Raw genomic sequence first — 57,252 nt, 5'->3', positions numbered from 1 at the left:
TAATCACTCAGAGGCAGCTGCCAGCGCGAGAAGGTTTGCTTAAGCACCACGGTGGACTCTATGGCCGCTATATCCTCGCAGCTGCCTAAGGCGTGCTTTACAAAGTGCTCATAGCTGGGTAAATCCTGAGCCACGATTTTTAACAGGTAATCATATTCGCCGGTGATCACCGAACATTCCTGCACCTGAGGTAGGGAAGCCACATGATTCTCGAAGCGCTCTGCGGCGCTGGCGGCATTTTGCGTTAACCTGATCAGGGCATAAACAGAAACCGCAAATCCCAGCTTGGCGGCATCAAGCTGAGCATGATAGCCGCGGATATAACAGGCTTGTTGCAGCTTATTAATACGGCGCAAAACCGGTGTATCTGAGAGACTCACCCGCTGCGCCAGCTCGCTAACGGCGATGCGCCCATCTTGTTGCAGTAGGGCCAGCAATTGCAGGTCCTTTTGGTCTATTTTTATTTTTTGGCTGGAATCACTCATTTATATTTTATTTTTAGGGTATTTCCCTAAATATACTCGGTAATGCTGGTGAAAGTTAATTAATTTCACTTTTAAAGCTATGCTAATTTTTTAGTCATTATCGACTAATGTAAGAGCATATTATGGAAAGCCACTCGGCCGCGTTTGATCGCTGGATCCGCAACGATTTCGTTGCCCTGAATAACGAATTAGAAGACTTATACTGGCAGCAAGAAGACAGAGCCAATGTTGTCGGTGTCGGCGAAGAAATTAAAGCAGCCATGGTGGCGCAGGGTAATGCGCTTATTCAGCAGCTGGTGGATGAGGGCAATACGGATCAGGGTTTTGATAAGGCCTTCGACCTGTTGGGCAATGTGGGCTTGTTTATGGCCGCCTGTCGTCGTCATGAGATCACCGAACCATCGCGAGAAACTCAATCGCCGTTGACGGCGGCTTCTACTCTGGCCATGCATATAGGCGCCTCGATTGGCGTCACGCCGCGCTTTGCCACCGCCCATTTAACAACCCATAACAGCGCTGAAAACGGAGTGTATAAACGTTTTACCGACTTGGCCGATGAAAAGCTGTTTGTCGATTACAACACCAAGGGCATTTTGGCCTATAAGCGCGCCGCCGATGCCTTGCTGCGTTTACAGCCCTTGGGGATTTCTCACCCTATAGCCGCCGATCTATTGGCCGTGGCCGAGCAGGCTTTAAAGGACGTGATGACCAGCAACCGCTACCTTTTCCAGCATCTTGATACAGATAGATTCTTTTACTGTGTGCGCCCCTATTACAAGCCCTATCGTGTAGGGAAAGAGGTGTATCGTGGCGCTAATGCCGGCGATTTTGCCGGTATAAACGTGATTGATATGCTGTTGGGTCTGTGTCAGGCCAATGAAGTCAGTTATTCGCAGCTGCTGGTGGATAAATTCCTTTATATGATGCCGCAAGATCAGCGTATCTTACGCGATTGTATGCGTTTACCTTCCTTTATGGATGAGTTCCTGCAAGTAGGTGAGCAGCATCATAAGGCCAGTTGGTTTCAGGATAACCTCAAGGCATTTTTAAATGTGTGCAAGCTGTATGGGCAAACCGCCATTCAGCACCATAATCAATTGGTGGAGAAGTATATTCGTGTGCCGAACGAGCAGCTCGGTGCCGAGCATCAGGATAAGGTGACCGCCAGTGGTCCGCCCTTGCCCGTGCTTCTGGCGCAATTGGAAAGACTCCGCGACCGCCGCGCGGCGCGCCCTCGTGATGATATTTTTACCCGCTTCGACGATGTACAGCGACTAACAAAAATGGTGGATTAAGTGTTGAAAACTCAGTTTCGTTTGCCCGCTGGGCCCTATTTCTTAAGCCATTCTGTGGGTCGTCCGCTGCGCTCAATGGAGCAACACTTTCATGAGCACTTCTTCGCTCCCTGGCAGCAAGGGCAAAGCGAGCCATGGCAGCAATGGCTCGGAGCGGTGCAGGATTTTACCACCGCCTTAGCGCGCCTGTTTAACTCAGAAGCCAGGCTGTTTTGCCCCCAGGTGAACCTTTCCAGCGCCCTGAGTAAGTTAGTTGTGGCGCACCCGCGTTTGCGCAAACCCAAGTGTAAGGTACTGATGTCGGAGCAGGACTTTCCCAGCATGGGTTTTGCGCTGCAAAAATCTCTGGCCCAGGACAGCGAAATTGTCTTTATTCCCGCCGCCGAAGATGTCAGTGATATTCAGGTGTGGCAGCGGTATTTGCAAGGGGATATGGATCTGGTCTTTATCAGCCAGGTGTATTCCAATTCCGGACGTCAGGCGCCGGTGGCCGAGATAGTGGCCGCCGCTAAGGAATTAGGAGTTTTAAGTCTGGTTGATGTGGCCCAGGGTGCCGGGGTGATCCCTCTGGATTTGGCCCGGGTGCAGCCGGATTTTCTGATAGGCTCAAGCGTCAAATGGCTCTGCGGTGGCCCAGGAGCCGCCTACTTATGGCTTAGCGATGAACAATTACCTGACTGTGAACCTAAGGATGTGGGCTGGTTCTCCCATGCCAATCCGTTCGAGTTCGATATCCACCACTTTGCTTACCACGATAGTGCGCTGCGCTTTTGGGGAGGTACGCCCAGCGTCGCCCCTTATGTAATAGCGGCGCACAGTATCAATTGGTTTAATGACTTTGGCATCGACAAGGTGCGCGCCCATAACTTGAAGTTGCAAGGGCAATTGCTTGAGGAATGTGCCCTCCTGGCGGCATCGCCACTGGATGCACGGCAGTGCAGTGGCACCCTGATTCTTCATGCCGGCGACAGGCAGGAGCAGATGATGCAGGAATTAAAGCAACACAATATCAGCGTTGACGCGCGCCACCTTGGAGCCCGAGTGTCGTTTCATATCTATAACGACGAGCAGGATGTGGCGCAACTGGTGTCAGCGTTAAAGCGGTTTATTTAACTTGGCCGCTGCGTTGATATTTTCTTTGTACTTTTGCAATTCGCTGATCGCCTTCTTTTCATTTTCGATAAGGGCGTGATAGTTGGCGCGCACTATGGTTGCCTGCTGCTTTTTCGCATCGGCAATGGAGTCGCTGCCTAAATAGTTGGCGGTGGCTTGGTTCATATTTTCAAGCTGCGCCAAATCTCCCGCCATGCGCGTTTCGTAGTCACTGATATTACGCTGGTGCATGGCGATACGGCGATCATATTCCTGCGACTTCAGGTAGCTGTCTACCTCACTCACATTAGGCTGTTGCGGAGCTTCCTCTTCGCTGCCTTCGGCTGTTACGGTTTTAGCGCCAGAATAACGCACCTTAATAATTTGCGCGTCTTTGCCACAGGGCTGCTGGCTAAAGGTTGCCACGCCATTTATGGTGCATTTATAAACCGTCGCATAGCTGGGCAGGGAGGCAAGACAAAGAGCCGCGGCAAATAGAATTGGGTATTTCATAGGACATGTCCATATGGTTAGGGTTATAAGATTCTAGAACTTTCCCTTGGGAAATCAACACCCGGTTAACAATCTATCTGGCTTGTGGTGGGTCTTTTTGTTGACATTGTGGTATCTACATTCGAACCAAGTCCGCCGAAGGCCGGACGCTTGCGACTGAACGCCGAAAAGCAAAAAACCGCGACAATGCGCGGTTTTTTCCAAAACTAATGGCTTCGATTCGGGATGAGCGCTCGTGCGTCCTGCACTCGCCCCTGCGGGCGCCTACGCGGCTCAAAATGTTCCTGACATTTTGTAGCTCTAGCACGTCCCTGTGCTAGCCCTTATAGGCGCCTTCGCGGCTCAAAATATTCCCGATATTTTGTCGAAAGGGTTCGAACCAAGTCCGCCTGCTCGAAATTTAGTTATAAAAAAACCGCCGTAAAGGCGGTTCTTTTAAAACTAATGGCGGAGAAGGGTCTCAAAAACCGAAGTATTACTTCGCAGTTTTGAGACGCCGAAGGCCGGACGCTTGCGACTGAACGCCGAAAAGCAAAAAACCGCGACAATGCGCGGTTTTTTCCAAAACTAATGGCTTCGATTCGGGATGAGCGCTCGTGCGTCCTGCACTCGCCCCTGCGGGCGCCTACGCGGCTCAAAATGTTCCTGACATTTTGTCGAACAAGGGTTCGAACCAAGTCCGCCTGCTCGAAATTTAGTTATAAAAAAACCGCCGTAAAGGCGGTTCTTTTAAAACTAATGGCGGAGAAGGGTCTCAAAAACCGAAGTATTACTTCGCAGTTCTGAGACGCCGAAGGCCGGACGCTTGCGACTGAACGCCGAAAAGCAAAAAACCGCGACAATGCGCGGTTTTTTCCAAAACTAATGGCGGAGAAGGAGGGATTCGAACCCTCGATAGAGCTACAAACCCTATACTCCCTTAGCAGGGGAGCGCCTTCAGCCACTCGGCCACCTCTCCGGCGCGAATCAGTTTGATAAATTTGGCGGAGAGATAGGGATTTGAACCCTAGATAGGCTATTAACCTATGCCGGTTTTCAAGACCGGTGCTTTCAACCACTCAGCCATCTCTCCATGGGGTAGGATAATACTGAGGCTTGCGGCCAGTGTAAATAGATAATGAATCGTTTGCTGGATTTTTGTGCTAATTCAGGGTGCTGGCTAGGAAAAAATGAGGATTTCAGGTGCTAAGCTGGTTGGGTCTTAGCACCTGCTGATTGCTTTGTAAGCACCAGAAAGTAACATTAGTGTAATTAATTACTTGTAACGCACAACACCGCTAAGAGCTAGCTCTTTACCAAAGCGGTTTAGCTTGGCCATCATTTTAGCTTTACGCTTGCTTGGCTTAGTTGCTACATGGTTGGCTGCTGTTTGATTTAGGGTGTTTACTGGGTTCATCTTTGCTTGCTCCGGGTTGTGCCTGTGGTTGAAAACAAGGCTATTGTGCAACCAGTGTGGTTAAAAATAAAACGATATATTTTGGCCCATTCGGATAAGTTAAATTAATGCGATTAATGTTTTATTAAGTTTCAAATAATAGATTTATGCATGAATATTTAGGTGTGAAATGCGCTAACAGGCCACTAATCAAGGTTTTTTAGCTTGTAGCAAGTGATTTTTTAAAATATTGTGCATATTTATTCAGATAAATCATATTTGTTATAGGTTGGCATTTTGAACCATCAAACTAGGTATTTGCTCTTGTACCATCCGCTGCAGGCAAAAGCGCAATTAAAAGCTATTCGCCTGCAGTTGCATGCCTTGTCATATGCCTATGTTGAGGTGGCGACCAGCGGCGACTTTTACGCCGATTTACAGGGGCTGCAAGCCTATATTCCCAATACCAAACGAGTCATTGCACTCGGTGGCGACGGTACACTTAATCTGGCCGCTAATGCTTTTGCCCATAGCGAGGTCGAAGTAGCCCTGGTTCCCTGTGGCAGTGGTAATGATTTTGCTCGCCAGTGGCGCCGCTCTGAGCAGCAATGGATTGAAGCCGCATTAACACATGTCAGCTCGGCCATAGACTTGGGTAAGGTTAATGAGCGCTACTTTGTTAATGTTGCCGGCGTTGGCTATGACGCTGCCGTGGTTGCCGCCAGTCAAAATAAGCGCGGCCGTTGGGCGCACCTGAATTATGCCTGGCAGGGGATTAAAATGCTGTATCGTTACGCGCCCTCGTTATTGCAGTTTTCGACTACCAAGAATTCAACTATCAAGAAACAGGAGCAAAGGCTGCTAATGATGTGTTTGGCCAATGGCCGTTACTTTGGCGGCGGCATGTGTCTGGCTCCCAAGGCGAATATTAGCGATGGTCAATTAAGTTGCGTGCAAATAGGAGCAGCGCCGTTCTGGCGACAAATTCAGGCGCTGATACTTAGCTATTTTGCCGCTCATACGCGGCTTAAGCAGGTCAATATAGCCCCTGTATCTGAGCTTGATGTGCACACCGCCAATATAGGCATAGAGGCGGATGGAGAGTATATAGGCACCACACCCGCACTTTTTAGTGTGCAGCGCGGTGCCCTGAACTTTGTGATGCCCGTCTAAATAAAGATTAAGCCGGCGCTTGTGTGCGCTTGAAAAAGAGGCTTATTTTATCGAATGGGGTCAGCACTATGGCGTTGCCCAGTAGCACAAACACAAAGCCGTATACCGTATTAAGCTGCCATACGAAACCTTCAAACAGGGTGCTTAGAATCACAGCTACCAAAGGGAAGAGCACAATCACATAGCTGGCTTTTTCCGGGCCGATATTCTTCAGCAAGACAAAGTAACAGGCAAAGGCGATCACTGTACCGAAGGTGCTTAGGTACAGCAGGGATAACCAATATGCGGTACCGGCAGTGCTAAAGTCCCAGCTAACATCGCTGATTAAAACGAACAGTGCTAACCCCAGGGTGCTGTATAACATGCCCCAGGCATTGCCCTGCAATACGCCGACTTGAGCCTGGGAGTTACGTACGCTCACCATGTTGCCTATGGATGCCACAAGCGTGCCTGCAAGACACAATAACAGGCCTATTAATAATTCATTACCGAGATCCAAAGTGGCGATGGCTGGCCAGAACAAGATCACTATGCCTACCACGCCAAGCAGGGCACCGAAGTAGATGCGTTTGGCTATGGGTTTGCCAAAGAATAACCGGGTGTTGATGATATTCATCAGCAGCAGGGTGCTAAAAGCGATGGAGCTCATGGCCGAGGTGAGATAATGCTGCGCCCAGTAGAGGATCAGATAGTTGGCGCCAAAGTTACACAGGGCCAGCAGGGTAAAAAAGCCATGATCGCGGGCGCTAAAGCGCATCGGCAGTTTTTTAAGCAGCACAAAAGCCCACATAATAGCGGCGGCAATGGCAAAGCGTAAAAACAGCGAAACTTGCACCGCCACATCACCAAGCTGGAATTCTATGGCCAACCAGGTTGAGCCCCAAATCAGGACGGTAAAAAAATACAGCAGGACGTTGTTCATGGCGTTTTTCTCAAGGCGACTAAAGCTGGTATTTTAAAGTTAATCTGTATACTGTACATAAACAGAAAACGCCATTTTATACCTATACAGATTCGCTATGTCTCGCATTGTTAATAAGCAGGGTAATATCTACCTATATCAGCAAGTTGTTGACTTGATTAAAGATATGCAGTCACAAGGCACCTTGGGTGCGGGTGAAAAGCTGCCTTCTTTGCGTGCTATGGCGCAAAAGTTGTCCATTAGCATTCCCACCGTTCAGCAGGCTTATCAAGAGCTTGAGCGTCAGGGGGTGATCAGTGCCAGAGAAAAGTCCGGCTTTTACCTAAACGCCGGCTCAGATCAGTGTCATCAGCCTCGCAGTATTCAACTGGCGCGCCAGCCAGTGGCGGTCAACAAGCAGGCCCTGATTGAACAGGTCTTTGACAGTTTGCATCGCGCCACCGTGCTGCCCTTGGGGATAGCTAACCCAGTGGCGGTAAACCCCACCGATAAGGTGCTGAGCCGAACCATGCGGCGAGTGATGAATGTGGCCGGGCATCAGGCCATTAATTATGGCCCTTTGGATGGTTTTGCGGCACTAAAAAAGCAGATCATTAATCGTTACCTGGATTTTGCCATCGGCGTTAACAGTGATGAGCTGATCATTACCAATGGCGCCCAGGAAGCCCTGCATATAGCGGTGCAGTGCGTGACTCAGGCGGGGGATATAGTCGCCATAGAGTCGCCCTGTTACTTTGGCATTATTGAAATGCTGGAAAGTTTGGGGCTCAAGGTGCTTGAAATCCCCATGTGCCCACAACAAGGGGTATGTATCGAAGATCTGCAACAGGCGTTTGCCGAGCATGATATTAAGGCCTTCATCTTTTCCACCAGTATTAGCAATCCCTTGGGCTCGAAAATGCCTGAGGAGCGACGCCGACAGCTGGTGCACTTAGTGGAAGAGCAAGGTGCAGTGCTAATTGAGGATGATGTGTATGGTGAGCTTGCCTACGAGCCCGATGGCGCTAAACCAGCCCAGTATTATTCCACCCAGGGCAAGGTGATCACCTGCTCGTCGCTGTCAAAAACCGCGGCGCCAAGCTATCGCGTGGGCTGGATGATAGCCGGCAAGTTTGCGCCTCAGGCGCGGCGTTTAAAGCGCGCCATGAGCTGCGCGTCGTCACTGATGAATCAGTGGACCCTGTACGAATTTATGAATAGCGGCGATTACGATAAAAATTTGCGTGTGATGCGCCAGCGTCTGGCGCTCAATAAAGAGCGGATGCGGGCCTTGGTACAGCGGCATTTTCCGCCTGGAACGCGAATGACCAACCCGCAGGGAGGCTGTGTATTGTGGCTGCAACTGCCCTCGCAGTATGATGTTGTTGCCTTGTTCCATCTGGCGTTGGAGGCGGGGATCAGTATTACTCCGGGAGCTATTTTTAGCGCCACCGACAAATATCGTCAGTGTTTACGATTAAGTTTTGGTGTGCAATGGAGCGAGGAAGTAGAAAAGGCAGTGGCCCGCTTAGGGGCGCTCTGCCTGCAAGTGCAAAAAGGGAAGGTGAAGGCTACGCCAAAGGCTTAGTTACTTAGCAGCTGATACTCTTTCAACTCGAGGATCATGCTCAGCAACTGAGCTTCTTGTTGCGCCAACTCGCTAAATGAATGGCAGAGTGCATCCGCGCGTTGCTCTATTTGCGAGGCTTGCACCTCAACTCTTTGCTCGACCTGCTCACCAAGGCGCTCCATACGCAGCTCAAATTCATCCATATCGCCGCCCGAACCCAGTAGTTCAGAGCCCAGGGCGATAAAGATACTGCCGATAGACTGCACCATGGCCTGCTCTACGGCTTGTTCAAAGTCTTCATCAAACTGGCTTTCAATATCATTGCCTAATTGTTCAAAGCTTTGCTTGCCCATTACAAAGGCACCGTCCTGGTAGAAGGTTTGCTCAATATTAACGCCGATGTTTTCGACTATATCGCTTAGTGCCTCATTGTGACTGATGCCGAATGCGGCGCCGACTTCTTCAAGGGCAACGCCGGCGATCTTAACGCCATCCAGGGCTATTTGAGCCACTTCGGGCATATAGGTGCGTACCTTATCTGTGTAATCATCCAAGGCCTGTTGCTGCTCGGCGTTTAACTCAACGGGCTGACCATCAACCTCAAGTAGACCTGAGCTGTACACCAGATGCTGGTTATTGGCATTAGTGATCTGTAAGCGCTGCGGTTCGATGCGTACATCGTTTTTAAATTCAATGTTGCATTGCTCAGAGCCAAACGAAAGCGAATTGGCGTCTCCGGCGATGGCGGTGCCAGAAATACTAAGGGCAGAGATAATGGCTAGCGTGCTGGTTTTCATGGTGATCATTCCTGTTATTCTGTTGACGCTATGACCAATACAATTTCGATGCCAAATAATAAAGTTGATAAATATCATAGGTTTAATGTTTTCAGTATTGTGCTGCTAATGCCGTGTTTAGTGCCTTTTACTAACTTTTAGTGAAATTAACTTTTACGTGGATTAAGCATTTGTTATTTGTCGGGCTATCGGCAATGTGCTCCTGCATTGCTCTTTTGTCAGACTGCTAGGGTCTGTTTATCTTTGCGGTTTACTTTATGTTCAATCTAAACGCATTCTGATCACGACGCTCGGTATGATGCATAGTCATTCTATGTTCATAGCGAGTAACACAGAGCAGGATGCGTTTAGATGAACCCGTAGGGCAGCGTTTGTAGCGCATTTCTACTGTGTTGTTACATGTTCATGTAGAATAACTACACCACACATGTGCCGCCTTGTATAAATACACTACAAACTGCTGCAGAAACGAACAACAAAGGTCAACAGACCCTAGGTAACTGCTCCTGCGTTACCCTAGTACCGTCATCCATGGCGGCAAAGTCCGACCTGCAGCAAAATTACAGCGGGCTATCCAAGGTGGAATAAGCTTACAAATTAAGGCGGTATAATTATTAATCAAATATGTTTATTGAAACGATAAAAAAATCTCACTTTCCAGTTTGCGCTTTAGCGGCTATTTATTCACTCGAAGGCGCCTAGCCCTGAATTCGCCGTACCTAAGTTGAGGGCGGTGATAACTGATTTAGATTTATTGGAGTGTATTGTGGGTAAAACATATTCCTATGATGCGTTTGAAGACGAATTTGTAGCAGATGAATATGAAGCGATGGGACGCAATCAAAACGACCGTCGCAAGCGCAAGGTAAAAAAGAAGCTGGATGATTATTTAGAACAGCGTAAGCTGAGAAAGCATCTCGGCAGCGATGACTTTGACGAGTATTTAAGCGATGACTTTGACGAGTATTTAAATGAATAAATAATGGGCCTTTGCCCTGTAGAGTCTTGGTGTTATTAGGCCGAGACTTTTTTAAGACTTTAAAGGGGCTGTGGCCCCTTTTTTGTTAGCGCAGCGCAAAAAAGACCACCATGGAAAGCAAGGTGGTGGCGTAGATGCTATGGCTTTTATAGGCGGTAATAATGGCGACAAGGGCGGCAACTAAATACGGATTCTGGTAGCTCAACTGCCACTGATTGTCAGGTAAAACCACTATGGGCACCCAGATGGCAGTCAGCACGGCTGGGGCGCTAAAACTTAAAAAACGCTGCATTTTAGGACCGACCCGAAATGGCAGGGCACGGTGTAAAAATAAATAACGACTGCCAAAGGTAATGGCCGCCATCAGTAATATGGTGGTGATCATTGCACCCTCCCGCGACTAAGCACATAGCCAAAGCTCATGCCGATGAGAGCACTAAACACCAGCCATAATTCTACTTGCCAGGACTTGAGCACTGCAGCGCTTATCCCCGAAGCCAGTACGCAGGCCAGAGTCGCCCTGTTTTTAATGGCCGGGATCACCAAGGCGATAAAGGTGGTGGCAATGGCAAAATCGAGACCAAGATTGGTTAAATCTGGCAGCAACCGTCCCGCGACTATGCCCAGCAGAGTCCAGATATTCCAGGCGACATAAAAGCTAAAACCCGCACTGAGAGCATAAATAAGCCGCACCTTGGTTTGGTAGGCCTTAGGGTGATGGGAAAAAGCAAAGAGCTCATCGGTCAGCACAAAGCTGACAGGTAAACGCCATTTTAAGGGCTGAGCAATGACCTTTTGGCGAATGGCCAGGCCATATAAAAAGTGTCGAGAACTGATGATTAAGGTGGTGATGGCTATGGTCAGTAAAGGCGTGTCGTTGGCGATAAGTTCAATCGCTACCAACTGGGCCGAGCCGGCAAAAACCAATAAAGACATCAGCTGGGCTTCTATTAAGGTAAAGCCATTTTGCATTGCCAACGAGCCGCACAATAGCCCCCAGGGCAGCACCGCCAGGTTGAGAGGCATCATATCGAGTTGCCCTTTGATAAAGGCTTTTTGCTGCAGTTTGGTACCGCGATTTATATGAGTAGACTTGCTCATAGATAAAAATTAACCAAGTTGATTTCGCACCGACGCTAGAGTTTGGCATAATCGCGGCTATTGCAAAAGAAATGGAGCAGTTATGAAAGTTTGGGATGGATATATACGTTTTTTTCATTGGGCCTTGGTAAGTTGTTTCGCCGGCCTGTATTTCTCCGCCGAGGAAGGAGCCATGGAGCTGCACTTTGTGCTCGGTTATATCACCCTGGCGCTTATGGCTACGCGCTTGGTTTGGGGTCTGGTGGGCAGTGACACGGCGCGATTATCGGCGCTATTTCATGGCCCTAAAGCGGTGCTGCAGGCTTTGAAGGCCAAGCATTTAACGCCTGGGCATAACGCCGCTGGCAGCTATATGGTGCTGGTATTTTTTGCCTTGATCTTGTTGCAGTTAGCTACCGGCTTGATGACCACAGATGACATCATGGTTGATGGTCCTTTGGTGCAATATGTGTCGTACGACTGGGTTGAATGGGCGTCTTCGTTGCACCGTCAGAATTTTGATTGGTTGCTTATCGCCATCGGCCTGCATCTTGTTGCCATTGTTGTTTACGCTCTGCGCGGCAAAAAACTGGTGCCCGCTATGATCACTGGACGCAATAAACAAGTGAGCGCTTCTGCCCAATTAAAAGCCAGTTGGCCTGCTTTTGCCTTGTTTACGGTTATATTGGCTGCGCTGTTGGTAACTTGGGGTTATGAGCCGCTACAAAGCTTGTTATAGCGACAAATGACATCTGTTTACATTTAGTTACAAAAACCTGAATAGCCGCTAGGGCTTAGTAAATGCGGGGTCATGTCCCGCATTTTAATATTTATCTTCTGTTTACATAGTTACCATATTGTAACGTCCCTATTTTGGCTTTATTGTCCGTATGCAATAAATAAGTAGGGTCTGTTGACCTTTGTTGTTTGTTTCTGCAGCAGTTTGTAGTGAATTTATACAAGGCGGCACATGTGTAGTGTAGTTATTCTACATAAACATGTAACAACACAGTAGAAATGCGCTACAAGCGCTGCCCTACGGGTTCATCTAAACGCATCCTGCTCTGTGTTGCTCGCTATGAACATAGAATGACTATGCATCATAACGAGCGTCGTGATCAGAATGCGTTTAGATTGAACATAAAGTAAACCGCAAAGATAAACAGACCCTAATAAAGCTAACAATTAAAACAGGGATTTTTATGAATCAGAATCTTCGCCGCAGCGCCATTGCGTTAGGCATCTCTTCCGCGCTAATGAGCGCACCGGCCGTAAGTGCCACGCTAGACACACAAGCAAAAACTCTGGGTTCTCAGTATAAGGTGAATGTAGAGCGCCAAGTTGCCGAGTTTAAACAACAAGAAAAAAATGCGGTTGCCTGGTTAGTCGAATTAAATGGTCAATCACTCTACGGTGTTAATAAGTCGCAACAGGCCGCAGTAAGCGCCAACATTAGCGATATGCAACAACGTGTAATGAGCGATATGCAGAGCATGGATCTTAACCTTAAGGTTATTACCCGCACCTCTAAGCTTGCTAATGCCCTGGTTGTTGATGGCCAGGAAACAGACGTACGTCAGCTGGAAAAGCATACCGAGGTTAAAGCCGTATACCCTGTTTATGATTATGAACTGGCGGTAGCAGACAGCGCCGATTATGTTAAAGCCAAGACTTTGGTTGATAACGGCCTTGCCAGCGGTAAGGGTGTGCGTGTAGCCGTACTAGATACGGGTATCGACTACACCCATGCAGCCTTTGGTGGTGAAGGTACGCTTGAGGCTTATGCAGCAGCCATTGCCGATGATTCTGTAACCTGGCCACAGGGCATAGTTAAAGGCGGTTACGATTTTTATAATATGGATCCAGATCCAATCGATAACGGCACCAACCACGGTACTCATGTATCTCACTCGGTAACCGGTATTGCCCCAGATGTTGAATTATTCGTGTATTCCGTGTGTGCGGGTGGTTGCCCTGGTACTGCTCAGCTTATGGCCCTAGAAGCAGCGATGGATCCTAACCAAGACATGGATATTGAAGACCGAGTTGATGTGATCAATATGTCATTGGGTGGTGACTTTGGTGATGTTGCCGAAAGCGCTGTAGGTCTATTTATTAACCGCGCCGTTCAATTAGGCACCAATGTGGTGATCTCTGCCGGTAACGATAGCGATATTCCTTATATTGTTGGTGGCCCGAGCACGACCGAGCATGCCCTGTCTGTTGGCGCCATGACGCACCCAACGGAAGAAGTGAGCGTTGCCAAGGGTACGGTAGCTGGTGAAGCAGCGGTATTCCAGGGCGCCAGCTTTGGCCCAGGTGTAGGCAGCTTTAACAGCGATGATATTGAAGTTGTTTACCCAGATGTGAACCAGACTGCCTGTGTTGCTTTTGCCGATGATGTTGACTTTACCGGCAAGGCGGTGATCCTTGATCGTGGCGGTTGTGCCTTCACCCTTAAGGTATTAGCAGCTCAAGAAAATGGTGCGGCCTTTGTTATTGTTGCTAACAATACCGATGACGGTACCCCAGCGCCTATGGGCGGCTTCGATGAAGCGGTTACCATTCCATCTGTGGGGGTTAGCTATGCTACAGGTGTGCAGCTTAAAGAAGGCGCAGCCTTTGCCGTTGAATTAACGAAGGCGACCACAGCCGGCGCTGTTGCTGACTTCAGCTCGCGTGGACCTTCGGTAAGTGGCTTGCTTAAGCCGGAAATTACCGCGCCAGGTGTAAACATTATGACTGCACACCCTGGTACAGGGGATGGTTTAAGCGGCGCTAGCGGTACTTCATTCTCTGGCCCAATCACAGCTGGCGCCATGAGTATTCTTAAAGAAGCTCTGCCTGAGCGTAATGCTTTTGAACTTAAAGCAACGCTAATGAATGCGGCGAATATGGATGTCACCATGACACCACGAGAGCTGGACGAAAATGCCGAACTAGCACCTATCAGTATTATTGGTGCGGGTCTGGTGGACGTTGAAAAGGCGGCCAACTTACCGGTAGCGGCTTGGGCTAAAGATACTCGTCAAGCGGCGCTTTCATTTGGTTTACACAGTTTGGCAGAAACAACCACCATGACCAAAACGGTGCAGGTGAAGAACTTCTCAAATACGGCGAAAACATACGATCTGGATTGGCAGCAGCGTTTTGCGGATGATGCAGAGTCTGGCGCCATCGCGGCGGAATTCCCATCGTCAGTGACTGTACCAGCAGGTCAAACTGTTGAGTTCGATGTAACCGTAACCATAGATCCAAGCAAGTTGCCGGAATGGGGCGTGGATTTCTCTAACACTTGGAAAAATGAAGCTGGTCCATTGCTGACCAAATCTGAGCTAGACGGAGCCTTGGTATTTAATGAGGGTGGTGAGCATGCCCTGCACCTGGTTTATCATGTGCTACCACGTGCTGCAGCAAAGCCGGTATTAGATGCGCAAAAGACAGATGATGGTGTGGCATACACAATTACCAATGAAGGTGCTACCGATTTCGCACCTATGTTCATTGAAAATGTTGCCACCGATACGGTTGGTGACAGCGAGCGTCTAGATATAGTTTCGGGTAGTGTAGAAACTTTCCAAGTACCAAGTACTTTCTGTGATTCGGGCTATGGCGTATTTACTACCATAGTGTTGAACCAGGCTATTACCTCTAACTTTATCGGTAACTTTGCCGCCGATTTCGACTTAGACAGCGATGGTGCATGGGATGCGAGTGTGCATTCATTAAGCTACCGCTCATTCGCAAGTGGTGTGCCGCCAATTCCGGTTACCTACTCTGTGCCAACTTACTCATTGAATAACCTGTACTTTGACAGTGGCACAAACTATGTAACCCTGCAAAACTGTCTTGAAGACTATGGCCTAACCGCTGCGGAGCTGGGTACACTTGATGCCACAGTGCGTTTCCGCGTAGGTGAAGGTTACTATGATGGTTCAGGTGTCAATGCCGTAGACACAGCTCAAGGCAGCTATGACTTTGCTCCGGCTCGTATTGTGGCAATGGCTGTAGATGCGCAGGGTAATGAAGTTGAAAGCCTGGCTCCTGGTGAGTCGGCACAATTCCTATTTGCCGATGCCAACTTCACCATCTTGTCTGCTTCAGGCTCAGCTGCAGTGGTGACTTCACCACGCACAGATATGGCTGTGGCGCCAAGTTTGGCCGATGCCGAGTTCAGCGTTGATGAAAATACCGCAGATGGCACAGTAATTGGTACTCTTTCAGCTATGCGTAATGCTCCGCTGGCGGGCGCTATCTCTGAGTTTATCGTTACCGACTCGAGCTCTACGGCAGTGACTGTCAATGGCAAGGGCGAAGTGGTAGTAGCCAACGCCGAGCAGCTTGACTTTGACAGCGGTCTTGAGCAAATCACTCTAACAGTGGTTGCTACCGACACAGTTGGTCAAATCTCAAATGAAGCAACTGTTGTTGTTAAGGTTAATAACCTAGCCGACGAGGCTTCTGAGCAGCCGACAACACAGCCTAAGGTTGAACCTAAGAAGAGCTCTAGCTCAGGTACTTGGGGTTGGTTAACTCTGCTAGTTGCTCCGGTACTATGGCTACGTCGCCGTCGCGGCTAAGCTAATATCCGAGTAAAAAACGGCGCTAATGATAGCGCCGTTTTTTTGCTTGTTAATTGTGAAATAACCTTGCCTTTTAGGTCGACAAATATGCACCGTGCTTACCCTGTCGGCTGTAGGTCGGGATTCCATCCCGACAAATATGAGTATGATCACCCTGTCGGCGCGAAGCACCGACTTACAAAAAAATAAAAAAGCTCCCACAAGCAGAGGGAGCTTTTTTCGCGCCAATTGTTAGCAAAAGGCGCTTATTAAATCGTTTAACGCTTAGTCTTTAAACGACTTGTGGCAATCTTTACAGCCTTTCGCCCAGTTTTGGAAAGCTGGGATAATAGTTTCTTTATCGCCGCTTTGTGCTGCTACTGCTAGCTCTTGTGCGTATTTTGCAAAGGCATCTGCTTTAGCATCAAAGGTAGCGCGGTCTTCCCAGATAGCTGGTAGTGCGCTGGTGTCACCCTTGTCGGTGCCGGCAACGAAGGCTTCCCAAGGCATTTGTGAAAGAGCCGCGGCATTGTTAGCACGTTGTGCAAAACGCTCGGCCTCGAAAGGTACCTTGCCTTTAAGCATGTCGCCCATATCGCCGATTTGTACGCGGATCAGTGAAAATGCCGATTTACGGTAATCGATAGCATCTTCTGGTTTTTCAAAAACTGAGCTTGCTAAGGCTGATGATGAGCTGGCAGCCAGCGCTATTGCAGTGATAATAGAGTGTAGTTTCATTCCATTAGTCCATTATTATAAAAGTTATGTCCCTTTTTACCTAAGGGATGCAGTGAAGACAAGCCTAGACGCGTAATCTTCACTGTAAAGACCTATTAGCATTGTTAAGAAGTATTTACTCGCCCAGGTCGATATCGGCAAAAATCATCCCTCGGCGCATGCTTCTAAAGGCAAGATAAACCTCACCAAGCAGGGAAATAAACGCCAGTATCAGCAGCACCATGGCAATCATAAAGCACAGGGCTATTGCGGTTCCAAGGTTAACCGATTGAATATTAGCCATAAAAAGCAGCATAACTACGGCACTAACCAGGGTGGCGCTAAGTACGCTTAAACTAAAAGCCAGGTGAATATAGCGGGCGCGCTTGAGCAGGGCACGTAATTCCGTGGTCAGAGAGTGGTTAAAATCTTCATCGCTGCTAGTTTTTAACTTACGCTCTAATGTGCGAGCCCGGTCTGTAATGCGCGCTAAGCGATTTGAAAGCACCCCCAAGGTGGCGGCGATACCCGTGATAAGGAAAACCGGGGCAACGGCGGTTTGAATCACCTTTGCCATGGTGAGAATATTAACGACGTCTGTGTTCACAATGACTCTCACTGAAAGAATGACAATGTCGTTAGTCTAGCGGTAAATGCCGATGAAGGATAGAATTTTGCTCTGGTGAAAAGCTGGACACTAGGCAATAAAACTGAGAATCTCAGTAACTTAACAACTATCACAGGAGTGAACATGGAACCCGTATTACCTGAAAAAACTGACACGGCGAAAAACAACGACGAGAAGAGCATGGCGATGCTATGCCACTTATCAGCTTTGGCCGGTTTTATCATACCTTTTGGCTCAATTTTAGGGCCTTTGATTATCTGGTTGGTGAAAAAAGAAGATATGCCTATTGTCGACCGTCATGGTCGTGAGTCATTAAACTTCCAGCTCACCATGCTGATCGCCTATATCGTTTGTTTTATTCTGATTTTCGTCGCCGTGGGCGTCTTATTGCTGCCAATCGTTGCCTTATTCTCCTTTATTATGGTGATTGTGGCATCGATCAAGGCCTATGAAGGCAAAGAGTTTAGTTATCCTTTGACGATTAAATTCTTATAAATGGTACACGCAGTAGCCCAAGCAGCTGTGGTTGATCTTGGTCGTAAAGCTTAGCCAGTAGCAATGGCCTATTTAAGCCTGTTACTGAGTGCCTTTATCGCCGCGACCCTGCTGCCCAGCTCTTCGGAGCTGATGCTCAGCGCCATGGTGGTTAAGGGCGGGCTCTCCTTGCCCTTACTCTGGCTTAGCGCCACCTTTGGCAATGTCTTGGGCAGTTGCGTGAACTATGCTCTGGGCACCCAGGTTACACGATTTGCCGATAGAAAATGGTTTCCCGTGTCCGCCAAGGGCATGGCCAGGGCGCAGCGGCAATTTAATCGCTTTGGCGTCTACAGCCTGCTGTTTGCCTGGCTGCCTGTGGTTGGCGATCCGCTGACCCTGATCGGCGGCGTATTTCGGGTGCGCTTTAGCCTGTTTCTGCTGCTGGTCAGCATAGGCAAGGGCGCCCGATACCTGCTGGTGATCCTGATGGCGCTCGGGCTTGAAGAGTTCCTCTAATACCAATTCACTACCGAGGTCGTTGCCAATCCAAGGTCAGCGACACCGAGTCAGCAAAACGTAAGGCATGGGGTTTATCGACTCTAGCCTTGGCGTAGTGCACGCTGGGGTGGCTATGGCATAAGGCCAAAACCTCCGCTACCAACTTTTCCAATAACAGAAAATGCCCCTGCTCTACTAGCTCGATCACCGCCTTGGTGATGGTTTTATAGTTGAGCGCCTGGGCTACTTCGTCTTGCTCGCAGGCTTTGTCTGCCGGGTAATGGATCTCCAAATTGATCACCACATCCTGCTTTTTCTCCCGCTCCTCGGGATTAAAACCTATATAGGTGCGCAGCCTGAGGTTGGTGACATTGATAATGGCATTGGTCATGGACTGTCCTAGTTTCTTACCAGCTGTAAAAATTCGTTGCGGGTTTTTGAGTCGGTACGGAAATTGCCCAGCATCACGGAAGTTCGCATTTTTGAATTCTGCTTTTCCACACCGCGCATCATCATACACATATGCTGAGCTTCAACTATTACGCCCACGCCCTTGGCGCCAGTCACCTGTTCAACCGCCTTGGCGATCTGATGGGTGAGTTGCTCCTGAATTTGAAAGCGGCGCGCATACATGTCGACGATGCGGGCAAATTTCGACAACCCCAACACCTTGCCATTTGGGATGTAAGCGATATGGGCCTTACCGACGAAGGGCAGTAAATGGTGCTCACACATGGAATAAAGCTCTATGTCCTGCACCAGCACCATATCATCCGCATCGGAAGAGAACACCGCATTGTTAGTGATCTCTTCCAGCGTTTGTCGATAGCCCTTAGTGAGGAATTCCATGGCTTTGGCGGCGCGTTTCGGAGTGTCGAGCAGGCCTTCTCGCTGTGGGTCTTCACCAACGGCGCTGATGATCTGCTTATAGCTGTGTTTTAAATCGTCTTGCATACTGTTCTCGTCTATTTTAGGTGGCGGCCGCCGTCGATGGCGAGGCTGCGCCCGGTAATGTAATGACTATTGAGCAGCAGCTCCACGGCGGCAATAATTTCTTGGCAGCCGGGCTCTATGCCCATTAGGGATTTGGTTAAGGTTTTTTGCTTGTACTGCTCATCGTCATGGTCGTTAAAAATAATCAGCGACGGGGCAATGGCGTTGACCTTTATCTTCGGCGCCCATTTGGCGGCATACGACTTGCTCAGATTATCGAGCGCAGCCTTAGAAGCGGCATAGGCCAAATGTTTGGGACTGCCGGTTTCGACCACATAGTCGGTCAGATGGATCACATCGGCGTAGCCCTCGGCCTGCTCGAGCAGATCGGCGCAGTGCTGATTAATTAAATAAGGTACCTTGGCATGAATGCGCATCATATCGTCAAACAGCTGGGCATAATCACTGTTGTTGGCTTCACAATCCCAACTTGAGGCGTTATGAATGATGGCCCGCAGCCCTTGGGTGTGACTACGCAGCTCGTCGATAAACTGCATAATGCTGTGATCGTCGCTAAAGTCGGCGGCAATGCAGGTCGCCCCTTGGGCCGCCAGTTCATCCACCGCTGGATGACGGGTGCGGTAACTAATAATGACGTCGTGACCCTGGGCCAGCAGATGGGTGGCTAAAGCAAGGCCTATGCGCTGCCCAGCGCCGGTAATTAAAATAGGAAAAGACATAACTTCCAAAGGCTAAGAGCTTATAACCCTTACTATAAACAAATGAGTTCGTGATTGCAGTGTTTACGTAGATAAAAGCGTGGGCGATCACTGCGTTAGCAAAGAAAAAGCTATTGGGCGGGTGGCTAAGCAGGGCACCGATAAGACACCGGTGCCCGAGCAATTCAATCGTAAATGGTAGGTATGGGTTGGCGCTTATGCTGAGTGCGCTGGTAGATACCGATAAGGTGCGCTTCAGCCTCGGCACTCACCGGTTTGCCTTCTAAAAAGTCATCTATCTGGTCGTAGCTCAGGCCAAGGGCGACCTCGTCGGCTAAGCCCGGACGGTCACACTCGAGATCCGCGGTAGGAACCTTGTGCACCAGATCCCGTGGCGCTCCTAAGGCTTCAGCCAAAGCGCGCACCTGGCGCTTGGACAGACCAAATAAAGGTGCTAGATCGCAGGCACCATCGCCAAACTTGGTGTAAAAGCCGGTGAGGTTTTCGGCGCTGTGATCCGTACCAACCACCAGGCCTTGAGTTAGACCGGCAATCTCATACTGGGCTATCATGCGCTGGCGTGCCTTCACATTGCCCTTAATAAAGTCCACCTGGGTCTGCGCTGGCAGAGTAAGCTCGGTACCCGCGGCTAAGCCAGCTAAAACCTCATCATGCATATAATCGCTGGCCGGTTTGATATTTACGGTCACACGCTGGCTTGGCTGAATAAAATCAACGGCTAATTGGGCCTCATGTTCATCGGCCTGCACGCCGTAGGGCAGACGCACGGCAATAAACTGATACTGCTGGGTGTTATGTTCGTCATTGAGTTCGTTCACCGCCAATTGGCATAAACGGCCGCAGGCGGTGGAATCAACGCCGCCGCTAATGCCTAAAACCAAACTATGGCAATGGGCCTGTTGTAGACGCTGCTTAATAAATGCCACACGACGGGCAATTTCATGGTTAACATCAATGCTTGGTTGCACCTTCATTTCGGCAACGATTTCGGCTCGCATAACTCCCCCGCTTGAGCTCAATATTAGGCCGCTATTATGTAAGGAATTAACCAAAAGTTAAAGCGCAGAAGGGGGCTCTTGTAAACCGGGGGTGTCGCCAAGTCTGCAGGTTGGCCTTTGCCGTCACTAGGGTAACGCAGGAGCAGTTATCTAGCAGGCCGGCAAAGGGGTCGCCAGGATATTGTCGACGTAGAGCATCGACCTACAGATAAAGCCGAAAAAATGTCATACACTGATGGTCAGAATAATAATAACTGCTTAAAAGGATGGGATATTTATGTTGAGGTGGGTGCAACGTCTGGTGATCGGCGCGATCATTTTATTGTTACTGGGCACCGCGGCTGTGTACGGGGTTTTGTTATTGAGTCTACCGACCCTGGATGGACGTGGCAGCAGTGATGCGTTAGAAAGCACGGTTACCATTAAACGCGATGCCCTGGGGCAGGCCATTATCGATGCCCAAAGCATGAATGATGCTGCCTATGGCCTGGGCTTTGCCCATGGTCAGGACAGATTTTTCCAAATGGATCTATTACGCCGCAATTCAGCCGGTGAACTTAGCGAGTTATTTGGTGAGGCGGCACTGGAGCTGGATAAAAAAATGCGTTTTCATCAGCTGCGCCAGCGCAGTGAGCGTATTTTTTCGCAATTATCCAAGTCTCAGCAAGCTTTGCTAAGCAGTTACAGCCAAGGCGTCAACGAGGCACTGCAAGCCCAATCGTTAAAGGGCTTTGAATATCTGCTGAGCGGCGCTGAGGTCACCCCTTGGCAGCCAGAGGATAGCCTGCTGGTGATCTACAGCATGTATCTGGACTTGCAGGCCGGCACCTTTGAACGCGATATGGTGCTGGAGCAAATAGAGCAACTTTATTCCGCGCAAATGCGTGAATTCTTAACCCAGCCCAGTCCTTATCAATCGGCGCTGGACGGCAGTGAAATAAACCTTAAAGAAATGGCCATTCCCATGCTGTCAGCAGCGAATCTTAGCGCTTCTGTGCCAGAAATTATCGCCGCACGTGAAGTGGGCAGCAATAACTGGGCGGTCTCCGGGGAATTAACTCCCAGCGGCCAGCCCATGGTCGCCGATGATATGCACCTAGGTTTGGCCGTGCCCATTATCTGGTATCGCGCCCAGCTGAATATTGCCGACACTCAGGTGACTGGTGTGTCGCTACCTGGGGCACCGGCAATTGTCGTTGGCAGTAACGACCAGATCGCCTGGGGCTTTACCAATGCCTATGTGGATACCTCGGACTGGGTTCGCTTGAATGCCGATGCCAAGCTGGAAACAGTGCAGGAAACCATCGCCATAGCCGGTGGTGAAACCTATGACTACCGCTTTTTAATGAGTGATTATGGCCCGGTGCAAGAGGTTAACGGCCAGCGCTATGCCCTCAGTTGGGTAGGCCATTATGACTACGCGGTAAACCTGGAACTGGCGAATCTGGCCACCGCCTCTTCCGTTACTCAGGCCTTTCAAATTGCCGATAAGGCTGGTATGCCGGTGCAAAATTTAATGGTGGTGGATAAACAAGGGCAAATTGGCTGGCAGCCCATGGGTGCCATTGCCGCGCGTACCAATCCAAGCGATATTGCTCTGGCTGCCGAAGAGTTTCAGGCCGACTGGTCCCACAATGAACCGCAGCGCCCGCGGGTAATGAACCCAATTTCTGGCCGCCTGTGGAGCGCCAATGCTCGAGTAATATCAACTCAGGAGCATGCCCGTTTGGGTGATGGCGGTTATGCCCTAGGGCCCCGCCAGCAACAAATAAGAGACCGCCTTTTTGCCCAAAAAACCTTTGATGAGCAGGCGTTTTTAGCTTTGCAGCTCGATAATGAAGCCCGCTTCTTAGCTAAATGGCAGACGCTGCTAGTGAGTACCTTGAAAGAGCAGGGCAGCACGCAGAATTTACCTTTGGTCGAGCAGTGGCAGGGCTGCGCCTGTGCCGACTCTATAGGTTACACCCTGGTACGTTATTTCCGCAGCGCCGTGATGGATACCCTGTTTGCCGATATTGAGGCCAGATTGGCTGAGCATAAGCTCTCCCTTGGCCCTATTAAGCGTAATTTAGAGCCGGCCACCTGGCAGCTGCTGGAAAACCCAAGTATATGGGGCTTTGCCGATAAACAGCAGCTGCTCAGTAAGAGCTTTCATCTGGCACTGGCGCGTTTGCGTGGAAAATATGGCGAAGATACAGCAAATTGGCGCTGGGGTAATGTCAACGCCCTGGAGCTGAAACATCCTTTTGCCAAGCAAATTCCGCAGCTCGGAAGCTGGTTGAACATGCCTAAAGTCGAGGCCTTTGGTGATAGCTTTATGCCGGCGGTACAGCGCCCTGATTTTGGTGCCTCGCAGCGCTTTATTGCCCAGCCAGGAAGGCTAGAGCAGGCGATTATGGCCATTCCCGGCGGCCAATCGGCGCATCCCTTGTCGACCTTTTATCGTGCCGGTTATGAGCAGTATGCCACACACCAGGCCACGCCTTTACTGCCTGGCGCACCAGAGCATAGATTGGAGATACGCCCGGCTCGCTAGCGCTATCAGCGGTCGCAACTCGAGATGGGTCGCGGCCCTGTTTCGCCCGCGCAATTTGGCGGCGATAAACTAGACTAGGATTATCGCTAAAAAGCTACATAAGGGCACAATAATGAATAAAAACAGCATGATGATTGCGGTTCTGGTTGCCACAGTGGTCACCGCGCTAACGGTAAAGGCCGCACAGGCAGAGGATGTTGAGGTAACCACTCAGCAACTGGACAAGCATATTTACGTGTTATTTGGTCGCGGTGGCAATATTGCCGCCCATGTAGGCGCCGATGGCACTTATATTATCGATGACCAATTCGCCAAGCTGGCGCCGCAAATAAAGGCCAAGCTCAAAGAGCTGAACCCCAATGCCGCGGAGTTTGTGCTGAACACTCATTATCATGACGACCATACAGGTGGCAACGAGGTCTTTGCCCAAGCGGGCGCCCATGTTATCGCCCACCATAATGTTCATAAGCGCCTGGAAGAAAAGCATGGCGCGGGATCTGAATTTTTACCGCGCCTGAGCTTTGGTGACGATCTGACTTTGCACTTTAACGGTGAACATGCGCGTTTGGTGCATTATGCAAGCGCCCATACCGATGGCGATGCTGTGGTGTTCTTTAGCGACGCCAATATAGTGCATATGGGAGATATCTATTTTAATACCGGCGGTCTGCCCTTTGTCGATGTGGATGGTGGCGGCAGTATTGAGGGTATTTTGGCGGCGCTGCAGAGTGTGCTGGCGCAAATTGACGATAACACCCAGGTGATCCCAGGGCACGGGCCTATAAGTGATAAGGCTGGACTCATGCGTTATCAGGCCTCGGTGGCTAAAGCCAAGGCATTGATGCTTAAGGCTATGGCAAAAGAACAGACTTTGGATGCGGTAATCGCCGCCGATCCCTTTGCCGAACTGAATTTAAAATACGCGGACTGGCTGCCCAAGGAGCGGGTGATCACCTTGTTTTATCGCAGTCTGGGTGGCAAAGAAGTGCAACCTTAATTTAACATCTGTAATTGCTTACTTTATACTCCTTGTTCTTAGTTTCAAGGAGTATAAAGAATGAATAACAACAGAGACTTGCCAGTTCTAACTGCCTCGGTGGGGAAAAAAAAGGGGCTGATAGGCACTATTTTCGTAGTGCTGTTATTGCTGCTTTTGGGGTTTAAGAGCATGTATACAGTGGACGAAGGTCATGTCGGTATTATCAAACGCTTTGGTGAAGCCACCGAGCAGGTGAATCCAGGCCTGCATACCAAGATCCCCTTTGTTGACACGGTAGAAATGCTGGAAATCCGTACCCGTAAAAATGTCGAAAAATTGCGCGCAGCCACTCATGAGCAAATGCCGCTGACCGCAGAAGTGAGCATCAACTGGACGGTCAATCGCGAGGAAGCCTTTGATCTATTTAAAAGCTATGGTGGTTTAACCCAGTTCGAAAGTCGTATTCTCGACCCTAAATTGCGTTCGGCAACCAAGGATGCCCTGGCTCGTTATAAGGCCGAGGAGCTGATCCAAAATCGCTCGCAGGTTATCGCCCGCATTGAAGAGTTATTGCTGGAAGAAATGAAGAGCTACCCGGTTAAGCTGGACTCAGCGCAAATCGAAGACCTGGTATTGCCACCTAAATACATTCAATCCATCGAAACCAAGCAAACCGAGAAAAACCTGGCGGCGGCAGAAAAGCACAAGCTAGAGCGCCAAAACCTGCAAGCACAGCAAGAGGTTAATACCGCAAACGCTCAGCGTGATGCAGCCAAGGCCAAAGCCGATGGCCTGGCCTATGCCATTAAGGTGGAAGCCGAAGCCGAGGCAGAAGCTATTCGTATGAAGGGTCTGGCAGAAGCCGAAGCCATGCAAAAGAAGGCAGAAGCCATTAAGAACAACGCCACCTTGGTTGAGTACATGCGTGCGCAAACATGGAACGGACAAATGCCAACCACGGTTATGGGTTCGGATCAGGGCATTCTTTGGAATATGAAAGAAAAGTAAGCCCAAGTAATTGATGAAAATAAAAGCGGCCCGTGCCGCTTTTTTCATGCCTTTAGGTTGTTAAAACACTTCCTTCAAGGTGGCCATCATTTCCTCTACCGAGAGTGATTGCGGGGTGTCGTAATCGCTCAGCAAGCTGTCGGCGAGATCTCGTTTATGTTGGTGCAGGGCGAGGATCTTCTCTTCTATGGTGCCCTTGGCAATCAGGCGATAGACGGTGACCGGACGGGTTTGCCCGAGGCGATGGGCGCGATCCGAGGCCTGCTGCTCCACCGCCGGGTTCCACCAGGGATCCATATGAATAACATAATCGGCGGCGGTCAGATTCAGCCCTGAGCCACCGGCCTTAAGGCTGATCAAAAACACCTCGCCAGCGCCATTTTGAAAGGCATCAATGCGGGCTTGTCTGGCCGCGGCGGGCGTCGAACCATCAAGATACTGATAGCCAATGCCCTGTTGTTCCAGATACTCGCGTATTAACTGCAAATGACCCACAAATTGGCTGAATATCAGCGCCTTATGCTTGTTTCCCCTTAGCTCTTCAAGCAGGTGACCCAGGGCCGTAAGTTTGCTGCTGGAAAGGGCGCTTTGCTCGGCCACCAATTGGGGATGGCAACAGGCCTGGCGCAATCTGGTTAGCTGGGCCAGCAATTGAATACGTTGCTCACCCGGGTTATCGAGCTGCTGCAATTGCGCTAATTGTTCCAGGGCATTTTGGCGCAGGGCTTCATAAAGATGCTGCTCGTCTTCGCTCAGGGTAATGAGTTGATCTATATCGGTGCGCGGCGGCAGCTCAGTGAGCACTTCGGATTTCAGGCGGCGCAGAATAAAGGGTTTGATCAGCTCTTTGAGTACGCGCTTGGCCTTGAGTGCCTTGGCGGGCTCCTGCTCCTGATTGTCTATGGGCAGCACAAAGCGGCGACCGAAGCGCTTTAGGTTGCCTAGCAGCCCTGGGTTAATAAATCGAAACAGGCTCCACAGCTCGGTGAGGTTATTCTCTATCGGCGTGCCCGTGGTGATCAGGCGAAAGTCCCCTTTTAGGGCATAGGCGGCGCGGGTGCGCTTGGCCAGCGGGTTTTTCAAAGCCTGGGCTTCGTCGGCAACTATCGTATGCCAGCGAATTTTTTCCAGCGTTTCAATATGACGCTGCATTTGCTGGTAACTGATCACCAAACAATCAAAGGCATTGCTTTGCTCTATGGCTGCTTGTTGCGCCTCGGCAGTTTTTAACTCACTAAAGAGCTGTACCCTGAGGGTTGGGGCAAACTTTGCCGCTTCATTGCGCCAGTTAAAGCAAACCGAAGTGGGGGCGATGATCAGCGCTGGCCCCTTTGCCGCGCGCGCCACCAAGATAGCCAACGCCTGCAGGGTTTTACCTAGGCCCATGTCGTCCGCCAAACAGCCGCCCGCGCCCCAATGAGCCAGGCGCATGGCCCAATCAAAGCCATCGACCTGATAGTCGCGCAGCTGCGCCTGCAAGGTGTTGGGCAGGGTTAGGGTTAAGGCGTTGGCCTCACTCATGCGTTGATGTAATTGCTCCCAGCCGGGTACGGTTTGCATCCGCATGCCTGTGGTGTGGTCGCGAATTAGGCGGCTGCTGAGCGGATGGTAAAAGCCCTGATCGGCGGTGCCGCTAAGTACATCCAGCTGGGTTTTTAACTGCTCACTAAGGGCGAGTATGCGGTTGTCTTCTAAAGTAATAAAGCGCCCACCGCTGGTGGCCAGAGCATCTAGAAGCTGGCGTAACTCCAGCACCTTGCCATCGTCCAAGGTGGCGCTGCCGGTGATATCAAACCATTCGTTATGCTGGTTAATACTTAATTGAATATTCTCACTTTTCAGCGGCTTGGTCATATGCAGTGTTTTGCCGCGCGGCCAGCGCAGTTTAATCGGCAGCTCTTGGCTGGGTTTGCCAAGGGCCAGTTGTAGTTGCTCCAGGGTGGCCAAGGCCAGCTGCCAATCCGTCTGGGCTAAACAGGTGTCCTGCATCGATTGAAAATCCGGGCATTGGCTATCCAGTTGCTCCAGCAGGCGTTGCTCGTAGGCGAGGTCGCGCTCCAGGGCGATGCGTTGGCCCTTGATATGGGCGCTGATATGTCGGCTGCCCAACCCGGGTTTCATCGCTGGGCCTTGCTCGCCGAAGGGCATCACCACACAATCGAAGTTTAAGCCGGTTTTCAGTGGCGTGATATTGATCACCAGGTGTTTATCCGGCTCGGTTTGGGTGAGGGTTTCACCTATGCCGTCGATATCCGATTCAATATTGATCAGCGGCGCTATGGCCTTGATGCCGTCGATGGCCTTCTGTTTTGCATGGGCCGGTATCACCAAGCCGGACTCGCCGATAATTTTGGCAACCTTGAGGTGATTGGCGTTGAAAATGCTAAACTCTGCCAGGCCTTCACGTACCAGCTTAAGGCTCACTAAAGGTGGCTCAGTGTGCGCGTTGATGGTCGGCAGATGGGCGATACTCATGCTTAAATCTGTGCCATGGGCATGAATACGTATGGTCGGCTCGCGCTGTACCAGCTCCAAGGCATGGCCTTCGCCATCGATCACATTACTCGCACCCACCGCCGCGGGCAGGGCGCTGCTAAGGTTAAGGCGATATTCCTTGCTGCGGTAAAAATCATTGCCGCTCAGGGTTTCGATATGGGCGCAGATAGCCTTGTCCTGTTCGCTTAAATAAAAGTCTTCCGGCTCATTAACTAAACGCTTTAGGCTTAGCGCTTTACCCTTACTCCAGCCCTGCTTAGTGCGCTTTTGCTCTTTGGCCTTCAGGCTGGACTCGAAACGGCCAATCTCCAGCTGCCAGACTATGCGGCTCGGCTCCTCCTGGCTCTTGGTCGTGGGGTTTTCTAAGGCCAGTAATTGCTCCAGAGCGATATCCCAGCTTTCCGTAGTGCGCATAAGCTGCGTGATATTAAACGTCAAATTCGGCGAATCACCGGATATTTGTCGCAAAAAGTCAGCAAATAACGGGTATTGGATGTGCTCAAAAAAGCGCTCGGCATCGGCTTTTAACGCCAGCAGCCAGGGCTCGGGTGTGCGAGCGCTCCAGCTATACCCGGCTAAGGCAAAACACACATAGAGGTAATAATTCAGCTCCCCCTTTTGGCAGTAGCTTAAATATTCCTGACGAAACAGATAGGTATCGCGCCCTTGCAGGTGCAATAACAGGCGTCGCAGCACCAGATCAATGGACAGAGCAAACTCGCCACGCTGTTTGTCCTGCTGCTGGTTGTCGAGCTGGGTTTGCAGCGTTAGCCAGGACGAGGTGCCGCCTTGTTGGTCTTTACCAAGAGCCAGTAAGGTGAGCTGATAGAGAATGCCGTACAGTCCTTCAATATAGGGCTTTTTACGCTTTTGATAGCGGCCCTTTTCCAGCTCGGCCTGGGTAAACAAACGCATGGCCTTGGCGTATTGCTGCTGCAAAAATGCCAAGCTGGCACGCAATAACAGACTGTAGAGAGAGTTATCTTGCTCATCGAGGTGCGCGTTTAGCTTGTCCAGTTGCCCCGACAGCAGGAATTGCTCGAGCTTTAAGTAGTGGAGCCAGAGGTTTTTTGGCAAGGCGTCGCAGGCCTGATGCAGCCAATGTAAAAGTTGCGCTGTGCTTTGCCCTTTTTGCCTATGCGCCGCCAGCATGGTGGCAAAGGCCTGGTACTGCAGACGTTCATCCAGAAGCTGAAATTCATCAAGATTAAAAGGGTAAAACACCAGGGAGCATAGCGCCGGTGTGTGCTGCCAATCAAGCTGCATGGGATTTTTAGCCAACCCCATCAGTTCCTTCACCCGGCCTAGTTCACCAAGAAAATACATATCGCGCAGCAAGCGGCGCTTGTCTGTGGTGTTATCTTGCCATTGGTAGCTGTTAAGTACGGGCGCCACCTGCTCGGCGGCGGTTAACAGGGTAACGAAGAGATTTTTGCTTATGCTGCGTTTTACCAGGGCATTGGCAATCAGGCGGTTGATGATATAGCCGTGGCGGCTTTGTTGCACCAGCTCCAGAGCGCATAAATCGGCGATGATATGCTTGAGTGCCTTGGCGCTTATCACCTCAAGGCTGCGTAACTCTGCCTGCTCCAAAATGCGACCCAGGGCGTGCTGCTCTATGGGCTTGTAGATCACCGCCAGCGCTTGCGCCACATGTTGATGGGCTGAGTCACACTCATTAAAACGGTGTAACAGGGAGGCGATGGCCTCGTTGAGTTCGGCGGTGATAGTAATAAAGCGCATTACGGGGTAAACGGAGCTGATTAAGTAGCGAACACGCTAACAAAGCGGTGGGTGATGGGCAAGAGAAAAGGCCGCTTAGCGGCCTTCGGAGGCTAGATTTTATAGCGCCAACCTGAGGATCTTAGTGGCTACCTCAGGTGTTATATCATCGTGCTCACCCAGGGCGAGTAGGCCATTGCGGCGCAGGTTGTCTACCGCCTCGGTCACAGCCTGCTCCTGTAGGTCATAATCGCTTAAGCGCGTTTTAACGCCCATTTGCTCGAAAAAGTCCCGAACTGCTTTGATCGTGGCATCAATAAGCGCTTCTTCATCGGCATTTTCAAGATTGAAGACGCGACGACCCAGTTGTAGGATCTTCTCGCGTTTTTGTGCTTTTTTCTCGAACATCAACGCAGGTAATACTATGGCCAGGGTTTGCGCGTGATCCAGGTTATAAAGCGCCGTGAGCTCATGGCCGATCATATGGGTGGCCCAGTCATGGGGTACGCCCTTACCAATTAAGCCATTGAGTGCCATGGTGGCGGACCACATCACATTGGCGCGCACATCATAGTTTTGTGGCTCGGCCAGTGCCAGAGGGCCTTGCTCGATCAGGGTCGATAAAATGCCTTCGGAAAATCTGTCCTGCAGCGGCGCATTAACCGGGTAGGTGAGGTATTGCTCAATCACATGCACAAAGGCGTCAACCACACCATTGGCTACCTGGCGTGGTGGCAGCGAATAGGTGTAGGTAGGGTCGAGCACGGCAAATTGTGGCTGCACTATGGGTGTACCAAAGGCGCGTTTTTGTTGCGTCGCTTTCTTGGTAACCACTGAGCCGCCATTACTTTCCGAGCCGGTTGCCGGCAGGGTGAGTACCGCGCCTATGGGCAGCGCGCTTTTTACCTCGGCGCCATTGACGAGAATATCCCAGCCATCGCCCTCATAGTGTGCAGCGGCGGCGATGTATTTGGCGCCATCGATGACACTGCCGCCGCCCACGGCCAGAATAAAGCTGATCTGATGCGCTTTGACCACCTTTAAGGCCTCGCTCAGGGTTTCATAGGTGGGGTTGGGCTCGACACCGGCAAACTCCACAAAATCGAATCCTTCCAGGGCGTTGACAACATCGTCATACACGCCATTTTTCTTAATTGAGCCACCGCCATATAAGAATAAAATCTTGTCGTTGGGCGTCAGGCGCTCGCTGATTTGCTTTATCTGGCCCTGGCCAAAGAGAATTTCCGTGTTGTTTTTAAACTCAAAATTCAACATAGTGCTGTTACTACCTCTTATTTGCTGCGCTGCTGCAAAGCAGAAATTAATGCCTTAGCTAATTGCTTGTCTGAAAAGGGGTTTTGTCCTGTGATTAATTCACGGTCAACCACCACATTGGGTTGCCAATCGGCGGCAAATTGCATCTTGCCACCCGCGGTGGCCATGGCGTTTGCCGGGTAATAACGTAGCTTCTTACCATTTAATGAGCCTTCAAAAGTCGCCTCTTCAGGGTTAGAGAAGATGGTCATGCTATAACCCTCATACAGCCAGTCAGTTGCTTTTGCCTCGGCACCTTGAGCAATGTTTTGCTCGTACTCCACTGGGCTTTGTTGGGCCGATAGCAAGGCAATGGGGCCGTGGCAGATTGCGGCTGTTGGCTTACTTTGCTCATGAAAGTGCTGCAATATGGTGCGAACGTCTTCGTTATTGGCTAAATCTATTAGCGGCGCATGGCCACCGGGAATAAAGACACCGCTGTATTGGTCCACCCCCTGCTCGATCACTTCCTTCAATGTGTGAGTGTCGTTGATGCCCTCAAGGTTGGCAATCACCTCTTGAATGCGTGCCATTTCGGCCTTGTCATCGCCAAAATACATGGCCTGCACCGAGTTTTTATCAACCGCCGGGGCGTTGCCTTTGGGGGTGGCGAGAACCAGTTCATAACCAGCTTTGAGTAACTCGTCCGCCGGCACCCCGAATTCATTGAGGTAATAACCTGTTTCGTAGCTGCTGCCATCGGCAAGTTGCATCTGGGTTTCGCTGGATAATAACACCAGTATCTGTTCGCTATTTTCTTGTGCCTGTGCGGCGCTGGTGGCCGTCAGTGACAGAGCGGTTGCGAAAACCGTGGCAATTTTTTTCAAGCTCATCTGTGTCTCTAGGGTCTGTTGACCTTTGCGGTTTACTTTATGTTCAATCTAAACGCATTCTGATCACGACGCTCGTTATGATGCATAGTCATTCTATGTTCATAGCGAGCAACACAGAGCAGGATGCGTTTAGATGAACCCGTAGGGCAGCGCTTGTAGCGCATTTCTACTGTGTTGTTACATGTTTATGTAGAATACACCACACATGTGCCGCCTTGTATAAATTCACTACAAACTGCTGCAGAAACAAACAACAAAGGTCAACAGACCCTAGTTAAGAACGGTGAAAGATGTATCCAGTATAGTTAAGCTCTATAATAAGTGGAATTCAGTTTTATTTGGGTTGTATAAAATATCTGATGTCTTGCTTTGTCCAGCTTCGCACCTTTGTTGAGGTGTATCGCTGCCTGAATATTTCCCGAGCGGCGAAAAACCTTGGTTTGTCTCAACCGGCGGCAACCGCACATATTCAAAGTGTGGAGTCCACCGTGGGCAAGACCCTGTTCACCCGACGACACCGAGGGGTTGAACCGAGCAATTTGGCTCATGAGCTGGCGCAAGGGCGCCTTGGCACATCCACGAGTTAATTATGCCCGCGATATTCTGATGGCGTTTTCCAATATCAATCGTTATGCATTTCATCGCGAATAGCCTTTCGTTTTGATGAGATTGTCACCACAATAGATTGGAGTCGTAATAAGGAGGTGAACATGTCGGTCGAAACAACCCGTTTGGCTATTTGTAATCTGGCCAAAGAGCAGTACCCGCAAATCAAAACCCTGATGGATGAAACCTACCCGGAGCTCGGTGGAGCCTGGCCCAGTCATACTATTTTCCGCTTGATAGATCAGTTTCCCGAAGGGCAAATTGGCATAGTCGACGATGACAAGCTGGTGGGCATTGCCCTCAGTGTTCAGGTGGACTACGGGCGTTTTTCTAACCCCCATACCTATGATGATATCGTTGACCGCCATGACCGGGTGTTTAGCGACCCCAATGGTGATGCTCTCTATGGCTTAGATGTGGCCATTGCCACTAGCCATCGCGGTATGCGACTGGGTCGTCGTTTATATGATGCCCGCAAGGAGTTGTGTCGCCAGTATAATCTGAGAGCGATTCTGGCCGGTGGCCGTATTCCTTTGTATCACAACTACCGTGAAAATATGTCGCCCATGGAATACATAGAAAAGGTGGACCGCAGGGAGGTGTATGACCCTATTCTGAGCTTCCAGTTGGCGAATGATTTCCAGGTGAAGCGACTGCTGAAAAAATACCTGCCGGAGGACGAAGAGTCGGAGGGCTACGCCACCCTGTTAGAGTGGAACAACATCCTCTTTGAGCCGACGGATACCGTGATTGAAAGCACCAAGTCCATCGTTCGTGTGGGCGCGGTGCAGTGGCAGATGCGTCAGGTGGCAAGTGTCGATGAATTGCTCAAGCAGGTGGAGTACTTTGTCGATACCGTATCCGACTATCAAAGCGACTTTATCCTCTTCCCGGAGTTTTTTAATGCGCCCTTGATGGGGCTGCACGAGCAACGCAACCAAACCGAGGCGATCCGCAACCTGGCGGAATACACGGATACCTTTGTTAAAGCCATGTCGCGCATGGCGGTGGAATACAACGCCAATATTATCACCGGCTCCATGCCCTTGGCTGAAGGCGATAGCATCTATAATGTCAGCTACTTGTGTCATCGCAGCGGCAAGGTGGATGAGCAACGCAAAATTCATATTACCCCGCACGAGGCTTATGACTGGGTGATCCAAGGCGGTGATAAAATTGCCGTGTTTGAAACCGATGCTGGGCGCGTTGGTATTCAAATCTGTTATGACGTGGAATTTCCGGAGTTGTCACGTATTCTCGCCGAGCAGGGTCTGGATATTCTCTTCGTGCCCTTTTGGACCGACACCAAAAACAGCTACTTACGGGTGCGCCATTGTGCTCAGGCTCGGGCCATAGAAAACGAGTGCTATGTGGTGATTGCCGGTAGCGTCGGCAACCTGCCCGAGGTGGAAAGCCTGGACGTACAGTATTCCCAAGCCGCGGTACTGACACCGTCGGATTTTTCTTTCCCTCACGATGCCTGCCTTAACGAGGCTACTCCTAACACCGAGATGCTGCTGTTCTCCGATTTGGACATGGATAAATTGAAGATCCTGCACAGTGAGGGCACAGTGCGCAACTTGAAGGATCGTCGCGGCGATCTCTATGAGGTAAAACTGGTTAAGGAGAACGGCTAATGGCCTGGGTGTATTTGATTTGTGCGGGATTATTTGAAATTGGCTGGCCGGTAGGTCTGAAGTTTGCGCAGGAGCCGCAAACCCGCTGGTTTGGCATCGCCATGGCGGTGATCTTTATGGCCATTAGCGGCTTTTTGTTGTGGCTGGCACAAAAAACCATCCCTATGGGCACTTCTTATGCGGTGTGGACCGGCATCGGCGCCGCCGGCACCTTTCTGGTGGGCATCCTCTTCTACGGTGACAGCACATCCCTGATGCGCTACTTTGGCGTGCTATTGATTATTGCCGGGGTGATCACCCTGAAACTGGCGCACTAAGCGCGCTTATTGGCAAGCCTACTGGCGTGTGTTAGTAGGCTTTTTCAATGCTCCAACCGCGGTGACAATCAGTGCCGTTATCAACAGCAAAATGCTGGTGGCAAACAGCCAGCGATTTTCCTCTCGGCTGATATTACGCTCCCCAAAATAATGATATTGGGTGCTGCCATCGGCGCTGAGTGCCGCCTCGCCTAAATAAACCTGGGTTAAATGATAACCGCTGATGGAATGTTGGGTGTCGGTACTAACAAACTGATAGGTATAGTGAGTTTGTACGTAAAGCAGTTCGAAATAAGCCAAAGCCCACAGCACCACAGCCAAAATGAGTAAGACAGCTGATGACAATATCCAGCGATGGGGGATTCGGTGCGAATCCTGTGCGGATTGAGTCGGTGTTCTTGGCAGTAAATCGTCGGTGCTCACCCCATATGCCTGTGCCAGCCTGGTCAGGACCTCATCGGATGGCAGCACCTTATTATTCTCCAGCTTGGATAAATAGGATTGCTGTATACCTATTTCTCGGGCGGCAAAGGCTTGGGTCCATTGTTGTTGTTTTCTTAGGGCAATAAGCTGCTCGGCCAGTTCCATGTTTAAGCCTAGGTTTTTCTTTTATTGTTGCCTAGTATGCTTGTTATGGCTAGGGTCTGTTGACCTTGTTGTTTGTTTCTGCAGCAGTTTGTAGTGAATTTATACAAGGCGGCACATGTGTAGTGTAGTTATTCTACATAAACATGTAACAACACAGTAGAAATGCGCTACAAGCGCTGCCCTACGGGTTCATCTAAACGCATCCTGCTCTGTGTTGCTCGCTATGAACATAGAATGACTATGCATCATAACGAGCGTCGTGATCAGAATGCGTTTAGATTGAACATAAAGTAAACCGCAAAGATAAACAGACCCTAGGGTCTGGATAATATTCATAGGTAAGAATATTAGGAATATTATTATCTTACGTGGATGGTGTCGCTTTTTGCGGGTAGCATTTAGTGGTCAATAACAAGAAGGAAACAAGACTATGAAATACCTGGTAACAGCATTATTGCTTACCCTAAGCGCCTGGCCGGTGCTGGCCGAGTCGCCCTTGGTGGCCGTTAAAGTTGACATCTATCGTATGCAAACGGACCAGTCGCCGCCAAATATTATTGCCGCCTTTAATCGGGCTGAGTTGGAACATCAACCACGCCTAATCACCTGCGCCGGTAAAGAAGCACGGATTGAAATCGGTGAGCAGGATAAGCATATGCTGTCGGTTACCCTGCTTCCCAGTGATGATGGAGAGTATTACAGTGCCAATATGAACTATAAAATTAAGCAGCAGGACTGGCTGCAGGCCAGTAGTGAAAGTGAGCAAATTCCTCAGGGGCAAAGTGTATTGATGAGTAGCCACGTTGGCGAGCAGCTTATTCTGATGCAAGTGATGGGCAAGCGTTTTGATGATATTGATTTGGCAAAACAATGGCTTGCACTTGAATAACGGCTAGCCCCACATAACCGCGATAGCGGCCAAGGCAATCAAGAATAAGCCTAGGCTATCGCGGCGCTTTACCGGTTGCTTTAACCACAAATAAGAAATAGCCAGGGTAAAGAAAATCTCAACTTGCCCGAGTGTTTTCACGTAGGCCACATGTTGCAGGCTCATGGCGCTAAACCAGCCTATGGAGCCAATGCAGCTGGTGAGGCTGATCCACAAGGTTAAGCCTTTATGGCGCCACAGACTAAGCAAGGCGACCCTGTCCTTAATTCCCAGATAAATCAGCAGCAGTATCGTTTGCAAACTTATCACCAAGAGTAAAACCCAGGCGGCGCTATGGGGAAATACCAAGCCCGATGACAAACTGGCTTCGCGCACCCACAGTGAGGTAAGCGCAAAGCTGGTGCCGCAGGCCAAGCCCAGAGCCACGGTTTTAAAGTTTAGCCCGCGAATACTGGGGCCGGATAACAAGATGACGGCAACGGCGCCAAGTATGACACCCAACCACCCCAATAAACTCAGCGCCGAACCAAAAAACAGCATGCCAAGAATGGCCGCGACCAGGGCTTCACTCTTGGCCAGCCCCGCGCCCACGGCATAGTTGTTCATTTTAAAAAGGCGCACCATAAGGGCGGTGGCGATAATCTGCATAACCGCAGCACCGATAACGTAAAAAATAAATACGCCTGAAGGCTTAAGCGCTGGTGCAGGCTCGAATTGATACAAGCCTGCCAGATACAAGGCAGCGATGGGCCCGGCAAGAATAAAGCGGGCTAAGGTCACGGCTAAACTGGCCGTATGCTGACTTAATTTGCTTTGCAGGGCGTTACGCCAGCTTTGGCTGAATGCGGCTAAAAAGGTAAAGAAAATCCAGGTCATAGCGGGTTAATAGGGACTTAAAAAGCCAAGTTAGCATGGCCATACAGCGCTGGCGAATGAGGAATTTACATACTGGTTATAGGGGAGGGTTATCCCTCCCTCGCTAGGTGGTTAACAGCCCGGTGTTAGTTGCTAAACCAGTGCCGAGTTTTATTGATTAGGGGGCCAAGCTGTAGCCAGCAAACCCTGAAATCAGCATGAGCACGGCAATAATGCTACTTAAAGAAAGCACACCCCCGGTCCTAGGAGTTCCTAGAGGAACCTTCCAAAGTTCTACAAACAAAAAAGCCGGTGCTGGGCACCGACTTGGGTTGGGTCCATAATATCAGCGCAGGGATCACTGCGGCGTAAACTTCAACATCCGGGTTTGGTCTGTTAATTCAATATCCACCAGGCGGTAGGGAGCATTGGCACCTTGGGTGGCGCTAAAGGGCATAAGGAACTGGCCGTAGCCTTCGAGTTCCTTGGCCACCTCAACCGTCGCCAGCCTAATGCGCTCGCCATTATCGGCACGGCCGGTTAGTGTGGCGCGAATGGCATAGCGACCAGTGTCGGTCACTTCCACCGGGACGCTGGCCTGGTATTGATTAGCGCCCAAGGCCTGCACCTTGGCATCATGTATGCTGATGGTTTGCATGCTGTGCACAAAGGGCATTTTTACCGAGCGTTTGACCTTTTGGCCATTAACCTGGGTGTCGACACTGGCCTCCAGCTCGTAGTAGCCATTGGCGGCGCCCAGGTAGGTTAGAGGCTGCGCAAAAATCGCTTCGCCGCCCTTATATTGCACGTCAATTTGCTCACCCGTTGGGCTATGGAGCTTAAGCTGCACATTCTTATCCTGCAGTTTCGTCTGCCCCAGGTTGAGCTCGAGCCCTAGGCGTTGCTGGTGCTCGGCCAGGGTGAATTGAGTACGGGCCTTAAGTGCATTGCTCGAGCCTTTTTCAATCACGTGAACCAGGTAGGTGTCCTGGTCGTTTAGCCCCTGAGAGGTTTGCAACATGGGCTTGCCCTTGCCATTAATCTGCCCAAGCTTGAGGCCGATACTGCCATCGTTAAAACCGGCTTGTTGCATTTGCTCTCGTGCGGCAATGGCCTGAACCGGCAGCGCGCGCTGGCTTTGAGTATCCTTTACCGAGAACTTATCCAGCTGCAGGTCATAGGGCTTAATGACTTCACCATTTTCAAAGCGGGCCTTGGGGGCAATGCGGATCAGGTGGTCGGCTTGATTTACAAACACTGGCACGCCCTGTTTAAGCTCTTTACCCGAAACCTGTTGCCAGTATTCAACACTGCTCTTTTCCAAGGACTTTAAGGGTGCAGTCGGTGTTGTTTGCACCTGCGGGAATTGATAAACGGTTTGGCCGTTAGCGGCATCTGCCATGGCGCCTGTGCTGGTGAGCATCATCAGGGCGCAGACTGTGGTTAATTTCTTCATCATTGGGCTCCTAGATACGGTTCTTCAGCATGTCGCCAAGGCCGAAACAGTCACGGCGGCTTTGTTGGTGACTCAGTGGCTCACGACCCTGAGTGCGTGATTTATCGGTAAACCAGATTACACCGGCCATGGATTGCGAGCTGCAATTTAAGAAACCGTCGGAGCAGCTGTCTAACCAGTTCTGGGTGACTTCCAGCGCCACCTGATTCTGGTAACCGCCGCAATAGCTATCGCTATCCCAGATAGCCGAGTCCACATCGCTGCCGACCACGCTTTCAAAATGCGAAGGCAGGCTGGGGCGGTTCGGGGTGCCGTAGAGCCATTGGGCGTTGTAAGACGCCATCCAGGAGACCTGCTGCTGTTTGACCGCGTCATTGGCGTAGCCCAACAGCCAGCCAAGACTCTGTTCAAATGAATTACCGGCCACCACCGCGTCGGCCAAAGGCGTACCGCCGCTGGAAGGCGCTAGGGCTATGGTGTGGGTGACCTTGTTAATTATGTTCGGGTAGCGGCTATCCCAGGTGGGGTTGGATAAAATCCAGCGCACCACGTTGCCCCCATTGGAGTGGGTGATAAGCGTCAGCTTGGTGATCTTATTATTCTTGATAAAGCTGGTGAGCTGGGTTGCCAAACAGCCTGCGGCGCCGTCGGCCCACATATACTGTTCAAAGTCACAATTAATGACGGTGTAGTTGCTGGTTTTACGTAGACCCTGGCGCACCGTGTTGACGAAGCTGCCGGTCCAGTAATCATTATAGGCGTCGGTTTGATGGCCAGTGCCGTGGATAAATGCGACTCCTTGCGCGGCCATAGCGCCCTGGCTTAAGCCCAGTGCGATTGCCAGTATGAGTAGTTTTGTTTTCATGTGCCTTCCTGTTGATTGCTATTTTTATCTGTCAGGTTGGAGGAGTGACCTCCGATCAGAAAATAGACTAAACAGGTACTAACGCAAGAAAAGCTTTACAAAAATTTAACCTTGCTGTCTTAATTCCTTGATGCTGTTATGTTTTTGATGATTGAAGTGCAATAATTAATGGGCTGGTGCGACAATTTGCCACAGCGACAATGGCTGTTTTTTATTTATAATGGCTGTGATGTTACTCATTGTGAGTGGAAGATGGGCCAGTCATGCTGGCCATTTTTTTGCTCTCAATTTGCCTATTGAGCTTGATTGCAAAGCGGCGCACAATGGCAAAATAACAACAAAAATAAGGATCAAGCATGAGCACCTTAGTGATCTGCGCGCTCTTGGCGTGTTTAATTCCTTTCCTCGCTAAAGCCCCTTTGGCCTGGGCTCAGCAACAAAGCGGCGGCTATGATAACCGTCACCCAAGGGCACAACAGCAGGCCTTAACTGGATTTGGCGCCCGCGCCCTGGCGGCACATCAAAACAGTTTTGAATCCCTGATTGTATTCGCCGTGGCCTTGGCCGTGGTGCTGGGCACCAACACCTCGGGGGCTGTGATCGATACCCTGGCCATTACCTATTTGCTTGCCCGTGTGCTTTACTGCCTGTGTTATTGGTATAACTGGCATCTGGCTCGTTCGCTGATCTGGGCCCTGTCCCTGGCCTGCCCCTTGGCCATGATAGCCCTGAGCATTTAACGTTGACCGGCGTATCGCAAAAAAACACAAAGCAAGCACCTTAATTAAGGGGCTTGCTTTATACTCTTGGTAGTCGCGTATTAATGTGATTTTACATTAATACGCTCTGTTAAATCAGGGAGTTGCACATCTGCGCTGAGTGCGAAATCCAGTTGTACTAGGTGTTCCTCTTGTGGAAATGCGTAAGGCTCATAGCGCCATTGTTGCAGCGCGCGCACCGCTTCTTTATCAAATACCTTGGCCGGTTGAGACTGCACCACCACCACATTGCGAACAGTGCCTTCCTCGTCAACTTGGAATCGTAAAACCACAGAACCGGAAATTTTTTGCTCCGCTGCTTCTTTAGGGTAAATGGGCTCAATACGCATCACGGGTTTTGGCTGACTCGCTGATTTTTGCTTATGGCCTTCACCAGCCCCAGTGCCGGCAACTAGGGTGAAACTTCCCAGGGTAATAAGCAGGGCCAGCACCTTGGCCAGGACATAGCCCTTATTGGCCGATTGCATATTGTATAGGCGTTGTAACATCATGTTTTTATCTCCGTAGTAAGCATAAGCCAAGCTATGCAGCCGTGACTGGCTGGCGCACTTGACCATGGATTTGCCGTACTGCAAACGCTGTGCGGCGGATTTATCGGCTAGCACCCGCTCGTCACAGGCCAGCTCTTGAATGCGTCTAAGGCTGAAATAAGCCACCCAGCCCAAGGGATTAAACCAGATTAAAATGGCGGCGCTCAGGGCAATTAGGTTGATGACATTATCGCGGCGCTCCAGATGCACCTGCTCATGTTCGAGCATCAGGGTGAGGGCTGAGGCATCGACGTCTTGCAGTAAACGCTGCGGCATTACAATGCGCGGGTTAAAGAAGCCAACCACCATGGGTGAGCTGATCGCCTTGCTGTGATACAGAGTCGCATTGCCTGCCTGTCCCGGCAGCTGGTTATCGAGAGGGGCGGCGTTCAGGCGGCGCTGAAATACCAGGTGTTGGTAGGCAACCAGGGCGAACAAGGCGGCGGCAATAAGCCAATAGGCCAGCTCCCAGCTAATGCTTATCTCGGCACTTGCCTGGCGCAAGGGTGTCACCACATACTGGCCAATCATGGCCGGAGCAGCCACAGTATTTTTTAGCTCTATGCTTTGCACCAGCAGTAGCGCCGGGAGCAACAACCAAAGGCCATAGATAAAGCGCGCACTCAGTGCCTTAAGGGCATAATGCTCCGCGATAATTAAGGCGGCGAATAAGATGCACAGCAGTGCCTGTTGCGAAATAAGCCATGACAACATATTACTTTCCTTGTTGGTCTTCCCATTCTTTAATAACGGCTTTGAGTTCGTTGATATCTTGCTGTGACAGCTGCTCGGTTTTGGCAAAGCCACTGACCAGAGGCGCAATGCGACCACTGAAGAAACGCTGGATCAGATTCTTGCTCTGTTTAAGAGTGTAATCGTCGCGGCCTATGGTGGGGCTGTATTGGTAGAGGCGACCTTGCTTTTCAAAACTCACCGCTTGTTTCTTAACGAGGCGACCCAGTAAGGTCTTGATGGTTTTGTCATGCCATTGGGTGTCATCGCTGAGGCGCTCGATAATTTCACTCGACTTTGCCGGATGGCCCTGCCACAGCGCTTCCATGACCTCAAACTCTGCTTTGGATAACTCGATCATAATTTTGCTCACAAATGTAATCCCTGGATCTGAGATTACACTTGTAGTCAAAATGATCAAGCTATTTTTTCAACAATTTCACTTCTTCGAGTGTGAGCTCGGTAAATTGATTTTCGGCTAAGCGCGTTGGATCCAGATGCAGTTGGCCGATGCGCACGCGCAGTAAATCGACCACGCGGTAGCCGCAATAACGGGCCATTTTACGGATCTGCCGATTGAGCCCCTGGGTGAGGATGATTTTAAAACGAGTGGGCGACAGCGCCGTGCAAACACAAGGTTTGGTGAGTATGCCATCCACTGGCACACCTGCACTCATGCGGGTAAAAAACGCTTCGTCCAAGGGTTTGTCCACCTCGACCCAGTACTCTTTTTCATGGCTGTGATCCGGATGGGCCAGTAGATTACAAAGTTCGCCATCATTGGTGAGGATCAGCAGGCCACGGGAGTCCTTGTCTAGTCGGCCAATGGGGTAGGTGCGTTGCTCGGGCGGTAAGTGATGGATCAGGCTGCTTGGGTCTTCGGCCCTTAGCTTACAGTCTATGCCCACCGGCTTGTGGTAGGCGTAATACAGTTTGGGCGCCAGTCCATCAATACGCTGACCATCAAGGTATATCTCATCCTGGTCACTGACATGGTCGATATGATTGGCGGCGCGGCCATTGACCGTCACCCTGCCTGCATCAATTAGGCGCGAAGCACCGCGGCGGGAGCAGACACCGGCATGGGATAAATATTTGGCAAGACGAATAGTGGCGGACATAACAAATCAAGGAAATACAGATGCCAGCATATTAGCATGATGCTTGACCGAATGCCGCAAGGGCCGGTACCAAGGGCTTGGTTTAAGTAATTGTGTAAGCACATAAATAACCTTACTTTTATGCTGGTCAATTGACTAATCTTATGTAAATCTGAGCTTTATTAGGGATAGAAAAAGTGTATAACCATGAGTGAGTTTGTGATCCATGCCATCAACCTGCTAAGCAGTGTCTTTTTACTCTTTATCGGCTTTTTAGTGCTGCTGGTGCTCTACTATTATTTTGTCGATATCAATCAAAATAAGCATGCGATACGCCGAAATTATCCGGTGATCGGCCGTTTTCGATACTTTTTCGAGCGTCAGGGCGAATTTTTCCGTCAATACTTTTTCGCCATGGACCGCGAAGAAATGCCCTTTAATCGCGCCGAACGCAGTTGGGTGTATAAGGCGGCCAAGAATGTTGACCGCACCTCTGCCTTTGGCTCCACTCAAAGCCTGGATCACACAGGCACCATAATGTTTATGAATACCGCTTCTCCGACCCAGGAAGAAGACGCCATTGAGCCAGAGCCTGTGACCATAGGCGAGCAATGCCCTTATCCTTATCAAGCGAAAAAGGTCTTTAATATTTCCGGCATGAGCTATGGCGCCCTGTCCAAACGTGCCGTGTTGGCGCTCTCTCGTGGCGCCCGTCAGGCCGAGTGTTGGATGAATACAGGTGAGGGGGGCTTAAGCCCGTACCACCTTGAGGGTGGCGCCGATATCGTTTTTCAAATCGGCACCGCCAAATATGGGGTGCGCGATGAGCATGGCAAATTAAGCGATGCCAAGCTCAAGGAAATCGCCGCCCATGAACAGGTCAAAATGTTCGAAATTAAAATGAGCCAGGGCGCTAAGCCGGGCAAGGGCGGCATGTTGCCCGGGGTTAAGGTGAATGCGGAAATCGCTCAGATCCGTGGTATTCCCGAGGGCAAGGACTCCATCAGCCCCAATGGTCACTCGGAAATAAAGAGCGTGGGCGATCTGCTCGATATGATAGCCCATGTGCGCAATGTGACCGGCAAGCCCACCGGCTTTAAGGCGGTAATTGGTGAAACCTCCTGGCTGGAAGAGCTGGCCACGGAAATTAATAGGCGCGGTCAGGAGTCGGCCCCCGATTTTATTACCATAGACAGTGCCGATGGCGGTACAGGCGCGGCGCCCCAGCCACTTTTGGACTCGGTTGGCTTGCCGCTAAAAGAAAGCCTGCCCTGGGTGGTAAACCTGCTTGAGCGTCACGATTTACGCAAACGCATTCGCATTGTCGCCTCGGGCAAGTTGATAGTGCCTTCCAAGGTGGCCTGGGCGGTGGCGCTGGGCGCCGACTTTGTGGTTTCCGCCCGTGGACATATGTTTTCGCTCGGCTGTATTCAGGCTCTGCAGTGTAATAAAGACACCTGCCCGACCGGTATTACCACGCATAACCCTAAATTAATGAAGGGCTTGGACGTGGTGGACAAAACCCAGCGGGTGGCCAACTACAACAAGTATATTCACTATGGTATTGGTCTTATCGCTCACTCCTGTGGGGTCGATAATATTCGCGGCCTTAACCGCAAGCATGTGCGCGTGGTGCAGGAGGATGGTTTGTCGCAAACCCTGGATGAAATGTACTCCATGTACAAGTAGTGCATGGCGAGCGATTGCCAACTGGGTTAAACTGCGGGTATTACTGGTTACGAGGCATTTTAATGCACCAAGAACAACCCAAGAATCCGCTGCACGGCGTTAAGCTGGAGCAAATCGTTACGCGCCTGGAAGAGCATTATGGCTGGGCCGAGCTGGCGCAGCAAATTAACATCAATTGCTTTAAGAAAGACCCCTCGGTGAAATCGTCGCTGAAATTTTTGCGCCGTACTCCCTGGGCGCGAGAGCAGGTCGAGCAGTTGTATATCAAAACCTTTTGTACCTGGCCCTATAACGCCGGGTTATAGGAACCAAGCCCATGAGTCTTAGCGTTGCCCTGATTCAGCACGACATTCGTTGGCTCGATGCCGATACCAATCTTGCTCAGTTAAGTGCGCGCCTTGAGTCCATCGGCGATGTCGATTTAATTGTCTTGGCGGAAACCTTTGCCACCGGATTCGCCGTGGCCGATAGCCAGGTGCATCTGGCGGCCGAGCGGATCCTGGATTGGCTTAAAGAGCAGGCGCAGCGTCATCGGGCGGTTATGTGTGCCAGTGTGGTAGTCGCCGAGCAAGGGCAAAAATTTAACCGCCTGTACTGGGTGTCTCCCGACGGTTCGGAGCAGCATTATGATAAGCGGCACCTGTTTTGTCTGGGGCAAGAAGGAAAGTATCTCGAGCCTGGTAAGCAAAGAGTCATTTTTACCTTAAAGGGTCTGCGTATCTTGCCGCAGATCTGTTACGACTTGCGTTTTCCCGTGTTTGCCCGCAATCGCAACGACTATGAGGTAATGATCAATATCGCCAATTGGCCGGCGGCACGGCGCGGTGCCTGGGATACCTTGCTGCGCGCTCGCGCCATTGAAAATCAATGTTATGTGTTGGCGGTTAATCGCATCGGCGATGATGGTTACGGCATAGCGCATAATGGTGGTACCGCCGTCTATGACTTTAGCGGCGAGCCCCTGGCTCAGGCCACAGATGATCAGCCACAAGTCCTCACTATGACTCTGGATAAACGCGCGTTAGAGCAGTACCGCCAGGCCTTTCCCGCCTGGCAGGATGCGGACGACTTTGACTTACACGCCGATTAAATACAGTGTCTTGTAGGGCATCGGCAGGAGATGCTCGGCGGTGGTATACTGCTGATATTAGTTAGCGAACCCGAGCCCTATCTTGATTTTACCCGTACTTCTCGCCGGTGGCGGCGGCACCCGGTTATGGCCGCTTTCGCGTCAGGATCGCCCCAAGCAGTTTTTGCGCCTTAACGGCGAGCATTCCTTACTTCAGCAAACGGCTTTGCGTTTTCGTCAGCAGGGCTGTCTGGCTCCTTTGGTGATCTGCAGTGCCGATCACCGCTTTATGGTGGCGCAGCAGTTGCTGGAAATAGATATGCGCGCCAGCGCCATTATTCTCGAGCCCGCTGGGAAAAATACCGCACCGGCTGCGGCCTTGGCGGCGTTGTGGGCGCAGCAACATCAGCCGGATGCCAGCCTGTTTTTCGCGCCTGCCGATCATGCCATTGCCAACTTTGAACTTCTTAGCGACAAACTCAGCGAGCTTGACGCCATAGCGCGGCAGCATCTTATCTTATTTGGCATCACCCCCACCGAGCCGCAAACTGGCTTTGGCTATATTCAGCAGGGCAGCAGTTATGGCTGCGCCGAGCAGGGTGTCGAAGGCTTATTTAAGGTTGTCGGCTTTACTGAAAAGCCGGACAGGGCCACCGCCGAGTATTATCTCGAGCAAGGGCAATATTATTGGAATTCGGGCATGTTGCTCGCCGGTTGTGGCGTTTTTATCGAACAGTTTCAAAAGCATAGGCCGATGTTATGGGCGCATGTTCGTAGCGCCGCAAAATTTAGCAACGATCTGGATTTTACCCGTGTCGATGAAAGCGCCTGGCAGCAGCTGGAAGGGGATTCCCTGGACTATGCGCTGCTTGAGCGCAGCGAGCAGCTGTTGCTTTGTCCGCTGCCGCTGCAATGGTTTGATCTCGGCAGCTTTGCCCAGCTTTATCAATATCACAGTCGGGATCAGGATGAGAACCTGGTGCTCGGCAGCGCCGTTTGCGCCTATAGCCAGGGTAATTTGATCGCCGCCGATGAGCAGCATCTGGTGGCAACCTTGGGTATTAAGGACACGGTAATAGTGCACAGTGGCGACACCATTTTAGTGGCCGCCAAGGATCATCTGGATAAAATGCCTAAGCTGGTGGCCAAGGTGGCCGCCGAGCATCCGCAGCAGCGCCGTTATCACAGGCAAACTTTCCGTCCTTGGGGCCATTACGAGGTGCTCAACGAGGGCGCGCAATACAAGGTTAAACGCATTGTATTGCAGACGCAGGCGCGTTTGTCCTTACAGGCGCATCAACATCGCTCTGAGCATTGGGTGGTGGTCAGTGGTGAGGTGCTGGTGCAGGTGGAGCAGCAGGTGCACAGGCTAAGCGGTGGCCAGTCCATCTATATACAGGCGCAGCAGCGCCATCGCCTGACCAATGTGGGTAATAAGGCGGCGATCATCATCGAGGTGCAAAGCGGCGATTATCTCGGTGAAGACGATATTATCCGCTTTGACGATGACTATGGCCGTTAAAGCACGGGGCTGCTAGCGCAGGGTTTGGCTGCGCATAAACTTAAGGTATTGTTCCAGGCTTTGCTGCCATAGTTCGAGACCTTCCGCCAAGCCCTCGTCTATGGGTTTACCATCGAGCAGACGACGTTCGATTTTTTTCAACGCCATGCCATAGCGATTAAAACCCAGCTGCAAGGCGGTGCTGGCCTGGCGGTGCAGCAGTTTGATGCACTGCTCCTTATCATTGCTCACAAGTTGCTGACAGCGTAGCAGCTTATTGCGCGCCGAAAGCACAAACTCATTGTAAATGGAGCTCAGCTCTTGCTCGGCAAAGGTGTTGGCCATCAGCTCGGCGGCGGTTTCATCGTAGAGCACGTCCTTCAGGGCAACGCTGATATTCGGGGTCTGGTTCGATTGCGAGTCGCTGAGTGCCTGTCTTAGCTTTTCCTGCTTAATTGGCTTGCCGACTATGTCTTTAATGCCCAGCGCCAGGTATTCCTTGACCTCATCCGGGCTCAGACTGGCGGTAAAGGCCAGGATCGGGGTGCGGTGATTGCGATGATCCATGCTTTTAAGTTTGCGGATCACCTCCTGACCATTGAAATCAGGCAGGTTCATATCCAAGAGCACCACATCAAAATGGTGCTTTTTCAGCAGCTCAATGGCGCTGCTGCCATCTGTGGCCAGTTTGACCTTGTGCTCATCCTCGGCCATAAACTCAATGGCGATCTTCTGATTCAGCTCTAAATCCTCAACCAACAGTACATCTAAACCGGTGCGGTAATTGTCTGACTTCGGGCGTTTTTCCACCAGGCTGAGCTCACCGACCGTGAGCTTAACGGCGAAGCTAAAGGTGCTGCCCTCACCCAGGCGGCTGGTAATATGTAACTTGCTGCCAAGATGGGCAAGCAGACGACTGGTGATCGCCAGTCCCAGCCCTGAGCCACCCTTGAGCTTACCGGCGCTGCTTTGCACATAAGGTTCGGTTAAATACTGGATTTCATCTTCTTCTATGCCCGGCCCCGAGTCGATAACGCTAAAGCCCAGGGTATGCTCTTCCTGGCCACCATGGAGCAGGTCGACCTGCAATGTGACCTGACCCTGATCGGTAAATTTAATGGCATTGCCCACCAGATTAATAAGGATTTGTCTGAGCTTTTGGTGGTCGCAGTAATAACAGGCCTGCTTCGCCAGATTGTAGTTAAGCTCAAACTTAACACCCTTTTGCTCAGCCAGTGGGCTTAGCAGTAGGCAGAGGTTATTAAGCCAGGTGTGCAGCTCCACATCTTCCTCATACAGGGCCTCGTCGCTTTGCTCCAGGCTGGCGTATTCCAATACCTTGTCTATCAACAGGGTCAGGGATTCGGCGGAGTTGATAATGGCCTCGCAATAGGGTTTATGCTTGGGTGTGCTGGCCTGATTCATAATCAACTGGGCGCTGCCGAGTATGCCGTTCAGAGGAGTGCGGATCTCATGGCTAATGGTGGATAAAAACATGCCTCGGATCTCTAAATCCTTCTGGGTTTTTGCCGTTAATTGGTTGAGGTTAAGCTCGCGGCGCTCGTTACAAAACAGCGCTACCCCAGCGGCAAACAGCATGGGTGCAAGCACGCCCTTGACCAGCAGTGCGGCGCTGAACCAGTCGTTTTCAAACTGGGCGCTGTGATCGCTGTGGGTCATTATCAGGGAGCGGGCTGCAAACACCAGCAGCGACATACTGAGAGCGATCAGGTACACCAGGCTGGCACTGGGGTACTTGCTGCGGCCGTAACGGCTAATAATGTAAAACAGGCAGGCGGCTTCGACAAAGCGATGCAGGTCTATCAGCAGCACCTGGGCGGAAATATCCACGGTGATAAACATAAAGTAGGTAAAGCTGAAAAATAAACCAGCGCTGACAAAGATAAAGAAGTAGGTCAGCAGGCCGTTATAGTTGAGAAAGCGATTGATGGCCAAAACATGGATCACTGAGCCGCAAATAAAGAAAAAGTTGGCCAGGGTGACTAGATTATCATGCTGTTGCGGCGCTTCGATGGCGGAGATAATAATACCCACCAGTAAACAGACCGGATACCACACATAGAGGCCGATGCCGACAAAGTTACGATTGGCGCGCCAGGTAATCAAATTTAGCAGAGCCATTACAAAGATGGCCGCGGCGCTGGTATAGAAGAGGGTCGCTGTGTCTAGCATCCGTGATATGTATTTATTATGGGTATGTGCTTTCTACTATACGGAAAATTCCCCGTTTGGCTATGTGTAAGGCTTGTAGATCGGTCTTTGCCCTTTGTCGGCGCACAGCACCGACAAAGATGATTTGAAGATTAGCGTAATTCGTTGGGGATATTGGTCTGAGCCCAGGACAATAGCTCGATACGGTTACGGCATTTGGTTTTACGGAAGGCGCTGTAAAGGTGCGTTTTTACCGTATGCGGGCTGATGCTCAGCTGCTCGGCGATCTCTTTATTTTTAGCGCCTTTACTCATTAGGCCAACTATAGCTTTTTCACGCTTGGTTAGTTTAACCGGCTCGATATCGCCTTCGGTGAGCTTGTGCAAGGAGTCCTTGTTGAAATGCAACATGCGATTAAGCACGTTACACATAACATCACGGCGATACCATAATTGGTTTTCTTGCAATAAGCGTATGCCCTTCATCATCACATCGGCGTTGTCCGAGGTGTAGAATACGCCGCGAATACCACTTAATAGCGCACGATTGGCCAGCTCCGGGTTCTCATCCAGGTTGAATAGGACGATATCGCACTCTACCTTAAGATTGATAAGGTGGTGTTTTAAGCGGCCCCAGGCGTCGTCGTTGGAGGTTTCAATAAATAAATAAGCCGTATCGGGCTGCACTTGAGATACGTCGGTGCCTTTTTGTACTTCAAACCCTTGGGTGCGTAGTAATGGTGCCAAAACATTAGTACCAATTTGGTTAATCGGCTCTTGTTCAAGCAATAAAAATACGGTCTTACTCATTTAGCGGTTGGCTCATTGAAAAACATTTGCACCATCCTAACACGCCATTCACTTCTTTTGTATTAGGGTGTTTATATTTGATAGTGAAAAAAGATGATTAATGCCTCTGTATCCGACATTTGTAAATAATAGGTTACGTAATGGCTAGAGTAGGCGCCAAAATGCGCCTAATCCAGCCAGAAAAAAGTATGTGGATAAGTTAATAAAATGATGATTCCTATACTTTTAGCTTATCCTGGTATGGAGGCCAGCCCATGGCTTTACCGGCCAGCATATGGAGGTGAATATGGTACACGGTTTGTCCGCCGTGGCCGTTGCAATTCATCACCACGCGGTAGCCATCTTCGGCAAAGCCGTGCTCCTTGGCGAGCTTGGCCGCAACCACATAGAGGTGGCCGACAAGGGCGGCATTTTCCGTAGTCACGTCATTAATGGTCGCTATTGGGCTTTTTGGGATAATCAATACATGAAAGGGAGCCTGAGGATTAATATCGGTAAAGGCCAGCGCTTGTTCGTCCTCATAAATGATGTCGGCGGGGATCTCGCGATTGATAATTTTGGTAAAAATGGTCTCTGTGCTCACGGCGAGCTCCTTAGTTTAATTGTCCAAGTGTCAGTAATGACAAAGAAAAGCATAAGTGTCAAACTGAGAACCAAAGCTTAAATGTAAGGTAGGTACCTCATGTGGAAAAAACTCTCCAGTGCTGCGGCGCTGGCTCTGTTGCTAACGCCTTCGGCTTATGCCGAAACTGTGTCCTTTGCGAGCGAAATCATCCCCTTGCAGGTGGGCGATAAAACCATTTCACATTCAATTTTCAACACTGTCGATGAGCTGGAATTAGCTCCGGGTAGCTATCGTCTTAAGCTTAAATACAGCGACCTTTATGAAAGCGGTTTTGATGACCATGAGGTAATCGAGTCGGAACCTTTTTGGGTGACCTTGGAAGTTGCTGCCGGGCGGGATTATAAGGTGACGTTCGACCGGGCGGCCACCGCCGCTGGCGCTAAGCTGTTCGCGCAAAGCCCGGTTGTGCGTTTGCGCGCCGAAGGTCAGCAGTTGGAAGTGCCTATGCCAAAGTCTGCCGCACCTAGCCTTGCTGCGCCCGCGCCTGTGCTGGCAGCGCCAAGCCTAGTGCCGGCCAATATTGCACCGGCCCCTGCTGTTTCGACCAAGTCTGCGCCTGCAGTTGCACCCGCTCCTCAATCCGGTGGTAATGTCAGTGCCGCCGCCATGTTAGATTTCTGGTGGCAGCAGGCAACGCCGGCTCAGCGCCAGGCGTTTTTACAAAAGGTGCAGTCGCAACAGTGATGCTCTGCGCTTTGTAGGTCAATTTTGTGGGCGAGGCTTTAGCCTTGCAGGTCGATGCTGTGCGTCGACAAGGGAAGTATATTTGCCTTTAGGCAATAAAAAAGGGTGCATCAAGCACCCTTCTTACTTAGCACATCGCTATTAGTTAAATAACGCGTCGATTGTACCTTGTGCCAGTGGGTGATAACCCGGACGAGCGCCTTGGTAAACTTCATACGCCCAGTCGCGCTTGTTGTTATTAATCAGCGCCTTGTATAGAGGCACGATTAACTTACGACGGCCGATGCCACTTAGGTGCTTATCCAGCGCCGGGTAAATGGCGTCATAGCCGTTACCTACTGCCAGCATAAACCAGGCGAAGGCCACTTCCTTATTGGTTGACGCGGTCAGGTTAAACTGGGTATCCAGCTCGACCATCTTCTCGCCAGCCAGGTCGCGTGGCAGGTTGTTGATAAAGTGCAACCACTCATGTACCGTCCAGTTGGCGGTTGGTAATTCGCTGGCTTTTTTGCTGCCGGCTAACCAGGCTTGCGTCTCTGCATCAACCTTGTCGAATACATCCGAAGTAGGCTGAGGTGCATCGGCAGGTAGGCCCGGCTGATGGATCCACTCATTGACCTTCTCCATACTGACCACACCTGGGTGTTTGTTGATCAGGTTTTCTTCCAGGTAACGTTCAAATTTTGCCGTGGTCACTGACTGGAATGAATAGGCCTTAAAGTAGCCCTTTACGAACTCGTCAAAGACATCGCGACCAAACTTTTCTTCCAGATAGATAAGGAACAACTGGCCCTTGGTATAAGGCACAGAGCTAAAGGCATCGTCCGGATCGCGGCCGTTCAGCTTCAGGTTTAAGCGAGTATCAGGTGCCGGAATATCTTTTAGCTGGGCATCTAGGCCCGCAGCATCCAAAGACTGCTCCATCACTGCACGTTCACGACCGAATACTTCTTCCATAATGCGGTTTTCAACATAAGAGGTGAAACCTTCATTCAGCCATAAATCTTCCCAGGTAGCGTTGGTAACCAGGTTACCGGACCAAGAGTGCGCCAGTTCGTGGGCGATCAGGTTAACCAGGCTCTTATCGCCAGCTACTACGGTTGGGGTTATAAAAGATAAACGCGGGTTTTCCATGCCGCCGAATGGGAAGCTAGGAGGTAGCATCAGCAAGTCGTAGCGACCCCAGGCGTATTCGCCGTACATAACTTCGGTTTTATCTATCATCGCCTGAGTGTCGTTAAACTCGGCCACCGAGGCATCAAGAATTTGCGGTTCGGCAAAAATGGCGGTCTGGTGCGACATTTCTTTGTATTCCAGGTTACCGGCGCCGATGGCGATCAAATAAGGCGGAATGGCCTGTGGCATATCGAAGAAGTAGTCGCCATCTTTGATAAAGGCACCCGTGTTGTCGGCACTCATTACCGCACGCACGTTTTCCGGCGTTTCGATACGGGCGCTGTAAGTTACGCGCATGGCCGGAGTATCTTGTACTGGGATCCAGCTACGGGCGTGAATGGCCTGCGACTGGCTGTACATAAAGGGTTGAGTTTTGCTGGCGGTTTGCTCCGGCGTCAGCCATTGCAGGCCAGATGCTTGTGGCAAGCTGTTGTAATAAATACGCACCTTGGGAGCTTGCTGCTTAAAGCGAATGGTTAGTTTTGAACCCTTCACATCGTCACGAGCCGCTAAATCAAATTTTGCCTTGTGCCATTTGCCTTGGGTGTCTTGGTAGATCACGCGGTCAACTTCAAGGTCGCGGGTATCCAGTACCAGAGTACGGGCCGCGGCATTTTTCCAGTTCAGGCTATGCTCAACGAAGCCTTCTAATTGTTTGTCGTCGAAGTCGACATCAAGATCTAAAAACAGGTGTGTGGAGACCACATCGTCTAGGTTGGCATAGGTGTGCTCGTCGCTGGCCGCCAGGCTGTGCAGGCTTACGCCGCCAAGCGCTAAGGCAAGAGCAAGAGGTTTTAATTTCATAGCATCCTCAGAACGGGTGAAATAAGAAGTGCTTGTTATATCAGATATAGTCAATGACTGATAGCTATGTCTGTTGGCTGGCTTGGGGTACACTTAGGGCAAATAGCCAAGAGAGACGTTTCCTTTGCCTGCATTACAACGCCATCATACCTTTGCGCTGGACGTGCCCTGTCAGACGCTTGTGACCATCACAGATCCAGCTCAGCTTCGCGAGTTCGATTACACCCAAGCGTTTTGTGTGCTCGGCGAGGGTAGCAACACCATCTTTACCACTCCCTATCAAGGTACGGTTATCTTGATCGCCAATAAAGGGGTGCGTATTGAGGAGTTGTCGCAAAGCTGGTTGCTGCATTGTGCGGCGGGTGAAAACTGGCATGCGCTGGTGGAGAACACCTTGGCCTTGAATATGCCGGGGCTGGAAAACCTGGCGCTTATTCCAGGCAATCTTGGTGCCGCGCCGGTGCAGAATATTGGTGCCTATGGGGTCGAACTGGCGCAGTTTGTCGACTATGTTGAGGGCTACCATATTGCCCGTGGCGAAACCCAGCGCCTCAGTAATGAGCAATGCCGCTTTGGTTATCGCGATTCCGTCTTTAAACATGAGCTAAAGGGCCAGTTTATTATTACCCAGGTTGGTCTGCGCTTACCTAAACAATGGCAGCCCAATTTAAGCTATGGTCCACTGCAACAATTGGAGAGTCCGATTCCACGTCAGGTATTTGATGAGGTGGTGGCGGTGCGTCAGGCTAAACTGCCAGACCCTAAAGTGTTGGCCAATTGCGGCAGCTTCTTTAAAAACCCCATACTGCCGCGCCCTCAGGTAGCCGCTTTAAAAGAGCAATATCCACAACTGCCTTGCTATGACGTCGATGCCGAGCAGCAAAAGGTGGCCGCAGGTTGGCTGATAGAGCAGGCTGGACTAAAAGGCTTTCATATTGGCGATATCGCCGTACATGACAAACAGGCCCTGGTGCTGGTGAATCGCGGTGCAGGTCGGGCTGAAGAATTGCTGGAGATGATCAAGCATATTCAAAGCGTGGTAGCACAGCGTTTCGGCATTGACCTAGAGCATGAGGTGCGCTTGATGGGCGAGCTGCAAGAAATTCATTTAGGGGCTACTCATGAAGGCGCCTGACGGTAACAAGCTGGCCATATTGCAAGCCCTGAATAAGGGCGAGTTTATTTCCGGGCAAGCCATGGGCGAGCAACTAGGCATTAGCCGTGCCGCCGTGGCCAAGCATATTACCTCCTTGCAGGAAATGGGGCTGGATATTTACAAGGTCAATGGCAAGGGTTATCGCCTCAGTCGGCCTTTGAGCCTGCTTAAGCAAACGGATATCGAGCTGGCCTATGAACAGTTAGACGGCAGCGGTTGTCATTTTGAAGTACAGCCCATTATCGACTCCACCAACAGCGAACTGATGCGCCGGGTGCAAAGTGCCGAGGCAAGCAACAACAGTGTGCTGGTGGCAGAAATGCAGCAGAAGGGCAAAGGGCGGCGCGGCCGAACCTGGCAATCCCCTTTTGCTGCCAACCTTTATTACAGTTATTACTGGCGCTTAGACGATGGCATGCATGCGGCCATGGGTTTATCCATTGCCGTGGGTCTGGCGGTCTATGACAGTCTAAAGGCCCTTTATGATCTTGAAGTGCAACTAAAATGGCCGAACGATGTGCTGGTCGATGGCCGTAAGTTGGCAGGCGTGTTGGTGGAGCTCGATGGCACCGCCGAGGGGCCTTGTCATCTGGTGATCGGCATAGGCCTCAATATTGCCATGCCGCAGGCGGCGGCAGAGCATATCGACCAGCCCTGGTGCGATCTCAACGAGTTCGCCGGTGAGCTGGATAAAAACCAGTTGGTGGCCGTGCTCACCTGCTTTTTACAAAAGCGCCTGGCCCAATATCGCCAAACCGGTCTGCAGGGTATGTATCAGCAGTGGAATAGGGTGCATGCCTTCAGCGGTCAATGTGTCGAGCTTAGCTCGGGCACCAATACCTGGCGTGGCATCTGTGAAGGCATCGACGAGCAAGGTGCCGTGGTGCTGCGCGTCGATGGCCAAAGCAAACGTTACTTTGGCGGCGAGATCAGTTTGCGTGTTAAGTCTACGGGTTAGGTTTATAAGTTAGTTATGAAGCTATTAATCGATGCTGGTAATACGGCACTTAAAATGATGTTGGCCTCGGGCCCAGAACAATTGCAGGCAATTACGCCAAAGGCCGTGCCCTGGGACCAGATAGAAGAAGTGGTTATTTCTGCGGTAGCCGATTCCGACGCTTTAGCAGAATTAATAAAAGAAGCCGAAGCGCAGGGAGTGGGAGTGCGTCGCGCCAAGGTGGCGGCAAAGTGGCAGCAACTTAACTGTGCCTATGACAATTATTCCACTTTGGGCATCGACCGCTGGTTGGCGGTGATCGCCGGTTACTGTGCTAACCCCAATGGCTGCACCTTAGTGGTTGACGCCGGCACGGCGCTGACCCTGGATCTAATCGACGATGCTCATCAGCATCTTGGCGGCTATATTCTTCCCGGTTTAAGTTTGAGTGAGCACAGCATAGTGAGCCGCGCCGAAAAGGTTTTTACCCTTGATACCCTGGTTGCTAGTCCCGATCCCGGATGTTCAACCCCGGCAGCGGTGAAAAATGGCGCCCTTATCGGTGCGCTGGGTGCCATCGAATATGTGCTGGCCCATCACTGTCGTGGGCAGGGTGTGCAATTATTGATCACCGGCGGTGATGGTTTGGCTCTGCATCAACACCTGGGGCAAGGTGTTTATCGCCCCCATTTGGTCTTCGAAGGCCTGTGGCAGTGGCAAAAACAAGGGTGAATTGTTTAAAAAAGCTCTGTTTTGGGTGAATAATGAACGTTCGCACCACAAACCTAAACTTTTTTTGATTTTATAGTTGCATCCCAATAAACCTTACTCTAGAATCTCGCCCCGTACTAAAGCAGTGCCGACTTAGCTCAGTTGGTAGAGCAACTGACTTGTAATCAGTAGGTCATCCGTTCGACTCGGATAGTCGGCACCATTTCCTCATCTTGGAAAGGCTTTAGAAAGAATTTTGCGTGGAGGGGTTCCCGAGCGGCCAAAGGGATCAGACTGTAAATCTGACGGCACTGCCTTCGCTGGTTCGAATCCAGCTCCCTCCACCACTCTAAATTCTTGACGGTTAGAGGTAGTTAAGAACAGGTTCCTAGAAAGCGGGCATCGTATAATGGCTATTACCTCAGCCTTCCAAGCTGATGATGCGGGTTCGATTCCCGCTGCCCGCTCCAGTTTTCTGGTGTGCTGATATAGCTCAGTTGGTAGAGCGCACCCTTGGTAAGGGTGAGGTCGGCAGTTCAAATCTGCCTATCAGCACCACTCCAGTCCTGTCTGTCCTGAAATACTTCCTTTGATTTGTCTAAAAAATATTCAATAATGAAGAATTGAATTGATCGTCGTTTTTTGTCGATCGTTTGATATGTAATCTAGATACACAAAAACTGATAGGTTCCGTCATGGCAAAAGAAAAGTTTGAACGCGTAAAACCGCACGTAAACGTTGGTACAATCGGCCACGTTGACCACGGTAAAACAACTCTAACTGCAGCAATCACTAACGTACTTGCAAAAGTATACGGTGGTACAGCAAAAGACTTCGCATCAATCGATAACGCTCCAGAAGAGCGTGAGCGTGGTATCACCATCTCAACTTCACACGTTGAGTACGACACTCCAACTCGCCACTACGCGCACGTTGACTGTCCTGGACACGCTGACTACGTTAAAAACATGATCACTGGTGCTGCTCAAATGGACGGCGCTATCCTAGTAGTAGCTGCGACTGACGGCCCTATGCCTCAGACTCGTGAGCACATCCTACTTTCTCGTCAGGTTGGTGTACCTTACATCATCGTATTCATGAACAAATGTGACATGGTTGACGACGAAGAGCTACTAGAGCTAGTAGAAATGGAAGTTCGTGAACTTCTTTCTGAGTACGATTTCCCAGGTGACGACCTACCACTAATCCAAGGTTCAGCTCTTAAAGCGCTTGAAGGCGAGAAAGAGTGGGAAGACAAGATCATCGAGCTTGCAGAAGCCCTAGATACTTACATCCCAGAGCCAGAGCGTGACATCGATAAGCCATTCATCATGCCTATCGAAGACGTATTCTCAATCCAGGGTCGTGGTACAGTTGTAACTGGTCGTGTTGAAGCTGGTATCATCAACGTGAACGACGAAGTTGAAATCGTAGGTATCAAAGAAACTACGAAGACAACTTGTACAGGTGTTGAAATGTTCCGTAAGCTTCTAGACGAAGGTCGTGCAGGTGAGAACATCGGTGCCCTTCTACGTGGTACTAAGCGTGACGAAGTTGAGCGTGGTCAAGTACTAGCAGCTCCTGGTACAATCAAGCCGCACACTAAGTTCGAATCAGAAGTATACGTACTTTCTAAAGACGAAGGTGGCCGTCACACGCCATTCTTCAAAGGCTACCGTCCACAGTTCTACTTCCGTACAACTGACGTAACTGGTGACATCCAACTACCAGACGGCGTAGAAATGGTAATGCCTGGCGACAACATCAAGATGACTGTTGAACTAATCTGCCCAATCGCGATGGACGAAGGTCTACGTTTCGCGATCCGTGAAGGTGGTCGTACAGTAGGTGCTGGTGTTGTAGC

At 50.6% G+C, this 57,252-nt stretch carries 53 protein-coding genes and 6 tRNA genes (1 of these 59 only partly in view); 30 read left to right on the top strand and 29 right to left on the bottom strand.

Annotation, left to right across the window (positions count from 1 at the left end; all coding sequences use genetic code 11):
• Positions 1-485: the 5' portion of an Lrp/AsnC family transcriptional regulator gene (locus WCN91_RS09625; RefSeq protein WP_342678497.1), read on the bottom strand. It extends 1 nt beyond the left edge of the window; the window shows 485 of its 486 coding nt (coding positions 1-485); the start codon lies at positions 483-485; only part of the stop codon is in view: it crosses the left edge, with 2 bases visible at positions 1-2.
• 122 nt (positions 486-607) lie between these two features.
• Here WCN91_RS09625 and WCN91_RS09620 point away from each other — a divergent pair, with 122 nt between their 5' ends.
• Positions 608-1,780 (top strand): PrnB family protein, encoded by a 1,173-nt coding sequence (locus WCN91_RS09620; protein ID WP_342678495.1) that lies wholly within the window; start codon positions 608-610, stop codon positions 1,778-1,780.
• Complete coding sequence (locus WCN91_RS09615) at positions 1,781-2,893, top strand: aminotransferase class V-fold PLP-dependent enzyme (RefSeq protein ID WP_342678493.1); 1,113 nt, start codon at positions 1,781-1,783, stop codon at positions 2,891-2,893.
• Here WCN91_RS09615 and WCN91_RS09610 read toward each other — a convergent pair.
• The 4 genes from WCN91_RS09610 to WCN91_RS09595 form a co-directional block, all read right to left on the bottom strand.
• Positions 2,876-3,385, bottom strand: a complete 510-nt coding sequence (locus WCN91_RS09610) for a DUF4124 domain-containing protein (RefSeq protein ID WP_342678490.1) — start codon at positions 3,383-3,385, stop codon at positions 2,876-2,878. The two genes, WCN91_RS09615 and WCN91_RS09610, sit on opposite strands and share 18 nt — an antisense overlap.
• Before the next feature lie 865 nt (positions 3,386-4,250).
• Positions 4,251-4,343, bottom strand: a tRNA-Ser gene (locus WCN91_RS09605).
• Positions 4,344-4,366: 23 nt separating this feature from the next.
• Positions 4,367-4,457 (bottom strand) — tRNA-Ser (locus WCN91_RS09600).
• Positions 4,458-4,640: 183 nt separating this feature from the next.
• Positions 4,641-4,781 carry a hypothetical protein gene (locus WCN91_RS09595; RefSeq protein ID WP_199774431.1) on the bottom strand — a complete coding sequence of 47 codons (141 nt, stop codon included), beginning with the start codon at positions 4,779-4,781 and terminating at the stop codon, positions 4,641-4,643.
• A 276-nt stretch (positions 4,782-5,057) separates the two neighbouring features.
• Here WCN91_RS09595 and WCN91_RS09590 point away from each other — a divergent pair, with 276 nt between their 5' ends.
• Positions 5,058-5,933: a diacylglycerol/lipid kinase family protein gene (locus WCN91_RS09590; protein WP_342678487.1), complete on the top strand. Its 876-nt coding sequence runs from the start codon at positions 5,058-5,060 to the stop codon at positions 5,931-5,933.
• 7 nt (positions 5,934-5,940) lie between these two features.
• On the opposite strand, the gene WCN91_RS09585 is transcribed toward WCN91_RS09590, so the two are convergent.
• Positions 5,941-6,855 carry a DMT family transporter gene (locus tag WCN91_RS09585; RefSeq protein ID WP_342678485.1) on the bottom strand — a complete coding sequence of 305 codons (915 nt, stop codon included), beginning with the start codon at positions 6,853-6,855 and terminating at the stop codon, positions 5,941-5,943.
• Positions 6,856-6,952: 97 nt separating this feature from the next.
• Here WCN91_RS09585 and WCN91_RS09580 point away from each other — a divergent pair, with 97 nt between their 5' ends.
• Positions 6,953-8,422 (top strand): aminotransferase-like domain-containing protein, encoded by a 1,470-nt coding sequence (locus WCN91_RS09580; RefSeq protein ID WP_342678483.1) that lies wholly within the window; start codon positions 6,953-6,955, stop codon positions 8,420-8,422.
• Here WCN91_RS09580 and WCN91_RS09575 read toward each other — a convergent pair.
• The gene (locus WCN91_RS09575) at positions 8,419-9,201 is read right to left on the bottom strand and encodes a YggN family protein (RefSeq protein WP_342678482.1); all 783 of its coding nucleotides are present in this window, start codon (positions 9,199-9,201) and stop codon (positions 8,419-8,421) included. The genes WCN91_RS09580 and WCN91_RS09575 overlap by 4 nt on opposite strands.
• A 766-nt stretch (positions 9,202-9,967) precedes the next feature.
• Between WCN91_RS09575 and WCN91_RS09570 the strand changes: the two genes are divergently transcribed.
• A complete protein-coding gene (locus WCN91_RS09570; RefSeq protein WP_342678480.1) occupies positions 9,968-10,180 on the top strand; it encodes a PA3496 family putative envelope integrity protein in 213 nt (70 codons plus the stop codon).
• Positions 10,181-10,265: 85 nt separating this feature from the next.
• Here WCN91_RS09570 and WCN91_RS09565 read toward each other — a convergent pair whose 3' ends face one another.
• Positions 10,266-10,565, bottom strand: coding sequence for an AzlD domain-containing protein (locus WCN91_RS09565; RefSeq protein WP_342678478.1), 300 nt, complete (start codon positions 10,563-10,565; stop codon positions 10,266-10,268).
• Positions 10,562-11,281: an AzlC family ABC transporter permease gene (locus WCN91_RS09560; RefSeq protein WP_342678476.1), complete on the bottom strand. Its 720-nt coding sequence runs from the start codon at positions 11,279-11,281 to the stop codon at positions 10,562-10,564. The genes WCN91_RS09565 and WCN91_RS09560 overlap by 4 nt, the downstream gene beginning before the upstream one ends.
• 82 nt (positions 11,282-11,363) lie before the next feature.
• Between WCN91_RS09560 and WCN91_RS09555 the strand changes: the two genes are divergently transcribed.
• Both WCN91_RS09555 and WCN91_RS09550 read left to right on the top strand, forming a co-directional pair.
• Positions 11,364-11,999: a cytochrome b/b6 domain-containing protein gene (locus tag WCN91_RS09555; RefSeq protein WP_342678474.1), complete on the top strand. Its 636-nt coding sequence runs from the start codon at positions 11,364-11,366 to the stop codon at positions 11,997-11,999.
• Between the two features lie 463 nt (positions 12,000-12,462).
• Positions 12,463-15,840, top strand: coding sequence for a S8 family serine peptidase (locus WCN91_RS09550; protein WP_342678472.1), 3,378 nt, complete (start codon positions 12,463-12,465; stop codon positions 15,838-15,840).
• A 267-nt stretch (positions 15,841-16,107) separates the two neighbouring features.
• On the opposite strand, the gene WCN91_RS09545 is transcribed toward WCN91_RS09550, so the two are convergent.
• Both WCN91_RS09545 and WCN91_RS09540 read right to left on the bottom strand, forming a co-directional pair.
• Positions 16,108-16,560 carry a c-type cytochrome gene (locus WCN91_RS09545; protein ID WP_342678469.1) on the bottom strand — a complete coding sequence of 151 codons (453 nt, stop codon included), beginning with the start codon at positions 16,558-16,560 and terminating at the stop codon, positions 16,108-16,110.
• 115 nt (positions 16,561-16,675) lie between these two features.
• Positions 16,676-17,146, bottom strand: coding sequence for a DUF2721 domain-containing protein (locus tag WCN91_RS09540; RefSeq protein ID WP_342678467.1), 471 nt, complete (start codon positions 17,144-17,146; stop codon positions 16,676-16,678).
• Positions 17,147-17,290: 144 nt separating this feature from the next.
• On the opposite strand from WCN91_RS09540, the gene WCN91_RS09535 reads away from it, so the two are divergent.
• Complete coding sequence (locus tag WCN91_RS09535; protein WP_342678465.1) at positions 17,291-17,662, top strand: DUF4870 domain-containing protein; 372 nt, start codon at positions 17,291-17,293, stop codon at positions 17,660-17,662.
• Positions 17,663-17,725: 63 nt separating this feature from the next.
• Complete coding sequence (locus tag WCN91_RS09530) at positions 17,726-18,160, top strand: YqaA family protein (protein ID WP_105215109.1); 435 nt, start codon at positions 17,726-17,728, stop codon at positions 18,158-18,160.
• A gap of 10 nt (positions 18,161-18,170) precedes the next feature.
• On the opposite strand, the gene folX is transcribed toward WCN91_RS09530, so the two are convergent.
• The 4 genes from folX to nadE all read right to left on the bottom strand — a co-directional run bounded on the left by folX (position 18,171) and on the right by nadE (position 20,813).
• The gene (gene folX / locus WCN91_RS09525; RefSeq protein ID WP_342678461.1) at positions 18,171-18,533 is read right to left on the bottom strand and encodes a dihydroneopterin triphosphate 2'-epimerase; all 363 of its coding nucleotides are present in this window, start codon (positions 18,531-18,533) and stop codon (positions 18,171-18,173) included.
• 8 nt (positions 18,534-18,541) lie between these two features.
• Complete coding sequence (folE, locus tag WCN91_RS09520; protein WP_342678459.1) at positions 18,542-19,096, bottom strand: GTP cyclohydrolase I FolE; 555 nt, start codon at positions 19,094-19,096, stop codon at positions 18,542-18,544.
• 11 nt (positions 19,097-19,107) lie between these two features.
• Positions 19,108-19,815: a dihydromonapterin reductase gene (gene folM, locus WCN91_RS09515; RefSeq protein ID WP_342678457.1), complete on the bottom strand. Its 708-nt coding sequence runs from the start codon at positions 19,813-19,815 to the stop codon at positions 19,108-19,110.
• 164 nt (positions 19,816-19,979) lie between these two features.
• A complete protein-coding gene (gene nadE / locus WCN91_RS09510) occupies positions 19,980-20,813 on the bottom strand; it encodes an ammonia-dependent NAD(+) synthetase (RefSeq protein ID WP_342678455.1) in 834 nt (277 codons plus the stop codon).
• Between the two features lie 277 nt (positions 20,814-21,090).
• Between nadE and WCN91_RS09505 the strand changes: the two genes are divergently transcribed.
• The 3 genes from WCN91_RS09505 to WCN91_RS09495 all read left to right on the top strand — a co-directional run bounded on the left by WCN91_RS09505 (position 21,091) and on the right by WCN91_RS09495 (position 25,336).
• Complete coding sequence (locus WCN91_RS09505; RefSeq protein ID WP_342678453.1) at positions 21,091-23,349, top strand: penicillin acylase family protein; 2,259 nt, start codon at positions 21,091-21,093, stop codon at positions 23,347-23,349.
• Positions 23,350-23,461: 112 nt separating this feature from the next.
• Positions 23,462-24,346 carry an MBL fold metallo-hydrolase gene (locus WCN91_RS09500; RefSeq protein ID WP_425416030.1) on the top strand — a complete coding sequence of 295 codons (885 nt, stop codon included), beginning with the start codon at positions 23,462-23,464 and terminating at the stop codon, positions 24,344-24,346.
• A 60-nt stretch (positions 24,347-24,406) separates the two neighbouring features.
• Positions 24,407-25,336 carry a prohibitin family protein gene (locus WCN91_RS09495; protein WP_342678452.1) on the top strand — a complete coding sequence of 310 codons (930 nt, stop codon included), beginning with the start codon at positions 24,407-24,409 and terminating at the stop codon, positions 25,334-25,336.
• A gap of 60 nt (positions 25,337-25,396) precedes the next feature.
• Here WCN91_RS09495 and WCN91_RS09490 read toward each other — a convergent pair whose 3' ends face one another.
• From WCN91_RS09490 to WCN91_RS09480, 3 genes are all read right to left on the bottom strand, one after another.
• A complete protein-coding gene (locus WCN91_RS09490; protein ID WP_342678450.1) occupies positions 25,397-29,575 on the bottom strand; it encodes a DEAD/DEAH box helicase in 4,179 nt (1,392 codons plus the stop codon).
• A 99-nt stretch (positions 29,576-29,674) separates the two neighbouring features.
• Positions 29,675-30,829 (bottom strand): iron-containing alcohol dehydrogenase, encoded by a 1,155-nt coding sequence (locus tag WCN91_RS09485; protein WP_342678448.1) that lies wholly within the window; start codon positions 30,827-30,829, stop codon positions 29,675-29,677.
• Between the two features lie 17 nt (positions 30,830-30,846).
• Entirely contained in the window at positions 30,847-31,701 is an 855-nt protein-coding gene (locus WCN91_RS09480) for a type 1 glutamine amidotransferase domain-containing protein (protein WP_342678446.1), read from the bottom strand.
• 359 nt (positions 31,702-32,060) lie between these two features.
• On the opposite strand from WCN91_RS09480, the gene WCN91_RS09475 reads away from it, so the two are divergent.
• From WCN91_RS09475 to WCN91_RS09465, 3 genes are all read left to right on the top strand, one after another.
• Positions 32,061-32,288 (top strand): helix-turn-helix domain-containing protein, encoded by a 228-nt coding sequence (locus WCN91_RS09475; RefSeq protein ID WP_342678444.1) that lies wholly within the window; start codon positions 32,061-32,063, stop codon positions 32,286-32,288.
• Between the two features lie 123 nt (positions 32,289-32,411).
• Positions 32,412-33,944, top strand: coding sequence for a carbon-nitrogen hydrolase family protein (locus WCN91_RS09470; RefSeq protein ID WP_342678442.1), 1,533 nt, complete (start codon positions 32,412-32,414; stop codon positions 33,942-33,944).
• On the top strand, positions 33,944-34,261 hold the full coding sequence (locus tag WCN91_RS09465) for a DMT family transporter (RefSeq protein ID WP_342678440.1): 318 nt from the start codon (positions 33,944-33,946) through the stop codon (positions 34,259-34,261). Before WCN91_RS09470 ends, WCN91_RS09465 begins: the two co-directional genes overlap by 1 nt.
• 18 nt (positions 34,262-34,279) lie before the next feature.
• Here WCN91_RS09465 and WCN91_RS09460 read toward each other — a convergent pair whose 3' ends face one another.
• Positions 34,280-34,849, bottom strand: a complete 570-nt coding sequence (locus WCN91_RS09460; RefSeq protein WP_342678438.1) for a helix-turn-helix domain-containing protein — start codon at positions 34,847-34,849, stop codon at positions 34,280-34,282.
• Between the two features lie 430 nt (positions 34,850-35,279).
• Here WCN91_RS09460 and WCN91_RS09455 point away from each other — a divergent pair, with 430 nt between their 5' ends.
• A complete protein-coding gene (locus WCN91_RS09455) occupies positions 35,280-35,738 on the top strand; it encodes a hypothetical protein (protein ID WP_342678436.1) in 459 nt (152 codons plus the stop codon).
• A 3-nt stretch (positions 35,739-35,741) separates the two neighbouring features.
• On the opposite strand, the gene WCN91_RS09450 is transcribed toward WCN91_RS09455, so the two are convergent.
• The 3 genes from WCN91_RS09450 to WCN91_RS09440 form a co-directional block, all read right to left on the bottom strand.
• The gene (locus WCN91_RS09450; RefSeq protein WP_342678435.1) at positions 35,742-36,614 is read right to left on the bottom strand and encodes a DMT family transporter; all 873 of its coding nucleotides are present in this window, start codon (positions 36,612-36,614) and stop codon (positions 35,742-35,744) included.
• A gap of 337 nt (positions 36,615-36,951) precedes the next feature.
• The gene (locus WCN91_RS09445; protein WP_342678434.1) at positions 36,952-38,052 is read right to left on the bottom strand and encodes a DUF4785 domain-containing protein; all 1,101 of its coding nucleotides are present in this window, start codon (positions 38,050-38,052) and stop codon (positions 36,952-36,954) included.
• Between the two features lie 7 nt (positions 38,053-38,059).
• Positions 38,060-38,914, bottom strand: a complete 855-nt coding sequence (locus tag WCN91_RS09440; protein WP_342678433.1) for a lipase family protein — start codon at positions 38,912-38,914, stop codon at positions 38,060-38,062.
• Between the two features lie 356 nt (positions 38,915-39,270).
• Here WCN91_RS09440 and WCN91_RS09435 point away from each other — a divergent pair, with 356 nt between their 5' ends.
• Positions 39,271-39,654 (top strand): MAPEG family protein, encoded by a 384-nt coding sequence (locus WCN91_RS09435; RefSeq protein WP_342678432.1) that lies wholly within the window; start codon positions 39,271-39,273, stop codon positions 39,652-39,654.
• Between the two features lie 80 nt (positions 39,655-39,734).
• Here WCN91_RS09435 and WCN91_RS09430 read toward each other — a convergent pair whose 3' ends face one another.
• From WCN91_RS09430 to WCN91_RS09420, 3 genes are all read right to left on the bottom strand, one after another.
• Positions 39,735-40,937 (bottom strand): M56 family metallopeptidase, encoded by a 1,203-nt coding sequence (locus WCN91_RS09430; protein ID WP_342678430.1) that lies wholly within the window; start codon positions 40,935-40,937, stop codon positions 39,735-39,737.
• Position 40,938: 1 nt separating this feature from the next.
• On the bottom strand, positions 40,939-41,316 hold the full coding sequence (locus WCN91_RS09425; RefSeq protein ID WP_342678651.1) for a BlaI/MecI/CopY family transcriptional regulator: 378 nt from the start codon (positions 41,314-41,316) through the stop codon (positions 40,939-40,941).
• Between the two features lie 61 nt (positions 41,317-41,377).
• Positions 41,378-42,076 (bottom strand): pseudouridine synthase, encoded by a 699-nt coding sequence (locus WCN91_RS09420; RefSeq protein WP_342678428.1) that lies wholly within the window; start codon positions 42,074-42,076, stop codon positions 41,378-41,380.
• Between the two features lie 186 nt (positions 42,077-42,262).
• Between WCN91_RS09420 and WCN91_RS09415 the strand changes: the two genes are divergently transcribed.
• The 4 genes from WCN91_RS09415 (at position 42,263) to WCN91_RS09400 (ending at position 46,335) form a co-directional block, all read left to right on the top strand.
• Positions 42,263-43,744: an FMN-binding glutamate synthase family protein gene (locus WCN91_RS09415; protein WP_342678426.1), complete on the top strand. Its 1,482-nt coding sequence runs from the start codon at positions 42,263-42,265 to the stop codon at positions 43,742-43,744.
• A gap of 62 nt (positions 43,745-43,806) precedes the next feature.
• The gene (locus WCN91_RS09410) at positions 43,807-44,049 is read left to right on the top strand and encodes a VF530 family protein (protein ID WP_342678424.1); all 243 of its coding nucleotides are present in this window, start codon (positions 43,807-43,809) and stop codon (positions 44,047-44,049) included.
• Positions 44,050-44,060: 11 nt separating this feature from the next.
• A complete protein-coding gene (locus WCN91_RS09405; protein WP_342678422.1) occupies positions 44,061-44,834 on the top strand; it encodes an amidohydrolase in 774 nt (257 codons plus the stop codon).
• Between the two features lie 82 nt (positions 44,835-44,916).
• On the top strand, positions 44,917-46,335 hold the full coding sequence (locus tag WCN91_RS09400; RefSeq protein WP_342678420.1) for a mannose-1-phosphate guanylyltransferase/mannose-6-phosphate isomerase: 1,419 nt from the start codon (positions 44,917-44,919) through the stop codon (positions 46,333-46,335).
• Positions 46,336-46,347: 12 nt separating this feature from the next.
• On the opposite strand, the gene WCN91_RS09395 is transcribed toward WCN91_RS09400, so the two are convergent.
• From WCN91_RS09395 to WCN91_RS09385, 3 genes are all read right to left on the bottom strand, one after another.
• Positions 46,348-48,507, bottom strand: a complete 2,160-nt coding sequence (locus WCN91_RS09395; protein ID WP_342678418.1) for a response regulator — start codon at positions 48,505-48,507, stop codon at positions 46,348-46,350.
• A gap of 131 nt (positions 48,508-48,638) precedes the next feature.
• The gene (locus WCN91_RS09390) at positions 48,639-49,295 is read right to left on the bottom strand and encodes a helix-turn-helix transcriptional regulator (RefSeq protein WP_342678416.1); all 657 of its coding nucleotides are present in this window, start codon (positions 49,293-49,295) and stop codon (positions 48,639-48,641) included.
• A gap of 217 nt (positions 49,296-49,512) precedes the next feature.
• On the bottom strand, positions 49,513-49,878 hold the full coding sequence (locus WCN91_RS09385; protein ID WP_342678414.1) for a histidine triad nucleotide-binding protein: 366 nt from the start codon (positions 49,876-49,878) through the stop codon (positions 49,513-49,515).
• Between the two features lie 99 nt (positions 49,879-49,977).
• Here WCN91_RS09385 and WCN91_RS09380 point away from each other — a divergent pair, with 99 nt between their 5' ends.
• Positions 49,978-50,604, top strand: coding sequence for a DUF2057 family protein (locus WCN91_RS09380; protein ID WP_342678412.1), 627 nt, complete (start codon positions 49,978-49,980; stop codon positions 50,602-50,604).
• Positions 50,605-50,745: 141 nt separating this feature from the next.
• Here WCN91_RS09380 and WCN91_RS09375 read toward each other — a convergent pair whose 3' ends face one another.
• Positions 50,746-52,584: a M1 family metallopeptidase gene (locus WCN91_RS09375; protein ID WP_342678411.1), complete on the bottom strand. Its 1,839-nt coding sequence runs from the start codon at positions 52,582-52,584 to the stop codon at positions 50,746-50,748.
• A gap of 124 nt (positions 52,585-52,708) precedes the next feature.
• Between WCN91_RS09375 and murB the strand changes: the two genes are divergently transcribed.
• From murB to tuf, 8 genes are all read left to right on the top strand, one after another.
• The gene (murB, locus tag WCN91_RS09370) at positions 52,709-53,719 is read left to right on the top strand and encodes a UDP-N-acetylmuramate dehydrogenase (RefSeq protein ID WP_342678410.1); all 1,011 of its coding nucleotides are present in this window, start codon (positions 52,709-52,711) and stop codon (positions 53,717-53,719) included.
• Positions 53,706-54,698: a bifunctional biotin--[acetyl-CoA-carboxylase] ligase/biotin operon repressor BirA gene (birA, locus tag WCN91_RS09365; RefSeq protein ID WP_342678409.1), complete on the top strand. Its 993-nt coding sequence runs from the start codon at positions 53,706-53,708 to the stop codon at positions 54,696-54,698. Before murB ends, birA begins: the two co-directional genes overlap by 14 nt.
• 15 nt (positions 54,699-54,713) lie before the next feature.
• Entirely contained in the window at positions 54,714-55,409 is a 696-nt protein-coding gene (locus WCN91_RS09360) for a type III pantothenate kinase (RefSeq protein WP_342678407.1), read from the top strand.
• A gap of 126 nt (positions 55,410-55,535) precedes the next feature.
• Positions 55,536-55,611: transfer RNA gene (locus tag WCN91_RS09355), tRNA-Thr, on the top strand.
• Between the two features lie 39 nt (positions 55,612-55,650).
• Positions 55,651-55,735, top strand: a tRNA-Tyr gene (locus tag WCN91_RS09350).
• A 48-nt stretch (positions 55,736-55,783) separates the two neighbouring features.
• A tRNA-Gly gene (locus tag WCN91_RS09345) sits at positions 55,784-55,858 on the top strand.
• 12 nt (positions 55,859-55,870) lie between these two features.
• A tRNA-Thr gene (locus WCN91_RS09340) sits at positions 55,871-55,946 on the top strand.
• Positions 55,947-56,083: 137 nt separating this feature from the next.
• Positions 56,084-57,252: elongation factor Tu (gene tuf, locus WCN91_RS09335; protein WP_342678405.1), on the top strand; the 1,169-nt coding region annotated here is incomplete at its 3' end.

The organism is Pseudoalteromonas qingdaonensis (genome assembly GCF_038739665.1).
GTDB classification, from domain to species: domain Bacteria; phylum Pseudomonadota; class Gammaproteobacteria; order Enterobacterales; family Alteromonadaceae; genus Pseudoalteromonas; species Pseudoalteromonas qingdaonensis.
This window is presented reverse-complemented; position numbering and strand designations above follow the sequence as displayed.

Coding starts and splice junctions, on each gene's coding strand:
- WCN91_RS09620 (WP_342678495.1), top strand. CDS start 608: ATGGAAAGCCACTCGGCCGCGTTTGATCGCTGGATCCGCAACGATTTC.
- WCN91_RS09610 (WP_342678490.1), bottom strand. CDS start 3,385: ATGAAATACCCAATTCTATTTGCCGCGGCTCTTTGTCTTGCCTCCCTG.
- WCN91_RS09595 (WP_199774431.1), bottom strand. CDS start 4,781: ATGAACCCAGTAAACACCCTAAATCAAACAGCAGCCAACCATGTAGCA.
- WCN91_RS09585 (WP_342678485.1), bottom strand. CDS start 6,855: ATGAACAACGTCCTGCTGTATTTTTTTACCGTCCTGATTTGGGGCTCA.
- WCN91_RS09580 (WP_342678483.1), top strand. CDS start 6,953: ATGTCTCGCATTGTTAATAAGCAGGGTAATATCTACCTATATCAGCAA.
- WCN91_RS09575 (WP_342678482.1), bottom strand. CDS start 9,201: ATGAAAACCAGCACGCTAGCCATTATCTCTGCCCTTAGTATTTCTGGC.
- WCN91_RS09565 (WP_342678478.1), bottom strand. CDS start 10,565: ATGATCACCACCATATTACTGATGGCGGCCATTACCTTTGGCAGTCGT.
- WCN91_RS09560 (WP_342678476.1), bottom strand. CDS start 11,281: ATGAGCAAGTCTACTCATATAAATCGCGGTACCAAACTGCAGCAAAAA.
- WCN91_RS09555 (WP_342678474.1), top strand. CDS start 11,364: ATGAAAGTTTGGGATGGATATATACGTTTTTTTCATTGGGCCTTGGTA.
- WCN91_RS09550 (WP_342678472.1), top strand. CDS start 12,463: ATGAATCAGAATCTTCGCCGCAGCGCCATTGCGTTAGGCATCTCTTCC.
- WCN91_RS09545 (WP_342678469.1), bottom strand. CDS start 16,560: ATGAAACTACACTCTATTATCACTGCAATAGCGCTGGCTGCCAGCTCA.
- WCN91_RS09535 (WP_342678465.1), top strand. CDS start 17,291: ATGGAACCCGTATTACCTGAAAAAACTGACACGGCGAAAAACAACGAC.
- WCN91_RS09530 (WP_105215109.1), top strand. CDS start 17,726: ATGGCCTATTTAAGCCTGTTACTGAGTGCCTTTATCGCCGCGACCCTG.
- folX (WP_342678461.1), bottom strand. CDS start 18,533: ATGACCAATGCCATTATCAATGTCACCAACCTCAGGCTGCGCACCTAT.
- folE (WP_342678459.1), bottom strand. CDS start 19,096: ATGCAAGACGATTTAAAACACAGCTATAAGCAGATCATCAGCGCCGTT.
- folM (WP_342678457.1), bottom strand. CDS start 19,815: ATGTCTTTTCCTATTTTAATTACCGGCGCTGGGCAGCGCATAGGCCTT.
- nadE (WP_342678455.1), bottom strand. CDS start 20,813: ATGCGAGCCGAAATCGTTGCCGAAATGAAGGTGCAACCAAGCATTGAT.
- WCN91_RS09505 (WP_342678453.1), top strand. CDS start 21,091: ATGTTGAGGTGGGTGCAACGTCTGGTGATCGGCGCGATCATTTTATTG.
- WCN91_RS09500 (WP_425416030.1), top strand. CDS start 23,462: ATGAATAAAAACAGCATGATGATTGCGGTTCTGGTTGCCACAGTGGTC.
- WCN91_RS09495 (WP_342678452.1), top strand. CDS start 24,407: ATGAATAACAACAGAGACTTGCCAGTTCTAACTGCCTCGGTGGGGAAA.
- WCN91_RS09490 (WP_342678450.1), bottom strand. CDS start 29,575: ATGCGCTTTATTACTATCACCGCCGAACTCAACGAGGCCATCGCCTCC.
- WCN91_RS09485 (WP_342678448.1), bottom strand. CDS start 30,829: ATGTTGAATTTTGAGTTTAAAAACAACACGGAAATTCTCTTTGGCCAG.
- WCN91_RS09480 (WP_342678446.1), bottom strand. CDS start 31,701: ATGAGCTTGAAAAAAATTGCCACGGTTTTCGCAACCGCTCTGTCACTG.
- WCN91_RS09475 (WP_342678444.1), top strand. CDS start 32,061: ATGTCTTGCTTTGTCCAGCTTCGCACCTTTGTTGAGGTGTATCGCTGC.
- WCN91_RS09470 (WP_342678442.1), top strand. CDS start 32,412: ATGTCGGTCGAAACAACCCGTTTGGCTATTTGTAATCTGGCCAAAGAG.
- WCN91_RS09465 (WP_342678440.1), top strand. CDS start 33,944: ATGGCCTGGGTGTATTTGATTTGTGCGGGATTATTTGAAATTGGCTGG.
- WCN91_RS09460 (WP_342678438.1), bottom strand. CDS start 34,849: ATGGAACTGGCCGAGCAGCTTATTGCCCTAAGAAAACAACAACAATGG.
- WCN91_RS09455 (WP_342678436.1), top strand. CDS start 35,280: ATGAAATACCTGGTAACAGCATTATTGCTTACCCTAAGCGCCTGGCCG.
- WCN91_RS09450 (WP_342678435.1), bottom strand. CDS start 36,614: ATGACCTGGATTTTCTTTACCTTTTTAGCCGCATTCAGCCAAAGCTGG.
- WCN91_RS09445 (WP_342678434.1), bottom strand. CDS start 38,052: ATGATGAAGAAATTAACCACAGTCTGCGCCCTGATGATGCTCACCAGC.
- WCN91_RS09440 (WP_342678433.1), bottom strand. CDS start 38,914: ATGAAAACAAAACTACTCATACTGGCAATCGCACTGGGCTTAAGCCAG.
- WCN91_RS09435 (WP_342678432.1), top strand. CDS start 39,271: ATGAGCACCTTAGTGATCTGCGCGCTCTTGGCGTGTTTAATTCCTTTC.
- WCN91_RS09430 (WP_342678430.1), bottom strand. CDS start 40,937: ATGTTGTCATGGCTTATTTCGCAACAGGCACTGCTGTGCATCTTATTC.
- WCN91_RS09425 (WP_342678651.1), bottom strand. CDS start 41,316: ATGATCGAGTTATCCAAAGCAGAGTTTGAGGTCATGGAAGCGCTGTGG.
- WCN91_RS09420 (WP_342678428.1), bottom strand. CDS start 42,076: ATGTCCGCCACTATTCGTCTTGCCAAATATTTATCCCATGCCGGTGTC.
- WCN91_RS09415 (WP_342678426.1), top strand. CDS start 42,263: ATGAGTGAGTTTGTGATCCATGCCATCAACCTGCTAAGCAGTGTCTTT.
- WCN91_RS09410 (WP_342678424.1), top strand. CDS start 43,807: ATGCACCAAGAACAACCCAAGAATCCGCTGCACGGCGTTAAGCTGGAG.
- WCN91_RS09405 (WP_342678422.1), top strand. CDS start 44,061: ATGAGTCTTAGCGTTGCCCTGATTCAGCACGACATTCGTTGGCTCGAT.
- WCN91_RS09395 (WP_342678418.1), bottom strand. CDS start 48,507: ATGCTAGACACAGCGACCCTCTTCTATACCAGCGCCGCGGCCATCTTT.
- WCN91_RS09390 (WP_342678416.1), bottom strand. CDS start 49,295: ATGAGTAAGACCGTATTTTTATTGCTTGAACAAGAGCCGATTAACCAA.
- WCN91_RS09380 (WP_342678412.1), top strand. CDS start 49,978: ATGTGGAAAAAACTCTCCAGTGCTGCGGCGCTGGCTCTGTTGCTAACG.
- WCN91_RS09375 (WP_342678411.1), bottom strand. CDS start 52,584: ATGAAATTAAAACCTCTTGCTCTTGCCTTAGCGCTTGGCGGCGTAAGC.
- birA (WP_342678409.1), top strand. CDS start 53,706: ATGAAGGCGCCTGACGGTAACAAGCTGGCCATATTGCAAGCCCTGAAT.
- WCN91_RS09360 (WP_342678407.1), top strand. CDS start 54,714: ATGAAGCTATTAATCGATGCTGGTAATACGGCACTTAAAATGATGTTG.